The organism is Chryseobacterium gossypii (assembly GCF_041361455.1).
GTDB classification, from domain to species: domain Bacteria; phylum Bacteroidota; class Bacteroidia; order Flavobacteriales; family Weeksellaceae; genus Chryseobacterium; species Chryseobacterium gossypii.
Window position 1 is genome coordinate 1 of sequence record NZ_JBGCUR010000028.1, and the last position, 46,382, is coordinate 46,382.

Genomic DNA, 46,382 nt, shown 5'->3' on the forward strand with positions numbered 1-46,382 from the left:
TTTTCAGTGCCGCAAAGATAGAACCTTATTCTTCTATCATCCAAATTTATTTAACATAATTTTTATATCTTGTTAATATGAAAATGTAATGAACTGAATATTAAATAAAAAAATCGCAAAGAAATTGAATATCAAAAGCAGGAAAAGCTATTAAATATAGTAGATATAAGAATAAAGCAATCTTCCAAGTGCATTACTTATTGCACTTTGGTCTCTTTATAAATTATACTTAAAAATTCTGCAAATGATTTTTCCAATCCTATAATATCTCCGGATTTTAAGTTTAAGCCGCCTGTTCCGGAGGTATCCGATCTTATTTTCGTAGAGGAAATCAGAAAATATTGATTGGAATCATTGGCTTTAGGCTGGATTTTTATTGTTGACCCCAACAATTTTTTCGTAGATATGGTATATATCTCTCCCGGCATCACCTGTAATAATAAATAGGTTCTCGGGAATAAGGTATAATCTTTTCTGTTAATACTTATTTTCTGATCTTTTTCTGAGGAAGCAAACAAATACAGATAGCCTGTTTGATTCAATAGTTTCTCCTTAGGCAGATAGTATAATGCCAATTTATAGTTTGAGGGATTAAATGGCTGAGGGGATCCGTCAATATTTTCAAATGGCTGTAAGGAAAATGTATTGGCCCCGATTTCTTTTGCTTTTTTATATATCAGAGAGAAAACTGAGGCATCATCATTGGTGAAGCCCTGAACTTCAATTTCACCCAGGTATTGTGCATCTTTAGCTTCCTCGTTTATCTTATATAAGAATTTATCTGTATTATCGCTTGTCTTATGAACCTTTGTAAGGTACACGTTCTGCGCATAGGAAAGCTGCATTAAAGCGATAAAAATAATGATTGCCAGGTTTCTCATAGTAAATATTATCGGGATAGTATTTTTATACATTCTTCCAGACTATTTTCCCAATGTTTCGGTTCTATTCCGTAAACCTCCTCAATCTTATCGAGGCACATCGTACTTCTTTTCGGCCTTTTGGCCGGAGTGGGGTATTGATCTGTAGTCAATGCTGTCAATTGTATTGAGGAACCTGAAATTTCCGCAATTTTTCCGGCAAAATCAAACCAGGTGGTTTCCGGGTAGTTTGAAAAATGAAAAATCCCGAAAGTTTTTTGAGGCGTCTCTACAATTTTCATAATTGCTTCAGCCAGATCATTGGCATTTGTAGGTTGCCCGAACTGATCGGCAACAATACCCAGCTCATCTTTTTGGGAAAACAGATTCAGCATGGTCTTAACAAAGTTTTTACCAAATTCCGAATATAACCAGGATGTTCTCAAGATTATTGTGCCGGGATTTATTTCCAGAGCCAGCTCTTCTCCTTTTCTTTTTGATTTTCCATAAATCCCCACCGGATCGGTAAAGTCATCTTCAGAATAGCAGAGATTGGTATCTCCATCAAAAACATAATCTGTGGAGATATGGATCAGGATCGTTTTATAATCCAGACAAGCCTGTGCAAGATAAGCTACCCCTTCCGCATTTATGGCAAATGCTTTTTCTTGTTCTGTTTCTGCAAGATCTACAGCGGTATAGGCCGATGCATTGACGCAGATGTCAGGTTTATGTTCATAGAAGAAATCATTGATCTGATCTTCATCTGTGATATTCAATGTTTGTGAATCTGTAAAAATAAATTCATAATTACTTTCAAAATCGGGTGCAATTTTTCTTATGCAGTTTCCTAATTGCCCATTACTGCCTATTATTAGTATTTTTTTCATGAGTTCTTCGCATTTTGGGATCTTAAGAACTTAACTCTTGACTGGAAATCTTTTTGTTCAAGATCAACATAAAATTTATGAAATGTTTCTTTGATATCTTCCGGATGTAATTCAGATTTTCTGGTTTTCACATTGAAACAAATCACTGTAACCCATAATACCGCGTGGATTGTTTTCTCATCCAGACTTTTCATTAAAATCTCCACTTTGGCGGTCCTATCCTGGATATCAATTGTTTTACTGCTGATGACCACCTGGGTATTATATCTTACTTCTTTTAAATAAGCAATCTCGTTTTGTATTGCAATCCAGGTAAAGCCGTTTTTTCTTGTGTATTCTTCGTAAGTAAAGCCGTAGGATGTTTCTACATGGTCTTCTCTGGCATTGAACATATACTCCAGATATTTTACATTGTTCAAGTGTCCTATCGGGTCACAGTCACTAAACCTCACTTTTACCGTGGTTGATACTTCTTTTTCCATTTGGCAAAAATAAAAAAACCACCTCTAAAAGAGATGGTAGTTTTATAAAACTTTGTTAATTTGTTGAATTATTGGATTCCTAATTCTTTTTTCACAGCTGCAGTAGCGTCCGGTCCGTTTTTGTAAACGAAAGCAGAAGAGTTTGCGTCCATGATATAATCATATCCATTAGCTTTTGCTACTTTAGTTACAGCGTCGTTCAATTTTTTCTCGATTGGCTCATAAGCGGCATCTTGCTTAGCTAAGAAATCTTTCTGAGCTTTATCATTCATCTGTTGAATTTCATCACCCAACTTTTTCATTTCAGTCTCTCTTGCAGTATTTTCTTCAGCTGTCTTTTTAGGAGCTTCTGTTTGATATTGCTGATATTTAGCTTGAGCGGCGTCTGCCTTTTTCTTAATTTCAGCCTGCTTAGTGTCCAGGAAAGCTTTAAGATCAGCATCTGCTTTTTTCTTTTCAGGCATTGCGTTAAGAACACCTAATACATCTAAAGTAGCAATTTTTTGAGCTTTTGCCATACCTACCGATACTACCATCATTACTGCTGCAAATAATACACTTAATTTTTTCATAATTGGTAAAATAAATAATTTAATTTGTTTTTAGATTTTAAATTTCAGTAAAAGTTAATTATAACTTTTATTTTTTGTTATTAGTTTTTCCTTTTTTTTCAGCTTTTTCTGTTCCTTTTAAGAGGATATCCAGCACTTTATCTGAATAATCAAATCTTTTTTGGAGAAAAAGCACATTGTTATTCGTTTTATCAAGAACTATGCCCAATCCGTTTTTCTCTGACATTGTTTTGATGGCACCCCAGATCTGATCCTGAAAGGGCTGTACCAAATTTGTTCTTAATTTAGCAATTTCCCCGTTGGCCCCAAAACGTAAACTGGTAGTAGTTTTAATGTTTTTTTCAAGATCCATTACTTCTTTTTCTCTCAGCTTAAGCTGGTCACCTATTAACAGGACCCTTTCATTTTCAAAAGCTGATTTTTTCTTTTCATATTCAGACTGCATATTCTGAAGTTCAGATTGCCAGGTATCAATCTGAGAGTTCAATCTTGCCTCTGCTTCTTTATACTGAGGCAGTTTATTTAAAATGTACTCCGTATCTACAACGCCAATTTTTTGTGCATTGCCTGACCCGAAAAGCAGACATACGATAAGGGTGAAAAGTATTTTAAAATTTTTCATATCGATTATAATGATTGGTTCATCAAGAAGTGTGTCTTCCATCCTGAAGGTTCTGTTCCAAGAACGGTTTTGTCAAATCCATAAGCGAAATCAAATCCGATCAAACCAAAGGCTCCCATATACACTCTGACCCCGATACCAACGGATCTTTTCAACTGGAATGGGTTATAACCGCTCCATGAGTTCCATACGTTACCCCCTTCAGCAAAAGTCAAGGCATAAATTTTTGCCGTCTGGTTTAATGAGATCGGATATCTCAATTCCAATGTAAATCTGTTATAAATGGTACCTCCACCGGTCTGGGTAATATCATCAATGGTTCCTCCGTAAGTAGAAGCATTTTCATAACCTCTCAAAGGAATAAGCTCTCTACCGTCATATCTACCGCCGAACAATCCCGTACCTCCTACATAGAATCTTTCAAACGGTGGTGCTCCCAGCTGTTTATTGTATCCATCCATGAATCCCATTTCTGCTGAGGATCTTAACACCAGCTTTCCTACAATCTCATTATAGACATCTGCCTTAAATTTGATTTTATAAAATTCCATCCATTTGTATTTCTCCGTCGGAGTCATTGTTGAATAGTCTTTGTTGCTGAACAATGAGTATGGAGGGGTAAGTTTGGCTGACAATTCTATATTGGACCCCATTGTAGGGAAAATTGGATCAATTCCGGCAGAATTTCTGCTCAGTCCTAAGTTAATGCTGAAGTTGTTCGCTGTTCCATAATATTCTGTAGTACCTCCGAATTCAAAAGGATAGTTTCTGAAATTATATTTCTGGAACTGGATACCTGTATATAATGAGAAGTAATCATCCGGCCATCTCAGCCATCTGTTTAAACCTACAGAAGCCGAAAAGATGTTTAACTTCTGGTCTTCTCCATTGAGATCAGAGTATTTTACCCTTGAGTTGTTCACACTTACTGAAAGTGCAGTTGGCTTTGTCCCGAACAACCAAGGTTCTGTAAAAGAAACTCCATAGTTCTGGAAATATTGCCCGGCCTGTGCCTGGATCGACAATGTCTGCCCGTCACCCTGAGGTACCGGTCTGAAATCTTTGAACCTTAGGAAGTTTTTCAGGGAGAAGTTGTTGAATGTCAACCCCAGGGTTCCTATAAAGCTGTTACCACCGTAACCAGCCTGTAGCTGAACCTGTGAAGATCCTTTTTCTACCAGTTTCCAGTTGATGTCCACAGTGTTATCCTGTTGATTTGGATTAATATCCTGGCCTATCTGTTGTGGATCAAAGAATGACATCCCTGCCAAATCGAAGTAAGTTCTCTTAATATCACTTTTGGCAAAGAGGTTTCCTGGTTTTGTTCTCAGGGAACGAAGGATAACGTGGTCATGGGTTGTGGTGTTTCCCTGCCATGTTACTCTGTTCCAGGTCGCTTTTTCTCCTTCGCTGATGCGGATCTCCAGATTGATAGAGTCTCCTGAGACAGATTTCTCCACCGGAGTTACATTGGAGAAAAGGTAACCGTTGTTCATATACACCGACTTGATGTCTGAATCATCTTCCTTACCTCCGTCTTCACCTACTTTTTTATTGAATCCTACAGCATCATAGATATCTCCTTTTTTATATCCTAAAAGTCTTTGCAGGTAATCTGTAGAGTATACCGTATTTCCTGTGAAAGTAATATCCCCAATGTAATACTTTTTACCTTCGTTAAGTTTTACATTGATCTCATAATTATTCTTTTTATTTCTCCATATGGAATCCGAAACGATAATGGCATCCCTGTATCCTAAAGAGTTATAGTAACTGATAAGGTTTTGCTTATCTTCCTGGTATTTTTCTTCAATAAATTTGGATGGTTTTAGGATTCCCCCAATACCGAACCTTTTCTGCTTGGTCTCCTTAAAGGCTTTTTTTCTGAGTTTGGAATCAGATACATTCTGGTTTCCTTCGAACTCAATATGATCGATTTTTACTTTTTTTCCTTTATCTACGTTGATCGTCCAGTCTACCAAAGCCGGATCATTGGCATTTATCTTATCCTGGATGGATATTTTAGCATCTGCAAATCCTTTTTTGATATATTCTTTAGGTATATTCGTCTTCAGGCTGGCAACCAGGTTCTGAGTAATTTTAGTACCCGGCTTCAGATTGTTGTCTTTAGCAAGCTTTTCGTTTTTGGATTTTCCGATCCCTTTTCCCGTAAACTTCACTTCTCCAAGCTCTTTCAAATCCTGGAGATAGAATCTTAAAACTACGGTTTCGCCCTCAATACTCTGAACATACACCTCCACTTCTGAGAAGGACTGGGTATCCCAAAGTTTTTTAATGGCGTTACTGATTTTCTGCCCCGGGATATCTACACTTTCCCCTTTGGATAAACCTGTAAATCTTAGAATCTGCGCAGGCGTGTATTTTTTCACCCCATCTACAACGATGTCTTTAAGCATGTATGTGCCTGTCTGATTTTCTGCGTATACAGGATTATTGTTCACCTGAGTGCTGTCCTGTGGAGTTACCTGTCCATAAAAATGTGCAGAAGCAACAAACATCATGATGGGTAATAGTCTAAACTTCATTTTATCGTAGTCTTTCTTGTCTTAAATTTTACTGGATTTTTATCTGTTCGCCCGTAAGGCCGTATCTTCTTTCTTTATTCTGATAATCAACAATACACTGAAAGAAAATGTCTTTTGTGAAATCTGGCCATAGAACATCTAAAAACTGCAGTTCGGCATAAGCGATCTGCCAAAGAAGGAAATTGCTTATTCTTACTTCACCACTGGTTCTTATAAGCAAGTCTACAGGAGGGAAATCTTTTGTATAAAGATAACTTTCGAATAATTTCTCATCTATATTTTCTACCTCTACCTTACCTTCCTTCACATCAGAACTTATATTTTTCACGGCATCCAATATCTCATTTTGAGAGCCATAGCTTATTGCCAGGACCAGGTTGCCTTTAGTGTTTTCTTTTGTTAATTCCACCACCCGAAGCAATTGGTCTTTTACCAGTGGCGGCAGTTTATCCAGTTTACCGATCACATGCATTCTCAGCCCCTTACTGAATATTTCCTCAGCCTCCAGCAAAAGTGTTTCCGCAAGTAAATTCATTAAGGTATTTACTTCTTCTTTAGGCCGGTTCCAGTTTTCTGAGGAGAATGTATAAAGCGTCAGATACGGAATATGTATCTCATTACATGCATTAATGGCGTTCCTTACAGCATTGATAGCATTTTTATGACCAAAAGTTCTTTCCTCGCCACGAGATTTTGCCCACCTCCCATTGCCATCCATTATAATGGCAACATGCTTCGGTAAATTCTCAGAATTTATTTTATCTTTAATCAACGACATATTATTACTCACAATAACATGGAGGTCTTCCGAAGGAATAGGTGATACCCAAACTTACGGTATTCAGCCAATCTCTGGAACTCTGATCTCCAATATTTCTTTCTCCTAAAAACTTAGCTTCTCTTTCTTTGGATACAATATAATAAGCACCTGACTGAAGCAAAGATCCACCTGTGTTAGGGTCTAAAATATCCCCACTGTATGTAGATACCACATCTTTACTCAGTATTTTACTATAATCCAACTGATCTGTAAAAGTGTATCTGAACATCGCTTCTGCAAATATTGCCCAATTATGATTGAATTTATATTTTAATCCTATTCCGAAAGGGATATGCATCGCTGTTTTCGTTCCGGTGGAGTATACCGGTGTGGTGGTAAAGTCTAATTCATTTACCGGGGCCTGGGCCACACCATCTGCATCTCTTCTGAAATCATTTACCAAAGTAGCTTTCGGGGCATCAAACAATAAAGCGCCGACACCTCCAAAGATATAAGGGCTCAGCATGCTTTCCTGCTCATTATTTACCGGGAAAAAGTTATATTCAAACATTAAGCTTGCTTCATATATATTATTTTTTCCGAAAGAGTTTCTGTTTTTTCTATACTCTTCTTTCGCTGCTTTATCACTAAACTGGACCTGGTTATATCCAATATCCAATCTTACTGTCTGGTAAGGGTTAAAATTAAACCTGTATAATAAACCTCCATAAAAAGGGACTCCCCAATCTGATACTCTATCTAAATCCAATGGCTTTTGCAAAATATAATTCGTTCTTCCTATATCACCCACTAGGTTGCTCATACCTAGACGAACTCCCAATTCGTTTCTTTGTGCTTTAACGCTTACCACAGTTCCTAGGGCGGCAAGGAAGCTAAACAATAATTTTTTATTCATAAAAGAATATGGATTTATGGTTATTTTAAAATTTAATTTTTGCAAATATAAAACATTTTTATATTAATGATAATCTTAATGTTTAGTTAAAAATAAACAAAAAAACATAATTTGTTATAAAGTAAACGGCAAAGTAATGAAAATATTCTTTTTTTAATAGATTCAAAAAAATCTTCATATAATAAACCCCCATTAAATGAGGGTTTAAATATATTATTTTTTATCGAAAATAGCCTTTACCTTATTTCGTATTCTGATCAATAACGGCTCTTTATAGTTCTTATCTTCATCAAAATATCCATAGCCGTAACCATAACCGTATCCGTAACCATATCCATAGCCGTATCCTTGTTTTGTATTGTAGTCATTATAAACAAGGCCCAGGTGCTCAATCTCTCCGTTATGATATTTTTCAGTGATCATTTTCAGCATATATTTTTCGGTATATTCGTGACGTACCACATAAATATTGGCGTCGGAATATTTCATCAGTTCAAATGAATCTGCCACAAGCCCTACCGGTGGGGAGTCAATGATAATGAAATCATATCTGCCTTTAAGCTCTTCAATGAACTTCACGTTTCTTTCGCTCATCAAAAGCTCGGAAGGGTTTGGCGGTATAGGTCCCGAAGTAGCTACATCCAGGTTCGGGATTTTCGTTTTATTGATGATCTGATCTACAGAAACCTCACCCGTCAGATAGTTGGATATCCCGTATTGATTATTGATTTTGAAGTCCCCGAAAATCTTTGGCTTCCTTAAATCCATTCCCAACAGAATGGTTTTTTTATCACTTAATCCCAGAACGGAGGCCAGGTTGATAGAAACATAGGTTTTTCCTTCTCCTCCAATAGATGATGTGACGAGGATCACTTTACTTTTTTCATTTTCACCTGAAAGGAACCTCACATTCGCCCTGATTCCTCTAAAGGCTTCGGAAACAGAAGATTTTGGCTGTTCCAGAACGGTGAGCATATTTTCATTGTTATTGTTACCGATGACACCCAGCAACGGAATTCTTGTAGCATTGAGGAGCTCTTTGATATTCCTGATCTTATTATCCAGCAATTCCCCAACAACGATAAATAGCAAAGGTAGCAGCAACAGTCCCGCAATGATCCCCATTTTGGCTGCCTTCACATTAGGTGCAATAGGAGGCTGCCCAACATTTTTTGCGGGGTCGATCACCGTAATATCAGACTGGTTGGTAGCCAGCTTCATCTGGGTTTCGTTCTGTCTTCCCAATAAGCTATTGTAGGTTGCCTCAATCATATTATAGCCCCTCTCAGCATCTAAATAGCGCCTTTCTTTTTCAGGATATGAGGACAGGTTCGCGTTAGCTTCCGCCACTTTACGGTTGATTTTATTGATCTCGGTATAATACTGGGTATAATAGTTTCTCAAAATGTCCGATGACCCCAGCCGGGTTTCATTGATCTGCCTGTTGATCTCCAGCATTGGTTCGGAGTTCGGGGTATAGATCGTAGCCAGCTCTCTTCTTTTTTCATAGAGGGCTTTCAGCTCTGAAACCGACGCTGTGAAAAGCCCGTCCTGGAAGCCGGCGGCACTGGTGCTGATCATTTTATTAAAATTCTGTGTATCCAGAGAATTTTTGATACTGTTCAGGGAGCTTATCTTGCTTTCAAGATCTGCTTTTCTGGCTTCCAGATCTTTGATTTCCGTTAAGGATTTTTCATCCCTGTCCTTAATGTCATAAAGCTTTTCAGACGTTTTCAGATAATTCAGGACATTGGCACTAGAGTCCAGTTTTTTTCTTACCGTATTCAGATTGCCACGCAGATAAAGTTCGGTATTTTTATCAACGGTCATTTTATCTGCAAGCCTTTTCTTTTGTAATTCGCTTACCGATTTGTTTAAGAAATTTACGGTACTGTTAAGATTATACCCTTTTTTGGTGATAATCATTATTGTATTGATCTCTTTATCAAACTCCACTCCTATGGTAGAAACGATATCATTAACCGTCTGGTTTACCGAGGTCAGGTTAATAATGATATTCGTAAGCTTGATTTTAGGTTTCACAGGGTTCTGAACCAGCCTGAATCTTAAATTGGGGGCAGTATACCATTCACCAACCCTGATTATTTTATTCTCCGGTCTTTCATACGGCTTAATTTCATGAAATCCTTCGGATTCATAGCTGTAGACATTAGTGGATTCTCCTTCTTCCGGTAAAACAACCTCATAAGCGTTCCCGCCTTTAGGGATCAAAGTAAACGGATAATTTATCTGCTGATAGTGATTCTTATCAATTTGTACAAAAACAGGAGAGTCGTCTTTATCCAGATAGGTGGATTTGATGGCTCCTTTAGTGGAATAGTTGACAAACAGATCCAGCTCTTTTACAAGAAATTCATTATGGGATCTTGATAAAAGCATTTTCTTCAAATAGATTCCGTCCTGATTGCCTCCCTGACCCCAGATGAAGTTGATGGATTGGTTGGGAGTAAAGTAACTGGCGGTATTATTCGAAACACTTAAGGACAGGTTTGAGGCATATATGTTCTGTGCATAGTATTTGCCATATATCCAGGCTATCGCATAGCCGGTAAACAGCATGAAAACAAACCAGTACCAGTTTTTAATGACCCTGCTTAAAAAATGTTCGATATCAAATAAGGCAAAGGAACCAAATCTTTCTTTTTGGATATCATTTCTCTCTACTTTAGCGTCTTTTTCTGGGATCATATTAAAGGTTTTTAAGAAGTAGATAAATTGATAACGCTGTAGTGACCACTGAAATTCCTGTCGTCAAAGTTTGTATCGGATCTTTTCCGAAGCCGTTGAGACTCTTTGCTCTTGTATTAAGATAAATCTCATCTCCGTTTTGAACATAGTAATAAGGAGAGTTCATCAGATCCTCCCGGGTGAGGTCTATCTTGGCGATTTTAATTCCTTCAGGCAGTTTTCTGTGGATCACAATGTTTTTCCTGTCAACCGTTCTGTTTAGTCCTCCGTTAATAGCCAGAGCTTCCGTAATGGTAAGGGTGTTTTTATGGACCACCTTTTCCCCGGAAATACCTACTGTTTCCACATCTCCCAGTATGTAATAGGTGATTCCGTCAGTATTTAATCTGACCTCAGCCTTTCCTTGCTGGAAGTTTTCATTTACTTTTTCCTGAATCTCTTTGGCCACATCATCAATGGTTCTTCCTTCGGCTTTGATATATCCGATCCCGAAAACATTAATGTCTCCATTGGAATCCACTTTCAATCCCCGGAAGTAAAAATTAACATTTCCACCGATACTGGATCCGCCTCCAACGGAAACATTTCGGACCCCCACATTTGAAGCCACATTATTGGTACTGGGAGCCTCGGTACTTCCTGAGGTATTCAGGGAAGAATAAAATTGTGCGGCATCTCCTTTGGGAGTGGTGACAATATTAAGGTTTAATATGTCATTCTTTGTAATCCGGTAAATAGGGATATTGTAGGGAACAAGACCTTCCTCGTTGATAACAAGGCTTTCATTAGGCTGCAGGTATCTCACATCTTTTGTCGTAATACAAGATGCTACCAGAAAGGGAATTATCAAAAGGAGTATATACTTATAATTCTTCATCATATTTTCAAGTTGTTTGCAAAAATAAAGATTTAATTGTTACTTTTCATGTTTTTCATGTTTCTTATTGCGATAAATAAAATCAGGGATGTACGCGCCCAGAAATCCTAAAAATAATATAATCAGCAATAGCACATTAATATTAATATGTCTCAGGTAATAAGCTACGCTAACGATGAACAGATAATATACGATAATATAAAAACTCGACCTCCTGTGAGTGAAGTTAAGCTTTAATAGCTTATGGTGGATATGATTCTTATCGGCGTCAAAAGGTGATTTTTTATTGGCAATCCTTACAATAATCACATTCAGGGTGTCCACAATCGGCAGAATCAGGATAGCTACCGCCACTACGGGTGCAGACTGCAAATGATATCGCGGTACGTTCGGAAGGGCTTTATCAATAAAGATATCAATGAAACATATTGATGTGAACGCCAGCAGAAAGCCCAAAAGCATGGAGCCTGTATCTCCCATGAATATTTTATTGGTCCTGTAGTTCGACAGGTTATAATATAAAAAAGCCAAAACAGCACCGATAATGATGACAGACAAAACCACCAACGGATAATTATATTCTCCCAGCCTGTAGTAGCTGATGCCGAAAAGCCCGCTGCAAATCACGGAATATCCGCCTGCCAGACCATCTATTCCGTCAATTAAATTGAAAGCATTAATAAGAATAATGAAGGTGATGATACTGAACATTATGCTTACAAAATAGCTCAGCTCATAGATCCCGAATATTCCGAACAGGCTTCTGATCCTTATATCTGATCCTATAACAATAAGCGATGAAACTATGATTTGTGCCACGAGTTTCTTATAGGCTCTCATGACTACAATGTCATCCATTACTCCCACATACAGAAGGATAACCAGGGATGCAAATAAAAATTTGTACAGATCGAACAGCTCATAGGCAAAAATAGAAGCGCAAACCCCTATTGAATAAAAAATAGCGATCCCTCCCAGATTGGGTATTTTCCGCAAATGGGAGCTTCTTACACCTGGCTCGTCCATCAGGTTCTTCCTTCTGGAAATTTTAACGATAGTGGGTACAGAAAAGAACGTAATTAAGAAAGAAAAAACAAAACCTAAGCCTATCTTTACATAGAAAATAGGAATGTTTGACTGAGTTAGGAACAATTCAAGATTCTTCATTTTTTTCTATTCAAAGCACTGCTTTCTTTATAAAAAACAGCAGTCCTACATTTGTGTTTAAATTAATTTTCTTATCAATTTTTTCTGTCCTGCAAAAAATAACAGATAAAAAACCTTTTTTTTCAAGGGCAAAGATAACAGATAATTTTTATCAAAACGATTATACTTCAATATATCTTTAATTTTTATATTTCTAACCTGCATGAAATATTGAAGTTTTTCATCCATTTCATTAAAAATATTTTCATCTTTTACAAACGCCAGATAAGCCAGGAAGGAATACACTCCTTCAAAGATCTGAAAGTTTTTCAATTCCTGTTTTTTTGAGGAATACTTGGACTTTTCGAAAGCTTTTTCCACATCCTGCACTGCTTTTAAAATATCCAGGCCCCGTTCCGTATGGGTTTTGGTAATAGAGTCTCTGCGCTCCAGGTATTGATAATGAAAATTCTGGGTCTGGGCCAGAGTCTCGCATTCCAGCAACAGCTGGGGAATCAGCTGGATATCTTCAAAATGGGCCCCTTTTTTAAATCTTCTCTGATCGAAAAGTTCTTTTTTAAACAGCTTATTACAGGCGAAATAGCTCAGATCTGAAAAAACAGAAAAGTTTTTTTCGAGATCAATCTTCTCAGGCATATTCGGGACCTGGGTAAGCTTCTGGGTGACATTTCCATATTCATCTACCTTTTGTATATTACAGATCACCATCCTGGCCTGGTGCTTTTCCGCCAGATCCAGCATTTCTTCATACATGGTCTCTGAAACATGGTCATCACTGTCCACAAAGCCAATATAATCTCCCGTTGCCTTATCGATCCCGAAATTCCGGGCGTCACTCAGCCCGCCGTTCTCTTTTTTAAAGGCTTTTATTTTCTGAGGATATTTATCCCTGTATTCCTGTATAATCTGCTCAGAATTATCCTTACTGCCATCATTTACAATTAAAATCTCAATATTGGCCAGGGTCTGGTTCACCAGGGAATCAAGACATTTGGCAAGATAATTTTCGACATTATAGACAGGAACAATGATGGAAACTTTTGAGGGAACGTTTGTCATACATTAAATTTTCGTCAACCGCGCATTTAACCAGCCTTTTTTGGCTTCATCAAAATCTTTTCTGGAGCATGGGATACAGTTTTCAATATTCTCATCATCACCGAAATACCATAAATTGCTGAAAGTATCCCTTTTGAAAGCATATTGCTTATCATCAATTAAAACATAGAATATTTCGTACTGTCTTTCCCTGGGATGTGATTTCTGAATATTGATCCCTTCAATCAGATACCAGATCATTTGTGCCAGAAGCTGATGGTTCAGCTGGCTTTCAGAATAAATATTATAGTTAAAGATACCTACCGATCTCAGATTTTCACTTAATCCTATTTCTTTCATATAGGCACAGATCTCCCTTCTGTTCAAGCCGTTTACCTGTGGGTTCATCGAAAAGGCATCACCGAAACTTTCTACAGCATCACAATTCACTGTCACCAGATCGGCCTTTCTGAAGAACGGCTCCGTTTTTTCCGTGGAATTCATCATTTCCGCCAGACGTACGATATCAAAATCCACTTCTTTGATCAGTCTCACAGAGTCGGTTTCATTCAGATGCTTCTGATATCCCAGATGATGATAGTTTTTAATGGAGAAATTTTTAGTACTGAAAATTTTGCTTAAAAAGGTATGCTCGTTGATGGTTTCCTCCTGCTTAAGGGAAATCACATTGCTGATCTGGGTATAATTAATATTTTTCTTGTGGAAGTTCAGGGCGGAGAACAGTGAGTAGGCAAAATCGTTGGATCCACCCACAACAACCGGTATTGCTCTTTTATAATGACACGCAGACAAAACTTCCTGCAATATATAGTGGGAATCCTGAACCGATTTTCCTGAAACCAGGTCGCCCAGATCCACTACAGGGATCTCAAAATCCAGTTGTGAAAGCTTATAAAATTCTTTTCGTATGCCCGTAAAATCCTGTACTTCGGCATCGCCATCCGCCCCCCTGTAGTCTGAAACAAACAGAAGGACAATACTGTCTTCTTTTATTTCTTTTGTAATACGGCTTCCAATCTGCCAACTTTCAGTCCTGAAATTCCTTGGTGAAATAATAAAATCTTCAAAATTCATAGATCACGATAATGGTAATAGGGTATAATACCTTAATTGGTTTATTATTTTCATTCAGCTTTAAAGCCTGTACAAACATACAAAAACCTCATCAATTTACTATCCTGCCGATCATTTATTAACAAAAAAAAGCCGTCAACACGATGTTAACGGCTTTATGTCTGTTGTAGTATTATTTCTTTCTGGCAGTTGTCTTTTTGGTGGCAGCTGCCTTTTTTGCGGCAGGTTTCTTTTTCTCAGCAAAAGCATTTTTATCCTGATCCAGGATCCATTTTTTCACTTCATCCAGGGAAACCTTCTTCAATTCTTCCGCTTCATATTTCGTATCATCCTTTTTCTTTGGTATTTTAAACATTGCTTTGCCAAACTTGATAAAAGGCCCCCATCTTCCGTTCTCTATCGAGATCTTTTCTTTTTCCCACTGCTGGATATACCTGTTCGCTTCTTTTTCAAGCTTGGCATCGATCAGCTCATTGATATCACTTTGGGAAAGGTTGTCGAAATTATATTTTTTCGGAACATTTACAAAGATATCCTTATACTTGATAAACGGTCCGAATCTTCCGGTCCCCTTGGTTACAGGCTCACCTTTGTAGGTTGCAATGGGTGCATCCGCTTTTTTCTTCTCATTGATGAGTTCTTCTGCACGGGCCTGATCAACGGACAACGGATCTTCCCCTTTAGGAATGCTGATGAAAGTTTCACCCCATTTCACATATGGCCCGAATCTTCCGACCCCTACCGAAACCGGCTGGCCTTCAAAATCCTTAAGGTCAAAAGGTAATTTAAATAATTCAAGAGCTTCTTCCAGGGTGATTGTGGCAATATTCTGGCCAGCCATCAGCGAGGCGAAGACCGGCTTTTCCTCATCATCCGTCTCCCCGATCTGGATCATAGCTCCAAATCGTCCTATCCTTGCGTGAACATTTTTCCCGGTTTTAGGATCTGTTCCCAACAAGCGGTCTCCCGTTGCACGATCTGCATTTTCTTCCACATCTTCAATTCTCGGATGGAACTTGGAGTAGAAGTCTGTCATCATTTCTTTCCACTTCTGTTCCCCATTGGCAATCTCATCAAAACCCTCCTCCACCCTGGCCGTGAAACCATAGTCCAGGATCTCTTTAAAATGGTCTGTAAGAAAATCATTCACTACTTCTCCTATATCTGTAGGAACGAATTTATTTTTATCTCCCCCAAATTTTTCTTCAAGAACTTCCTTTTTAATCTTGTCTTTCGCCAGAGACATCCTGATCACTTCACGGGTCTGTGGTTCAATTTCACGCTTATCAACATACTCACGGTTCTGAATGGTCTGAATGGTAGGTGCATAGGTAGAAGGACGGCCGATCCCCAGCTCTTCCAGCTTTCTTACCAGACCTGCTTCCGTATACCTGGAACTTGGCCTTGTGAATCTCTCTGTTGCCGTGATGGTTTTATAGTTTAATATTTCCCCCACATTTACTTTCGGCAATAGCTTTTCGTTGTTCTCCTCGTCATCGTCCTCTGTTTTTACGATACCATAAGCTTTCAGGAAACCATCAAAAATGATGACCTCACCCTGGGCTTCAAACTGCTGGGGTAATTTTGTATTCCCGATTTCAATTACGGTTTTTTCTATTTTGGCGTTAGCCATCTGGGAAGCCAGTGTTCTCCGGTATATTAACTGATACAGCTTATTCAGCTGGGAATCGCCAATGCTTTTCACTGCAAAGTCAGTAGGGCGGATAGCCTCGTGAGCCTCCTGTGCGGAAGCAGATTTTGTGGTGTAATTTCTTGGCGCTGAATATTCGGATCCGTATTCTGCTATAATTTGTTTTTTCGCTCCCTCAATAGCTTCCTGAGAAAGATTCACCGAATCTGTTCTCATATAGGTAATATGCCCTTCTTCGTACAGGGTCTGCGCGAGACGCATGGTAGTGGTCACATTATATCCTAACCTGGAAGAGGCTTCCTGCTGTAATGTGGAAGTGGTAAAGGGTGCAGATGCCGACCGTGTTCCCGGTCTTGTTTCAACGTTAAGTACTTTAAATTCCGTATCTCTGGCCTGCTCAAGGAATTTTTCGGCATCTTCTTCTTTTTCAAAGTCTTTTTTAAGCCTGGCCGCAATTTCCTGGCCGGTTTTATTCAGGAAGGTTCCGTCCAGCTTGAAGCTTGCCTTCGGCACAAATTCACGGATTTCCTTCTCTCTTTCAACAATTAGCCTTACTGCCACGGATTGTACTCTTCCGGCTGACAGCCCCGGCTTTACTTTTTTCCATAATACAGGAGACATCTCAAAACCCACGATCCTGTCAAGTACTCTTCTGGCCTGTTGTGCATTCACCAGATTCTGGTCTATATCTCTTGGATTTTCTATTGCTTTTAAAATGGCATTTTTAGTAATCTCATGGAAAACAATCCTCTTCCTGTTTTCCGGTTTTAGTTTCAGTTCGTCTGCCAGATGCCATGCAATAGCCTCTCCTTCACGGTCTTCATCGGAAGCCAGCCATACCATATCAGCTTTTTTTACGGCAGCCTTTAATTCTGTCACCAATTTCTTCTTGTCGGCAGAAACTTCGTAATCAGGATTAAACGTCTCAAGATCAATCCCCATTCCTTTTTTAGGTAAATCACGTATGTGCCCAAAGCTGGATTTTACTTCAAAATCTTTCCCTAAATATTTCTGAATAGTTTTGGCTTTTGCAGGAGACTCTACGATTACTAAATTTTTCGACATTCTAAAAATTTTTGCAAAAGTAAAGTTTTTTTATAATATACTTTTTAGAATTACATTTTATTTAATAATTCCATGGGTGCAACAAAAACCCTGTAGATGATTCCCTGGAAGGTAAATCCTTTTCCGGACATTTCAACCCTGTAGATCAGAGACAGAATAATAATGCACAATGTGATATAAAATTTCCGGTCTATCACTATCGGTTCATAAGCCAAAGCCGAATCACCTTTCCTCAGCAGTAAAGCAAATAGCACAATGAGCAGCATCATATGGATGTACATCCAGCGTCCCCAGTCTATGGCCAGGTAAAATAATGGAAACGAGTATAAAAATGCTCCGATCAGCAAAATAGATAAAACCTTTCGGTTGTTTAGAAACTTTAAATAATATCCTATATGAAACATACTGATCGCCAGGCTCAGGAAATAAAGCCTGTATTCATCAATATGCTGTTGAATATAATCTCTCTCGTTGATGTTCCAGTAGAAAATCCCGTAGGTAGGATGAACTCCCCTCTGGTTGAGGATTTCCAGAGACATCCCTTCATTCACGTTCTTGCCGAATACGTAAATTATGACGGCCGGCACACCAACAGCCAAAAAGTATTTGACGTATCTTTTATATTCCAGCCGCCCCGTTTTCACATACAGTGCAATTGCGAAATAAGGAACAAAAAAAACAGTCACTTCATGCAGTAACGTACTTATACAAAGAAGGATACAGAAGAGGTATTCCTTATATGCTGAAAGCCTGTCTTTATCCAGTAAGCAGGCGAACCAGGCAAACAGGAAAAACACAATGAACTCTTTTTTCCCTACATAGGTCACTGTATTTAAGAGCCCTACAAAACCTATTGAAGACAATAACAGGGATAAATATAAAAGGTCTGTCATTTTATCCCGTATCAATTTTGTATAAAAGAAAAAAAACAGTGAAATAATTGAAAACTGAACAAAATACACAAGATAATTCAGCCTGAACCCGGTCAGATCCTGCAAAATAAAAAAGAAGCTTCCGGACAGCCCTCTCCTTTTAAAGCCCCCGTCCTCGTAGTTGATCAGCCAGTCGGCAAGAATATAGCCATCATCTTTAAGGTTATAGATCAGAGTAAATGCAAGGGTATAAACAGCTGTTACAACAATAAGGAAATAAATAAAGATCTTGATGTTAAAATATTGTACAATTTTTTCTGGCCTCATAATGTGTTTAAAGTTTGATTCTAAAAACAAAAGAGAAATAAACGGCTTTGCTTTATTTTTCCATTCTTTTAGCAGCAACCAAAATTATGAAATTTAAAAACACAAGCACTATTTATCTCTCTTTTAAGGCTGTTATTATTCTTTAATGATTTTTATCATGGTTTTTGAATCATTAATTCTTACCAGATAGGTTCCTGACACCAGTGCGGAAACATTGGTCTGCCCGTTTTCAAATTCTCCGGCTTTCACTAGCTGACCGGACATATTATAAATCTGATAGAAATAACCCCTGGCCTGATCGGCATCAATATATAATATGCTTTTCACAGGATTCGGAAACAGGGATATCTTATCTTCTTTTACGATTTCCTTAAAGGCATCCGGACTCAACAGACGTGCTTCTTTTGCTGCGGGGAGGGAAGTTACGGGAAATTTTGGAATCACTCCCTCTTCATTTCCGTTAGCATCATATTTTATCTTTACACAACGGCAGCTCATAGCAAAATACGGATCATTATTATCATGAAATACTATCATACGGTTCGCACTGGATGCAGCATCAAAAATAAGGTTTATCGGTCTTCCGATGTAATTTGAATTCAATGCATCCGTCCATACCCCCGGATACTGGAAATTAATAAAATTAAAGGTTCCGGAAGGGGTTTGATTGGCGGTCACACTTCTGAATCCCCTGGATCCTGAATTGGGATAATTCCCGACATGGTAAGACTGCACATTGAAGGTATAGCCTATTGTGTAGCTATAGGTTGCGCTTCTCCTTACCCTGAGCCCTAAATAATCTGTGAGAACGCTATAGGAAGTGGCTACTTTTTTATCTTTTTTATACCATGGCGTTAACCCAAAGTCTCTGTCTGAAGAGATGGCAACCCCTGTCACATCAGGTATTCTCCAGCCTTCGGGGCACGGATCAAAAGGGGATTTCTGCCCGCCTCTTCCCCATCGGTCATACGCTAAATTGGGCTCATTGGACAACCAGTCTGTACCATTCGTATAACCGGGCACAGAGGCGTTATAAGGAGCAAAGGTGCTCGGGATCATATAAACCAGAGGATTTTTTACAGAATAGGATAAAACTTTTGAAATCTTATCGGAGACTTTATCCGTAGCCAATACATTAGCATTGGCGGAGTTGGTGTAAGTATTATAGGGCACAATATAGTTCCCGTTCAAATTATTATAAGTGCTGGCTGATAATGTTGTATAAACTGTTGTTCCGCTTGCTGTAACGTTTCCCAGATAAATATTGTAGTATGTTCTGTCATCTGCATATTGGAAGCCGGGTAAAGGGTCTTTTCTTCCCCACTGATAATGCAGCCCTGTTGAAGCTTTTATTTTTGCCAGTTCGGCACTTGTGGGGCTAAGCGGGTTCGCCACTATAGGGAAGGCATCAGTTGCTCCCAGGTTTCTATCCATAAACTCCGTCTGGAAAACATTGTCTGCTTTATTCACATAATTAACGTAATTAGTAACGGATGTCACCGGAAGCTCCGTTGTATACTGGTAAGAACCTATGGGAGTATCCGTTATCCAGATATGCCAGCTCCAGTAAACGGGATTGGAGATACTTCCGTTATGCAGGGTTACAACGGCATTTCCGCTTTGGTTAGGGTTTATTATAACTAAAATCCGGGACATTGAAATACCGGCCAGGGAAGCTGGCGAGGGGTTAATTACTGAGATCTTATTGATCAGGCCTGTATTTGTTGTCCAGAGAACATTGGCCTTTAAATTATTAAAGCTTGCCGTGTTCAATATCTCTGTGTTATTCAGAAGCTGACTTTGCACAGAGAATGCCTTGCTTACGGGAATTGTAATCGTAAATAAAGAGTTCCGTTTTACAGCCTGATAGGTATTGGGATCATTAAGCCCCTCCAGATATGTTGTTTCTGATAAATACTCTGTGGGAAAGTCATAATTATTGACAATATATAAAGGGTCTTTTATACATCTGCATCCGTTAGCATCGGAGGTCATATTCGTTGCCAAAGGAAAATACCAGTATCTTCCCTGCACATCCGGGAAACCCGGGTCCGGAATATCAGGCTGCCCTTTATCCGGGATCATAAATAATGACCTTGCTCCCACTGCAGGTGTAGCATCAAACTGCTTGACCATGGTGGCCGTCCATAAAGCGGTCTGATGCTGATCCGTATATTGCCCCTGCTGTGCCAGGACAGATATACCGCCTGTACCCGGGAAGACTCCCATATTAAAACCTCCTACCTGGGACAGATCAAAGCCAAAGTTAGGATATACCCTGAATCCGGTCATAAAGCCCGGAACTCCGGCATCAACAGGTTTTATCTTATGGTAGTTATTGGCTTCAAATACATTTTTTCCAATGCTTGTCCGGACCCCAAAAGGTGAATAATCGATTCTGATATCATCCGTATAATCAGGTGAGGCTAAGTTAGCCACCAGCACTGAGGGAAGGCGCCAGCCGTTCGGACAAGGATCATAAGGGGACTTGTCCCGGTATGGCCGGGCATTACTGTCACTGTTATAATCGGTACTGATCATTCCCATGGAGTTATCTGACCACAGATTGAGCTCCGTAAGCTGGTTATCTTTCAAGTCAGGAGATTTCCCGAACCAGTTGACAAGCAGATTGGCATTATTGTTATAATAAGCCAGACCGGAATTATCATCTTTATTTACATAAATAAGGCTTAAGGGATTTTTTACAGAAAGTCTTATATTATTAGTTACTGTAGCGTTTGACAGCAATACAAATTTTCTGAGATGATCAATGTTTATTGCATTGGTGAAATTCTTGGCTCCTCTATGCCTTACCCTTCCTATAGAGCCTGACACTTCATAAAAATCGTCCCCTCTGTATACCAATGGCGGTATGGGATCCTTTCTTCCCCATTGATAAAGCAGTCCCCCATTCCGGTTCCATTCTGTTCCGGTGATGGTATTTCCTACAGCTCCCAAATTCCTGTCCATCCATCCCCAGTCGGAATCAGGGATCACCTCAATCACCCCGTTGCTCCTCTGTCTCTTTACACCGGGATAACTTTTATATGTGGAACCATTGGTAGGATCATCCGTTACCCAGACATGCCACGACCAGAAAATTTCATTATTTACCCTGAAAGCTATTACAGCATTCCCCTTTTTAGCTTTATTGACCGGGACCTTGATTTTTGCATTGATCCCGGAATCCTGGATCTCAAGAGCATATCCGGTTCCGGATCTTATCAGCCCCGGAACGTCTTCCCATAATACATCAGCGGAAACCTTTCCCTGAGGAATGGCCGCCCCTCCTATATACTTATCATTCTCCCACATTACATAAGCTTTCCTGACAGGTATATACAGCCCATCGCTGCTTTGCGCGGGATCAAATATATAGCTGTTGGGAGCTTTGCTCCAGTCCGGGGGAATTTCTCTGGAGGTCAGGGTTTGTAACGACTTGGAATTGTCTGAATTAATAGATTTTTTACTGATATTGATTTCTTTTTGAATGTTTTTTTGCGGGGTCTTGATCAAAGAGTCTGACTGTATCAGATGTGATGCTGATATTTCCTTGGGTCTGATGAGGTCTTCCGTATCTAAATTGCTTCTTGAATACATACTGATCGGGACCAGGCAAAATATTGCCATTAATTTTCGTACTAATTTTTTCATATCCTTAAGTTTGATGTTTGCTAATGCCAATACAACATTTAAGCCCACATAAGTAAAAAACGATTTATTTTATTAATAATTAACAAATAAATCGTTTAATCAAATAATAATTTAACCTTAAATATTTATGCATAACAAAATAACATCTGATTATATATAGAATTGAGACATGAGTTATGAAGGGCAGCATTCATGATGTCCTTCATTAATGTCTATTGTAAAGGCTTTTAAGGCAGGAGGTGATTGTTATAAAGCTCAAAGGTAAAACGGCCTCCTATAATATTCTTAAAGCTTGAGAACACTACAAAATTGAAGATAACCAGCGCTATTATAAAGCTGTATATCGCTTTCTTCGTGTTATGGGAAACCACATACATAGCGTTTGGAATAATGATATAAGAAAATCCGATGAATGCTCCCGCCAGCCTTGAAGAGAAAATAGGGTTGTTTCTGAAGATAAAATATAAGCAGATTCCTATTACTACATAAGCCCTGTGGTATTCATAATAAGGGAACCTTTCTTTCATCTTGGTATCAAAGGTAAAAAGGAAAAAGGTGAGAATCGCCATCATAATCTCGGGAATACCGATGGCTCCGTTCAATCTTTCTGTAGTTTCATCCATGTATCCGTTAAAGCCTATGGCCAGAGTGTTATCTGATGCTATATTATTTAAGAAATCTCCAAACTGCCGGTACACTTCGAACGGTGACAAAAATACAGAGGTAATGATCAGGAAAAGCATTACCGCTTTACTCAGAGGGATCCGTACAAGCCAGTACATAGGAAGGAAAATATAGCAGACATTATGGATTCCCGCAGCCAGATAAATACATATCAGATAAGCCCACAACTTTCTTTCTTTTATAAACCTTATGCCGAAATAAGCGATAAATGAGCCCAGATTCTGTCTGATCTGGCCGCTTTCCCCAATAAAAAACCCCGGAATAAACATAAACAGCATGAAAGTAAAAGGGTAAAAAGTATTATCATTGGTATATTCCACCTTAAAAAAGACAGCCAATATGGCAATGACGAGCGTCAGCATATAGAATGGAGCATCAAAAATATTAAGTAATACCTTATTGATCAATACAAACAGCCATTCGAGCTCCATAGGCTGAGGGCCGTCTATTGAAAGCGCCTTTAAGAAAATGGATATATAATATTTGGTATCAGAATAAATATAGATCCCCTTATAACTCCCAAAATCCGGGCCTACATTATCACGGAGCCCGGCAAGTATTATCAGATATATCCCCAGGAACCAAAGCCATTTCTTATCAACCTTTCCATAAAAAACTTCCCGGAAGCTGAAAATAAGCATGTAGATAATCGCAATGATAAAATATGGGTGTAATAAACTCATTTAGGCGTAATATTTTTTAAACTGATATGAAGCAACTACAATTCCTGTAAGGATGAGCGGAATAAACAGCCTTGTCTCCCAGAAAAGCCCGACCACTGTGATCATCACAAGGTAAGGTAGAGAGAAAAACAAATATTTTCCGATAATGGCTCTGCTTTCGGCATTAGCCAGCGTACAGGTGAAATAAAGGCTGATCCCTCCAAACAGCAATCCGGCAAGGTTATAAGGGCTCGTAAAGTTTTTAACCAGGTATATTCCCTCAAAAAAAGAAGCCTGCTGAGGGATAACGGTCCTGAGGAATGTGTATGGCAGGGCATAGGCCATCACTAAAAACAGAACCTCCTTAACGGATGCGAAATTTTTCTTTTTCAGCTCTTTGAGATCGATGAAGATGGATCCAAAGAAAGCAATATTAAGACAGGCCGTTTCCCTTACAAATGTTGAAATGAATATAACGATGCTCAATGAGATAAGATCTGCCGGTTTTCTGTCCTGTAAATACTTCAATGTAAACCACACCCCCCACAGGTAAAAGAAAACGGCAATGGAGTCACAGTTGGTAGGCACATATTGCACGATCACCAAAAAAAATATCCCCAGCAGATGCACCAGCCTTCTGACATTGGTATTAAGAAGCAATTCAACAGGCTTGAGCCTGAGAACAGCATCTAAAACAACGGAGGACAGCAGGAAAAAAAAACTGTTGATCAAAAAAGTACTGTGATAAAATAAAGTTCCGCTTTTAAGAAGAAAACCTTTTATAAAGGAAAGATGATTGTCTACCATATAAGTCACTACATTGGTCACATGTACGCTCAGATAATTGGGAATTATCCTGTATGCATATACAGAAGTGAATATGAAGTCAGGAGCTTTTTCCAGGTATTTCCATCTTACATAGGAAGATTCAAACCCATAATAGGACATAAAAAAAAGCAGGAAAGGGAAAATTATTACAAATAAAAGCCCGTTAATTTTTTCATCAAATATTTTAAACATAACAAAATCCAAAGTTCCTTTACTTAAGAGTTTTTTGCTTTTAAAATGCTTTTCATCAATGGGGAACTTTTGCAAAAGTATAAGTTTTTTTCATTCTACCTAGAATATTTTATTGATTTTCAGCCAAAACTTATCTGCCAAAAGTTTTGAACTAATACTGAAAAAATTAAATTTGCACACTTGATTTTACAATGCAATGCACCGCTTCTTTATAATTTTATATCATCTTATATCTAAAAACCGGATTCTTTCTGCAATTTTTGCGTTAGGAATTGCCGTTTTGTGCGGATTTTTTGCTTCAAAAATCAATTTTGAAGAAGACATCAATCAGATTATTCCCAAAAATGAAAAATCTGATCTCACCGCAAAGGTCCTCAAACAGCTTAATTTTTCAGATAAGATCATTGTTATCATTGAAAACAGATCCCCAGAAGAAAACTTTCAGCTATCAGAAACGGCCGATGTCTTTTTACAAAAAACAGAGCCCTTAAAACAGTACATCAGCAGTATCCAGGGCAGGATAAATGATAACGAGATTTCTGAAACCTTCGATTTCGTTAACCGGAATCTTCCTTTGTTTCTTAATGAGAATGACTACAGGGAAATTGAAGGAAAACTCCAGAAAGACAGTATTGCCAGACAGGTAGAAAACAATTACATATCGCTGGTTTCCCCAACAAGTCTGGTTACCAAGGAATTTATCAAAAAAGATCCGCTGGGAATCACTTTTTTGGGAATCAGGAAGTTAAATGCTTTAAATATCAGCAAAGATTTCAGGCTTGAAGACAACTATATCGTTACCAGGGACGGAAAAAACCTGTTGCTTTTCATAGATCCAAAAAATAAAAGCAATGATACCAAAAGCAATGAGGCTTTTATAGACCGGCTCAACGAAATTAAAGACAATCTTAACAGGCAGTTCAAAGGCAAGACAGAGCTAAGCTATTTCGGCTCGCCGGTAATTGCCGTAGCCAATGCCAAGCAGATTAAAAAAGACATCCGGAATACGGTAATGATCTCAATGACTGTACTCCTGGCCTTACTCATCTATTATTTCAGAAACTTTTTCACTCCCGTTATTGTTTTCCTGCCCACCGTTTTTTCTGTGTTGCTTGCCCTGCTTGTCTTATATTTCATCAAGGACAGGATTTCTGCTATTTCATTAAGCGTGGGGGCCATCCTGATCGGGATCACGATAGACTATGCCCTGCACATTCTCACCCACTATAAGCATAACAATGATATTGAAGAGCTCTATAAGGAGATCACCCAGCCCATCATATTGAGCAGCGCCACCACTGCGGTCTCTTTTTTGTGCCTGGTTTTTGTGCGTTCCGAAGCTCTCAAAGATCTGGGGCTTTTTGCGGCCATCACGGTGATTCTTTCATCAGTTACCGCATTGATTATCGTCCCGCAGCTTTACCACCCAAAAGAAAAACAAAAGCTGAATACCAATTTCATAGACCGGATCGGCTCCTATCCGTATGAAAAGAATAAACCCTTGATTTTCGGGTGCTCCGTCATTATCATTGCCTGCCTGTTCGGGTTCAGGCATGTAGGCTTCAATGAAGATATAGGAGATCTGAATTATATTCCGAAGGAATTAAAAATCAGTGAGACCAAACTTCAAAAGCTTTCGGACATCACTTCAAAATCCATTTACACGATCGCTTACGGCAACTCGGAGGAGGAAGCACTCACAAGAAATTCCCGGCTGAGCACTTTTCTGGAAAAGGAGAAGAGGGAAGGGAAAATTTTAAGCTATAATTCCATCGGAAACGTGGTCTTGTCGGAAAAGGACCAGCAAAATAAAATTGAAGCCTGGAAAAAATTCTGGGACGGTAATAAAAAAGACCGTACTGTAGCTGAATTGATCAGCAATGGGAACAAGTTCGGATTCAACAGCTCTGCATTTGACCATTTTCAACAGATCCTGAACAAAAACTTTTCTCCCTTAAACCTGAAAGATTATGAAAAGGTAAAAGCATTGCAGATATCCGAATTTCTTAGTAATGAAAAAGGATTCTACACTGTTTCCAATATCGTGAAGGTGGATGAGACCAAAAGGAACGCTTTCATTAAAGACGTTGAAAAAAAACATGAGGCTCTGGCTATTGACCGCCAGCAAATGAATGAGAACTTTTTAGGCCTTTTAAAAAAGGATTTTAATACCTTGATCAATTATTCACTGCTGGCAATCGTCTTAACCATAATTGTTTTTTTCAGGAACTTTGAGCTTACCGTTCTCACAATGTTCCCGATTGTATTAACAGGAGTCGTTACAGCAGGGATTTTATATTTTCTGGGACTGGAATTAAATATTTTCAGCACTGTGGTCTGTACTCTTGTATTTGGTGTAGGGGATGATTTCAGTATCTTTCTCACGAAGGCCATGCAAAAGGAGCATACAACAGGTAAAAACGAACTCCCTACCTACAGGGTTTCCATCCTGCTGGCCGTTTTCACCACCATCCTTTCAATAGGCTCTTTAATTTTCGCTAAACATCCGGCGTTACATTCTCTGGCATTGGTTGCCCTGATAGGAATGTTTTCCGTGATCATCATTACCTCAACGCTATATCCGTTCTGGTTCAGGTTTTTAATTATCAACAGGGCTAAGAAGGGCCTTTCACCGGTTACCTTCAGATTATTCCTGCATTCCATTCTTTCATTCCTATACTATGGGCTGGGCGGTTTTCTGTTTTCTATTTTCGGCAGTGTTTTTGTCAAAAAATCAAAAGGAAAAACCCTGGAATTTATAAAATTATTTATAGCCCGGTTTTTAACTTCGGTACTGTTTACCAATCCATTTGTAAAGAAAAAGGTGATTAAAAATATAAAGGAGGACTTCAGCAGACCTGCCGTGATCATTGCAAACCATACCTCTTTTTTAGATACTCTTGCCGTTGCCATGACCACGCATAAAATTGTGTATCTGGTGAATGATTGGGTATATCAGTCTCCCATTTTCGGGAAAATGGTGAGAGCTCTGGGCTCCTATCCCGTATCGCAGGGTATTGAAAACGGAATGGAAAAATTAAAGGAAAAAGTAGACCAGGGATATTCACTTATGGTTTTCCCTGAAGCTGAACGTTCTTATACCAATGACATCAAAAGATTTCATAAAGGTGCATTTTACCTGGCCGAAGAATTCGGACTGGATATCTTACCGCTTTACATTCACGGAAATTCCGAAGTACTGCCCAAAGGGGATTTTATTATTTACGACGGAAGCATTACAATAAAAGTGGGTGACAGGATCCCTAAAGATGACCTCCGTTTTGGCTCCCGGTATTCTGAAAGGACAAAAAAAATAAATGCCTATTTCAGAGAACAGTTTGCAGAGCTTAAAAATGAGCTTGAAGATGAGGATTACTTTAAAAAGAAATTATTCCTAAGCTTCCTTTATAAGGAGAATGAGGTTGTAAAAGAAGTAAAAGATGATTTCAATGCCAACAAATCCGTTTACTTCGAACTAAACAGGCATATTCCCGGAAATGCGAATATCCTGCATATTGCTGACGATTTTGGGCAAAAAGATATCCTGCTTAGCCTCTACCAGGCCGGAAGAACAATATTCAGCCTTATTAAGGATGAAGAAAAAAGAGAAGTTGCAGAACAGAATTATCTGGTCAAAAAAAGGAAGTTAAATTATATAAAAGGCTTTTCAGAGGTGAATAAGGCAATAGACGTTCTTCTGATTTCAGACAAGGGGTTCGATATCAGCAACCTATCTTTGCCGCAGACGGTCATCTTCCTGAATACTGACAATACCTTCCTTAAGGAAGGCTATACCCTGGAATCGGATTCAGGGACAATAAAAATCTTCAGGAAAAACAATTAAATCTAAAAGTATATTTTTGTAACACTAAAAGATATAATGAAAAAAAATGTATTGATCATATATTATTCGCAAACCGGCCAATTGGAAGATATTGTGAAAAATATAGCCAGGCCTTTTGAAGACAGGAAGGAAACGTATGATGTTTCTTATTATAATATCCGGCTGAAAGAAGATTTTCCTTTTCCATGGCCCGGTGATGTTTTTTTCGATACCTTCCCGGAATCTTACCTGCAGATCCCGAGAGAGATCTTTCCTCCCTCCGAAGAGATCATGAAGAGAAAATATGATCTTATCATCTTTGGTTATCAGGTTTGGTATCTGACGCCTTCCATTCCCGTTATCTCATTCCTGAAAAGCGGCTATGCGGAGGGCATCCTGAAAGACACACCTGTTGTTACCGTTTCAGGAACAAGAAACATGTGGATGCTTTCCCAGGAAAAGCTTAAAGTATACTTAAGGGATCTTAAGGCTAAGCTCGTAGGAAATATAGCCCTGGTTGACAGGCATGACAATTACACCAGCGTATTGACAATCTTGCGCTGGCTTACTACCGGGCAGAAGGAAAAATCCGGGATCTTACCGGCAGCAGGCGTTTCTGATGAAGAGATTGCCGGCTCGGTGAAATACGGGGAGATCATTGAAAGGCATTTTAGGAACAATGATCTGGATACCCTGCAACCGGACCTGGTGAAAAACGGAGCCGTTGAAATCCGGCCTTTCCTGGTAAGAGTGGAAAAGGTAGGAAACAAAATTTTCACCGTATGGTCAAATCTTATTATCAGAAAAAAAGAGAAGCGGCCGTTGCTTATAAAATTTTTCAAGGTATATTTGATGGCGGCAATATGGATCATTTCACCGGTTGTTCTGGTATTTCATATATTGCTGGCACCTATTTTGAGGTCTAAAAGACAAAGAGAAAAAGAATATTTACAAGGAATTAATTTAAAATAGAATGTACGACGTATTTATAACAAAAGCTTCAACATACCTGCCTAACGATCCGGTTTCCAATGAAGACATGGAAACATACCTCGGTCTCGTAAATGATGCTCCCTCCAAGGCAAGAGCCTTAATTTTAAGAAATAACAAAATAAAAACCAGGTATTACGCTTTGGACAAGAGCGGCAAGCCTACGCATACCAATGCCCAGATTACCGCCAAAGCCATTGAAGGACTTTTTGATAATAATTTCAGAAAAGAGAATATGGAACTATTGTCCTGCGGAACCACGTCTGCTGACCAGATCCAGCCATCCCACGCATCAATGGTGCATGGAGAACTGAATTTAGGAAAATCCATAGAGATCAACACTTCAACAGGCCTTTGCAATTCCGGGATGAATGCCCTGAACTATGGCTTCCTTTCGGTAAAGGCAGGAGTAAAGCAAAACGCAGTTTGCGCAGGATCCGAACGGTTTTCGGCATGGATGACGGCTGATAAGTTCAATCATGAGGCAGAGAACTTAAAGCTCCTGGAAGAAAGGCCTATCATTGCCTTCAAAAGAGAGTTCTTAAGATGGATGCTTTCCGACGGTGCCGGAGCCTTCCTGCTGGAAAATAAGCCGCGGGAAAACAGCGTTTCTTTAAAAATAGAATTCATAGACTTTTATTCCTATGCTCATGAAATCGAAGCCTGCATGTATGCCGGCTGCGAAAAACAGGAAGACGGAAGCCTGAAATCTTGGGCAGATTATCCTTCCGATGAATGGCTGAAGCAGTCTATCTTCGCACTGAAGCAGGACACCAAACTTCTGGATCAGTATATTCTGGTGAAAGGTGCCGAAAGTCTGAGGGCATCTTTCGACAAGCACCAATTAGACCCTGAGAAAATAGACCATGTATTGGCCCATATCTCTTCAGGGTATTTTAAAGAAGGGCTGAAAGAAGAATTTGCAAAAAAAGAAATGGATTTCCCTTGGGAAAAATGGTATTACAACCTTTCGGAAGTAGGAAATATCGGTGCCGGCTCTATTTTCATTGCCCTGGAAGAACTCATGAACTCAGGAAAGCTGAAGAAAGGAGAAAAAGTGCTTCTGTGTGTGCCTGAAAGCGGAAGATTCGCCTATTCCTGTGCATTGCTAACGGTTTGCTGATGGAGAACAAGCTGCCTACATCCGACAAAAGCTTCGTGGAAAGCCTGATTCCACAGAGATCTCCTTTTGTCATGGTACATGAGCTTTCAGAATATACAGAAAGCCATCTTGTATCAGGCTTTGAGATCAGGGAAGACAACATTTTCGTGCAGGACGGAGTTTTCCAGGCCTCCGGGATCATTGAGCATCAGGCCCAGAGTGTGGCACTGCATACGGGCTACAAATATTATTTATTGGGTAAAGAAGCGCCCACAGGATATATTGGCGCCATTAAATCCTTTGATACCGAAAAGCTGCCGGATGTTGGCAGCAGGCTAAAAACAGAGGTTTCAATTTTGAGTGAGATCATGGGAGTAACGCTGGTAGATGTTGTCACAAAACTCAATAATGAGGTTATCGCAAGGTCTCAGATGAAAACTGTTATAAAATAATTGTAATGGAAATCAGGGAAGATAATATCAACATACACAATTACCTGCCTCATCGTGAACCGATGCTGATGGCAGACTATATTCTGGAGCTGACGAAAGACAGGGTGATAACTTCCTTTGATATCCTGGAGGATAATATTTTTGTCCATAATAACGAATTTGTAGAAGCCGGGCTGATTGAAAACCTTGCCCAGACCTGTTCTGCCATTTTAGGGCAGAGCTTTTTTGAAGATCCTGATACAGACACCAGGGTAATCGGCTTCATCACCAATATTAAAAAAATCGAGATTTTTTCCCTTCCGGAAGTAGGCGCCAAGATCATTTCGAAAGCATCCCTGATCTCTCAATTTGAAAACATCTGCAATATCTTTTGCGAAACCTTTCATAACGACACGTTATTGATAAGAGCAGAAATCAATTTGTTTATCCAGAAAATAAAACAATAAAACAGATGAAAAAGCAAGATCTTCCTCAGGATGAGAGCAACCTGAAATCAGCAAATATGACTGAAGTATTGTATGTGATGGATGAAAATGACAACTATACTACGGCAAACAGCATCGGTTGGGAAGCTAAAAAAGCAGCCCTGGATGAGTCCATGGAGTTGATCAGTGAAAGGATACAGGAAGCAAAGAATAATGTGGCTAAAAACATTGTAAGCCCCATTATTTATTTTATGGAGCTGAATAAAATGGACCTAAGCGTGCTGGCAGCCTATGTTGGGATGTGGAAGTGGAGAGTGAAAAGACATGCCAAACCTAAAATATTTAAAACACTAAACGAAACCGTGCTGAAAAAATATGCCGATGCATTTGGAATTTCAGTAGATGAATTAAAGAACTTCGACGGGAAATAAATGGAATGCTTGAAGACCATAAGCCAAACCATGAGACCAGGAAAAAATGAAAATTACTGATGAAACTTAATTTTGAACACCATCAGACCGCACATTGTGAAAACGGTGTTGCTTCTAATCTATTGCTCAATAAAGGCCTGAAAATAAGTGAACCTATGATCTTCGGGATCGGTTCCGGATTGTTTTTTGTGTATTTGCCTTTTTTAAAAGTAAATTTTGCTCCCGGCTTCAGCTACCGGCCGATGCCAGGTACCATTTTCAGCAAAGCAGCCAAAAGACTGGGAATAAAAATTAAAAGGCAAAAATTCTCGGATCCCAAAGAGGCCCAGAAAGCCTTGGAAAGAAATTTGGAAAACAATATTCCCACAGGACTTCAGGTAGGAGTTTTCAATCTCACCTATTTCCCTGAAGAATATAAGTTCCACTTCAACGCTCATAACCTGGTGGTATATGGAAAAGAGAACGGGAAATTCCTGATCAGCGACCCTGTAATGGATTATGTGACATCCCTTTCCGAAGCCGAGCTGGAAAAGGTGAGATATGCGAAGGGGGCCCTCCCGCCGAAAGGCCATATGTACTATCCTGTTCATATTCCGGATAACATCAATTTAGAGGAACCTATCAGGAAAGGGATCAAAGATACCTGTAAAAACATGCTGGCTCCGGTTCCTATCGTTGGAGTGAGAGCAATAAGATGGGTTGCGAAAAGCATTCCTAAATGGGCAGAAAAAAAAGGGACGAAAGTGACTAATCATTATCTCGGGCAGCTCATCAGAATGCAGGAGGAAATCGGGACCGGAGGTGGCGGCTTCAGGTTTATATACGGGGCTTTCCTGCAGGAAGCGGCGGATATTCTTCAAAATGAACAGCTGAGAGAGCTTTCCAAGGAAATAACCATGATTGGTGATCTGTGGAGAGATTTTGCAGTGGATATCGCCCGCGTTTACAAAAACAGAAATTCTAAAAGCAATATCTACCAGGAGCTTTCAAAAACCATGCTTCATATTGCTGATCTGGAAGAAGCTTTTTATAAGAAACTGAAAAAAGCGATCTGATATGGCGGAATATATGATCGAAATAAAGAACCTTTATAAAAAATATAAAAATTCTGAGGAGTTTTCTGTAAATGATATCTCCCTGGATATTGATCAGCATGAGATCTACGGAATACTGGGGCCTAACGGAGCCGGGAAAACCACATTGATTTCCATGCTTTCCGGATTGATAAAGCCTACTGCAGGACAATTTACAATCAACGGATTGTCTCCCCGGAAAGACAGTTTCAGAATAAAGCAGATCATCGGGATTGTTCCTCAGGAATATGCGCTTTACCCTACCCTTACCGCAAAAGAAAATCTGACGTTTTTCGGGAGCTTATATGGCTTAAAGCATAAAGCGCTTCACAAAGCCATCGATGAATCTCTGGAGATAGTGGGACTCTCAAAATTTGCCGATAAAAAGGTGGAACAGTTTTCAGGCGGAATGAAACGCCGCTGCAATCTTATCGCAGGGACTTTACATAATCCCAAGGTTCTTTTCCTGGATGAACCTACCGTAGGCGTTGATGTTCAGTCTAAAAAAGTCATCATTGATTTTCTTAAAGAACTGAATAACAATGGAACCTGCATTATCTATACTTCACATCACCTCTCGGAAGCAGAAGAATTTTGTACGAAGATTGCCATTATTGACGGAGGAAAAATCCATGCGGTAGGAACTCCACAAGAGCTTGTGGCACAAACTGACCATGCGGAGAACCTTGAAGATGTTTTTATTTCATTAACCGGAAAAGAATTGAGAGATGTGGTATAAACTGTGGAGAAGCTTTATCAAGGAAATCCTGCTGCTCAAGCGGGACATCGGTGGCATAGTTATTATTTTCGTAATGCCGTTGCTGCTCATCGTAACTATTACTTTAATTCAGGACTCTACCTTTAAAAACCTTGAAGGCTCAAAAGTCCCCGTCATTTTCATAGACAAGGACCGGTCTGAAGTTTCAAGGAGCATAAAACAGGAGCTGGAGAGCAGCAAGAGCTTCCGGCTGTTGACAGATTTTGATGAGAGATCTGCACAGCAGGCGGTTTTTTCAGGAGACTATCAGATGGCCATTGTCATTCCGGAAAATTTAACCCAAGATTTAAATGCCGACATTGATTCCAAAGTCCAGAAAATTGTTAGCTCATTCGGGTTGGAGATGGATTCGGCGACAACTCAAAAGACGGCATCAAAAGCCAAAGAAATTCATCTTTATTTTGACCCTGCCACCAATGCCGGATTCAAAAATTCCGTCATGAGCTCCGTTAATAAAATGATCTTTGAAATTGAGAATAAAAAGATTTACAAAGCCTTTCAGGATCAGCTGGGAACTACCGAAAATCTTGAAGAAAATAAAAACCTGATCAGCTTCAAAGAAATTACCCCTAAAAAAAATGATATTGAAGTCATCCCGAACTCTGTTCAGCATAATGTTCCTGCCTGGACACTTTTTGCGATCTTCTTTATCGTTGTCCCTTTATCTATCAACCTGGTTAAAGAAAAAAGCCAGGGAACCAGCGTAAGGGTAAGGGTAAGCCCCACCCCATATTTCATTCACATTTTAGGAAAGACCTTTACGTACCTCATCATCTGCATCATCCAGTTTTTGCTGATGGTGGCCGTAGGGATTTATCTTTTTCCCTATATGGATCTGCCGGCGTTTGATGTTTCAGGAAAAATGTTCCACCTCCTTATTGTAACCCTGTTTGCAGGATTGGCTGCCATTGGTTTTGGGATCCTGCTGGGTACCGTTGCCGACACCCAGGAGCAGTCAGCCCCTTTCGGAGCTACTTCCGTAGTGGTTTTAGCAGCCATCGGGGGGATTTGGGTCCCGGTTTTTCTGATGCCCGAATTTATGCAGCATATTGCCCGGTTTTCACCCATGAACTGGGGCCTGAATGCTTACTATGATATCATTTTAAGGAACACCGGCATCGGGAACGTGGCCAAAGAGCTTGTTTTATTATTTTTATTTTATATTGCAATGGTCTCTATTTCCATTTTTTACGAAAGAAAACAAAATGCAGTCTAAGGAAAATATATTAAGTTGTACCGAGGAAGTAAGGGTGCGATTCAATGAGACAGATCCCCTGGGAATTGTCTGGCATGGCCATTACATCGTTTACTTTGAAGATGGCAGGGAAGCTTTCGGGAGAAAGCATGGCCTTACCTACCTTGATATTCAGAAGGCAGGATATGTAACTCCTATTGTCAGGAGTACCTGCGAGCACTTCCTTCCTCTGAAATATGGGGAGACCTTTAAAATTGTAACGACATTTGTAAATTCTTCGTCTGCAAAACTGATTTACAGATACGAACTTTACAATCAGGATAACAAACTGGTCTGCAGTGGTGAGACCGTTCAGGTCTTTTTAGACAGCGAAGGGAACCTGTGCCTGTATAATCCTGATTTTTTTCAATCCTGGAAAGATAAAATGGGACTATCATGAATCAGGCTTATATAACGGATCATAATTGTGTCACCCCTTTGGGGCTGGAAATCGCTTCCAACTGGGATGCCCTTCTGCAGGGAAAATCAGGAGTTGCGTTACAAAAGGTCATTGAAGGTCAGGAGCCGTTCTATACTTCGGTAATAGATTCTGAAAAACTGGACAGGGAATTTAATGCCCATTTTAAAGATCCCGGTTTCACAAGATTGGAAAAAATGCTCTTATTATGCCTGAAACCTCTGGTTGAAAGGCATCCCGTTTCCGGGGAAACGGCTTTTATTTTATCTACAACGAAAGGAAATATCAGCTTATTAAAAAACCAGGCCACCCTACCGGAAGGAGCTTACCTTTCCAGATTAGCACAAAAGATCGCCCGTTTCTTCGGATTTCAAACGCAACCTATTGTCATTTCCAATGCCTGCGTTTCAGGAGTAATGGCAATGGCAGTTGCCAAAAATATGATCAGGGCAGGAAAATACAAAGATGCTTTTGTACTTGCCGGAGATGAGGTAACAGAGTTTGTAGTTTCAGGTTTCAACTCTTTCCAGGCTATCGGCACAGAACCTTGCAGACCTTACGATAAAAACCGAAAGGGAATCAATATCGGCGAGGCGGCAGCGGCAGCTTATATCACCGCTTCCCCATCTGATAGTGACAGATTCAGATTCAGGATATCAGGAGATTCCGCCATCAATGATGCCAATCATATTTCAGGTCCTTCAAGAACAGGCGACGGTTTATACGCCAGCATAAGAAATGCCATGTCAGAAGCAGGAATATTACCTGAAAAGATCGATTTTATCTCGGCTCACGGAACCGCAACGCTGTATAATGATGAGATGGAAGCAATTGCCTTCAACAGAATGGGCTTACAGGATATTCCTTTAAACAGTTTGAAAGGCTTTTACGGGCATTGTCTGGGAGCTTCCGGCTTGCTGGAAAGTATTATTTCCGTGGAAAGCTCCGTAAACAATATTTTAATTGCCTCTAAAAACTTCGAAGAGCCGGGAACCTCACAGTCTCTGAATATCATTAAAGAAAACCGGTCTGCGGAGATCATCCGTATACTGAAAACGGCTTCAGGTTTCGGAGGATGCAATGCAGCCATTGTTTTAGAAAAATGCTAAAATGGAGATGATGAAGAAAACCGATATCTGTACCATAGAAAATTCAAGAATAACGGTAAACGGGGGAATTATCTTTGAAAGCCATGAAAAGACCTTTGCGGAATTTGCTAAAGCGGCTTATAAGAATCTGGATCTCAACTATCCGAAATTCCATAAAATGGATCACCTCAGCAAGCTTGCCTTCCTGGCTGCCGAACCGCTTTTGAACAATAATGACAACAGCAGGACAGCGCTTATTCTGTCCAACAGATCTTCAAGCCTGGACACTGATCATAAATATCAGGCCAGTATAAACTCACAAGAGAATTATTTCCCGAGCCCCGCTGTTTTTGTATATACTTTGCCTAACATTTGTATAGGAGAAATAAGCATCAGGCACAAAATGCAGACAGAGAACGCATTCTTTGTGCTGGATGACTTTGACGAGCATTTTTTAAACAGCTATGCGGAACAGATCTTATTGTCGGGAAAAGCGGAAAAAGTATTATGTGGCTGGACGGAACTCTATCAGGAAAGTTATAAAGCTTTTGTATATTTGCTAACCTTATAAAAATATAACAATGTATTACCATCCATTTGTATAATACTGATACATTCATACACTGGCACATGGATACATAATAAATCATCTTATGGAAAATTTAAAGATCGAATTGAAGCACAAAATTATTGAAGTACTTAATCTTGAAGACATTTCTGCTGAAGAAATTAAAGATTCGGATCCGTTATTCGGAGGGGGTCTGGGGCTTGATTCTATCGATGCTCTTGAATTAATTGTTCTTCTTGATAAAGATTACGGAATAAAATTATCTGATCCTAAAAAAGGAAAAGAAATTTTTCAGTCTATCGATACCATGTCAAAATTTATTGAAGAAAACAGAACAAAATAATCAATGGGTCGTCAGGTTGCCATAACGGGAATGGGCATCATATCTTCTATTGGAAACAATGTGGAGGAAAGTTTCGTTTCCCTGAAGAACGGCAGGCACGGAATTTCAGACATTGAAATGTTTGAAACCCGCCATGCCAGCGCTTTAAAGGCAGGTGAGATAAAATGGTCCAATGAGGGCCTCATGCAAAAGCTTGGGATTACCGAAGACAAAAATGTCACACGAACGGCCTTATTGGGCATGATCGCCGCAAGGGAAGCTGTGGAAAATGCCGGGATTGAAGATATCAATGCATACAGGACCGGCTTAATATCTTCTACCAGTGTAGGCGGTATGGACATTACTGAAAAATATTTTTACACTTACGAGGATTTCCCTGAAAAACAGAAATTCATCAATGCTCATGATGCGGGAAATTCATCGCTTGCCGTTGCCGGCTACCTGGGCCTGGAGGGTATGGTCTCCACTATCAGCACGGCATGTTCATCTGCAGCCAATGCCATTATGATGGGAGCGAAACTGATAAAAAACGGTATTTTGGACCGCGTTATTGTTGGTGGAACAGACTCTCTTTCTAAATTTACCCTCAACGGCTTCAATACCCTGATGATTCTTACCGATTCTTATAATACTCCTTTTGATCAGAACAGGAAAGGCCTGAACTTAGGAGAGGCTTCAGCCTTTTTGATCCTTGAATCCGATGAGGTAGTGGAAAGGGAAAATAAGAAAGTTCTGGGCTATCTTTCAGGTTACGGCAATGCCAATGACGCCCATCACCAGACCGCTTCTTCCGAGAACGGACAGGGTGCCTACCTTGCTATGCAGCAGGCGCTGAAAATTTCAGGACTTGCAAAAGAAGATATAGATTATATTAATGTTCACGGAACGGCAACTCCCAATAATGATCTATCGGAAGGGGTGGCTATGATCAGGATTTTCGGAGAAAACGGTGTTCCCGAATTCAGCTCTACGAAAGCTTTTACAGGGCATACCCTGGCCGCGGCAGCAGGCGTGGAAGCGGTATTTTCCATTCTGGCGATGCAGAATGATCTTATTTTCCCGAATCTGAACTTTACAACCAAAATGGAGGAGTTTGATCTTATTCCTGTTACCCTATTGAAAGAAAAGACCATCCGGCATGTGCTTTCCAATTCTTTCGGGTTTGGAGGAAATTGTTCCACTTTAATTTTTTCAAAGGCATGAGTACGGTTTACATCAACAGTGCAGCCTGCATCTCGGCTCAGGACACTTTAAATGAGAACTTTTTCAGCAATCTGAAATCTGAATCTTCAGTTCAGGTTTTAAATGCCATTGAACCCAATTACAAAGAATACATTCCGCCTGCCATGATCAGGAGAATGTCCAAAACAGTAAAAATGAGCTCTGTGGCCTCTCATCATGCCTTGAAAGAAGCAGGAATAGAGCTGCCGGACGCCATTATTGTGGGCACCGGAATGGGCTGTTCCCAAGATTCGGAAAGGTTTCTGAAAAATGTGATTACCAATAATGAGGAGTTTCTTACCCCTACCTATTTCATCCAATCCACACACAATACCGTTGCGGGACAGATTGCACTGAGCCTGGCGTGCCATGCATACAATTTTACTTATGTAAATACTTCTTCTTCCCTGGAATTTTCATTTCTGGATGCCAAACTCCAGATCATTAACGGGGAGGCTGAAAATGTTCTGGTAGGTTCTACCGATGAACAGACGGACAGGACGATCGAGCTGTACCGCCTGAATAATACTATTAAGAAAGCGAAGGATCTTCCGGCCGATCATCTCAATTCATCAACGAACGGAGTGATCTGGGGTGAAGGGGCAAGCTTTTTTGTTGCAGGAAGAGATAAAACCGGAAATTCTTATGCCAGGCTTAAGGATATCCGGATCATCAACCGGCTGGAGCCGGATAAGGTACACGATTTTATCCGTGACTTTTTATCAGCCAATCATCTTACCGGCAAGGATGTGGATGCCGTGATTTTAGGCTTCAGTGGTGACGCAGGATCTGATATTTATTATACCAGAGCAATGGCGCTGTTTCCGGGTTCTGCGTTATTATATTATAAACATTTGAGCGGTGAGTTCAATACGGCAAGCGGATTCTCCACATTTATGGCCTGCCACATCCTTAAAAAACAACAGATCCCTGATGTAATGATGATCAATGCGGTAAAAAAAGATGAGATTAAAAATATTCTTCTTTATAATCACCTTGCAGGGAATGATCATAGCCTGATGATACTGGAAAGGGTCTAGCCGGAAACCGCAGCGGCATCGCCTGTGTGGTTTACAAGATCACTGCATTCGGGATGACAATCGTATCTTTGGAACAGCAAACTCAAAATACAAATAAGATGAAGCACTATCCGTTCATAATATTTTATCTTTTCTGCAATGTTTTCATTTATGCATTTCACGGAAGCTTTTGGGTATACCTGTTTTGTTTCCTTGCTTTTTCAGCGGTAGTGATCTGGGGATCTTTTGATATCGGATTAGGATATTTTGTCAACAGCATTACCCATAAAAAAACAAAGACAAAAGAAGTGGCACTGACTTTTGATGACGGCCCCACGGAATTTACACCGAAATTTTTAGATTTGCTGAAAGAGCATCAGGTAAAGGCTACCTTTTTTTGTATCGGCAGACAGATTGAAAAATACCCGGAGACATTCCGCAGGATCATTGAAGAAGGCCATTCAGTGGGAAATCACACATTCACCCATTCAGACTCAACAGGTTTTTTATCCGCTCCGAAAATGATCGAAGAAATTGAAAAATGTGATGGGGCCATCTTTAAAGCCGGAAATATTAAAACAAACTTATACAGGCCTCCTTTCGGGGTTACAAATCCCAATATTGCTAAAGCGATCAAAAAAACGGGGAAAAAGAATATTGGCTGGAATGTACGATCTTTAGATACCGTTACAGACAATGAAAAGAGGATCTATAAAAGGGTAAGCGGAGGTGTAAAAAGAGGGAGCATAATTCTTCTTCACGATACTTCGGAGAAAACTTATAATGTTTTGGTAGATTTATTGCTATTTTTGAAAGGGAAAAAGTATTCTACTTTTACTATTGATTCTATGTTTAAACCGGAAGAAAAATGATAAAGAATATTGCTTTAGGAGCATTTTTACTGGTTTCAGGCTTATTTTTCGCACAAAATACAGCCATGACCGGAACCGAAACAAAAGCTTTCGTAACAAAAATCTCTTCGGAGACCCGGGGGATAAAAACCCTGCAGAGTGATTTTATCCAAACCAAGAAAATGGATTTCCTGGACAAGAATATCGTTACTTACGGAAGAATGTCATTAAAGTCACCTAATATGCTGAGCTGGAGATATACAAAACCTTACCAGTACGGTATTGTTTTCAAAGACAATAAAATATTCATCAACGATCAGGGTAAAAAGTCTTCCGTGGATGCCAGGAGCAAAGCTTTCGAGAAAATCAATAAACTCATCGTAGGAAGCTCCAACGGGCAAATGTTCAATGATCCTGAGTTTACAGTGGCGTATTTCAGGAATACCCATTTCAACATAGCCAGGTTTACACCCAAATCTGCCCAACTATTGAAATACATCAGGCAGATTGAGCTGTATTTCCCTAAAAATCAATCTACGGTTTCCCAGGTAAATATGCTTGAAGCATCCGGTGATACAACAAATATTGTTTTCAAAAACACAAAGATAAATGCGCAAATCCCTGCTTCAGAGTTTTCTTTATAGTAGTTTACTGTTTTTTATCGCCTGCCAGACTTACCAGCTTACAGAAGTAACGCCTGTATCAGATTCTGACAAAACTGTTGAAAACCTGTATTTTTCTTCCGGTGAAGATTATGTTTATAAATGCCAGATGGATATTTATAAAAGCCACATAAGCGGGATCCTGATCATAAAGAAGATCAGTGAAACAACACACCGTGTTGCACTGACATCGGATTTTGGAAATAAACTGATCGACTTTAAAATTTCCGATGACAGCTTTAAGCTGAACTATGTGCTTCCGGATCTGGACAAGAAGATCGTGATCAGTTTTTTAAGGAATGATTTCCGGCAACTTTTAAAAAGGCGGTATCCTGTAAGCCAAAGTTTTGAAAACGCCCGTTCCAGAATTTTTCTTTCTGCTAATGGTAAAATGAGATATTATCTTTTCTTTGATAAAGAGAGCGGCCTGCTGAACCAGATTATTTATACAAAAAACAACAGGGAAAAAATAGATTTTACTTTTGAAGCAAAAAAACATATCTTCGCAGATAGCATTAATCTTCAACATAAAGACTTTAAAATCAATATAAAATTATTTCAAATAACCGAAACTGAATAAGCTGATGCAGACCATTCTTACAAACTTCTATACCCTAAATTCATATGAAAAGACAGAAAACGGAAGTTTTTCGGCAAAGATTTCCCTGAATAAGGATCATGACATCTTTAAAGGCCATTTTCCCGGGAATCCGGTTACTCCGGGGGTTTGTATGATGCAGATCGTAAAGGAGCTTACAGAAGAGTTCACCGGCTCGAAACTGTTTCTGAAGTCAGCTTCCAATGTAAAGTTTATGGCGATCATCAACCCGTTTGAAACGCCTGATCTGAAAATGCAGCTGGAAATTGATGAGCTGGGAAATGATGTTAAAGTAAAAAATACAACTTCCTTTGGCGAGACTATTGCATTAAAAATGTCAGTAAACTATAAAAAATTGACATCATGAAGCTTATCCTGTCTTTGATCACCGCTTTTATTTTTTTCTTCCAGTCGTCAGATATAGAAGCTTTAAGATATAGCTATGCAAAAGCCAACCAGTCTAACGCCAATACCCGTGCTTTTATAAATCTGGCCGAAAAGCAGACTTCTTCCGATCCCGTGGCTCTGGGCTACAAGGCTGCCGCTCAGGTTATGGAAGCAAAGGTTACCACAGAGAAGGGGAAAAGAAAATTGTTTGTAAAAGCCGGAGCTACAAGCCTTGAAAGCCTGATAGAAAAAAATCCTGATAATATCGAGCTAAGGGTAATACGATTAAGTGTGCAGGAAAATATTCCAAAAATTGTAGGTTATCACGGAAGCCTGAAAGAAGACAAGGCATTCATCTTAAAGAATATCAACAGGCAGAATGCTGCTCTAAAAGATTATATCAAAAGGTTTGCAATGCAGTCTAAAACCTTTACAGCCAAAGAAAAAGCGACATTAAAATAAAACAATGACCCTTTCTGAAGTTCAAAATGCAATTTCTGAAAAGAAAATATGTGTTTTAATACCTACCTATAACAATGAAAAAACTCTGAAAAGGGTTATTGACGGTGTTTTAGAGTATACCGAATGGATTATTGTAGTCAATGACGGCTCCACAGATTCCACCCCAACGATTCTTGCCGGGTATCCGCAGATCAGCGTCATCACCTTACCGGAAAACAAAGGGAAAGGGAATGCATTGAAAACAGGCTTCAGAAAAGCAAAAACGGAAGGCTACCATTACGCCATCACCATAGATTCAGACGGGCAGCATTATCCCGATGACATCCCCGTTTTCGTAAATGCCCTGCTTAACGAAGAAAAAGAGGTGCTGCTGATCGGAAACAGAAATATGTCCCAAGACGGCATTCCTAAAAAGAGCAGTTTCGGTAACCGTTTTTCCAATTTCTGGTTTTGGTTTGAAACGGGAATAAAGCTGGAAGATACACAATCCGGCTATCGCCTGTACCCTTTATACAAAATACCGGAGAAATATTTCACCCCCAAGTTCGAGTTTGAGATCGAAATCATTGTACGATCCGCCTGGCGGCGCGTCCCGGTGAAAAATGTCCCGGTAAAGGTGTTGTATGATCCTGCAGAAAGGGTTTCCCATTTCAGGCCTTTCAAAGATTTTACGCGGATCAGTATCCTGAATACCATCCTTGTAGTGATCACTTTGTTTTACATTATTCCGAGAAACTTCGTGAATAATTTCAAAAAAAAAAGCTTTAAAAGGTTTATACAAGAAGATGTCCTGGAAAGCGACGGAAGTAACCGGACGAAGGCTTTTTCCATTGCTTTGGGCGTTTTCATCGGTCTCTCCCCTTTCTGGGGATTTCAGACATTACTCGTCATTAGCCTATCTGTCCTTTTCAAGCTGAATAAAATCCTTGCATTTGTAGCCTCCAATGTAAGTCTTCCTCCTTTTATTCCTTTTATCATCGCTGCTTCTCTATTCTTGGGCGCTCCGTTTGTTCAGGAAGAAAGCAATATCCTGGCACAGGACTTCAGCTTTGATCTGATCAGGAACAACCTGTATCAATATCTTATCGGAAGTTTTATTCTAAGCACAACCGTATCGGTATTTTCAGGAATAATCACTTTTCTTTTTCTGGACAGGCTGAATCCTGAACACAATCAGGACCGGATATAGCATTCAACTGAAAGAGGCCGCCTCACAACTCGTGAAAACGGCCTTTTTTGTAAAATTTACTGTATCCTTATTTGGATACGATAATTTTCTGGGTATAATCTATTGAGCCGTTATTGATTTTTACAATGTATGCCCCGTTAATCAGCTTATCTGCACTGATTGTATTTTGCTTATTAAGGTTAATACTTTCTTTGGATATAAGCTCGCCTGTAAAATCAAAAATAGAAACTGTAGTAATTCCTGATAAGTTCATCCCATCAGATGTCCTGATCGTGAATTCACTCCTAACCGGATTAGGATAGATAGAAATTCCCTTGGATTTTGAAGCTTCATTTACAGCCAGTGTCTGACATTCGGCAGGAACCGTGAAGTCTTCCACCTGATCATTCATATCCGGCAAACTAAGGCCAATACCGTGAAGTCCTCCCGGTGCAGCATTGACACCTAACCCTCTTCTTGCAAAAACATTCCAGATCAAACATTTGTTTTCGCCACCGGTCGATGCCTGATCAGCAGCTAAAATAGCATCTCTTCCCTGTACAAAGCTAGGATTACATGGCTGTAATTTTAACGCATCCATGACCAGTTGGAGCACTCTTGCGCTTCCACTGTTAGGATCAGCTAAAACATCACTACTATATCCATATTTTTCTACATATTTCCAGTTAAGGTCCCACAGCATGGTAGCCCAAACAAACCCAATTTTGTGTACATTCGGTATGGTAACAGGCATCGGAAGCCCCGGAAAAGAGCTGACTGTGGTCATTCCGTTGGTTCTTCCATAAGTATAATTATTTACCGTAAAATCAGGGGAGTACCTGGCCGGTCTGAAACCTACTCCCGTTATGTCTTCTTCTGATACAAATGTTCCCAACCCTCTGGCAACAGTAGCATTGTCTCCAGGTTTGGTGGTCATCATCAGAGCAAAGAAATCAGACCATCCCTCTCCTGAATCTCCTGTTCCTGTGAGACGGTTGGAGATTCCATGACCATATTCGTGAGCGATGATACCATTATCCAAACTTCCATCTTTATTTACTTCCTTTAATGTAGAATTTATGACAACACCATTGGTAAGCTCATTCACCAGAAACTCACCTTCAGTTTTACCTATCATGATTGTAGGAATTGTAATTGTGTTGTCCGTGCCTCCTATGTCCTGAGGTTGATCACTATTGGGATTGTATTGTATTACCCCGATAGCTCCGGCATTCTGCAAATTTTTTGTTTTAACAGTAGGCATACATCCTGCTGCCGTTACTACCGCAATTTTTCCTGCGAGGCTACCCGCAGTAACCGGAGCACAGGCATCTGCCGGCGTAGAAAGTGCAAGATCTCCTGTGACAGGCAGACTGTCTGTAAGCTGAGGTCCGAAAGCAGCTTTTGCAGTTGCAGGGGTTCTGCTGACATAGCTTGCAGGTGAGTTATAATACAGGTATCGTACTACATCAGGAACAAAAAGGTACATCTGCATTCTTCCGCTGGTTCCGTCAACTCCCGCAGTAAAATTGGCATTATTAATACCGCCTCCGTCCCTGGCTTCAGCCAGAACAGGATCATTACCTACGCCTCCATTGTTAAAATTATTGGTTTGATAATTCCTTGCGGATTCAGTAAATCCGAATTTATAAAATACATCATGCATTTTATTGGTTACATAGAATAAATTGGTTACAGCTGCAGGAGTATAAGTTTGTTGGGGCATAGTCACATCCAGTGGAAAATCAAAAATCCTGTTTGCCCCGCCATCAGGAGAAAACTGTGGTGTATCGGTTTTGTTTTCATCGGTGTAGGCAAAAGCATTGTTTCCCCTGGTTATTGTATAATGATTAGCCTCGTCAGAGTGCCAGCCTTCCGGAGAGGCGGTCAGGTCCCAGGGATTGCTGATCAGTGTCCGGTTTCCAAATGTTGGTGCTTCTACAGGAAATGTAAATACGTTATAGAAGCATTATCAGGTGCCAAAACGAAACAGGCATGTTTTTGTGTATCTGTGGCCGGTATATTTTGGGGAAAAACGGATGGCCGGGCATTTTGGGAAGGCAATGATAAGCCTGAAGCGTAATGTCCGAAAGCATCTTCATGAAAGTTACAGGAAAGCGTAGTATTCTCCTGATAAAGAACAGAGCCGTCTTCAGTGCTGATAATCGTATTCCAGACATTGCCGGTCCCTTTCTCCTCAACATTAAATCTGTAACCGAGTATCAGCTCTCCTCCTTTCGCAAAATAAACTACACTTGTTTTCAGTGGCTCTTGCTTTCCGTCAATATCCCTAACGGTAAGCTGACCATTCAATTTTTTAACAACATCCGCTACCATGGCATCTTTGTCTGCCCTTTGTTTACCTCTGACTGCTGAAGGATAAGTTTTAATAAAGGTATCCGCAAAACTCAATACTTTGCCATCCCTGATCAAAACATTGGCTGAACATCCAAAGATCGGAATACCATTGACTGTCTGCTGTATTCCGACAACATCTCCCTTTAAGCTTTTAGACGGATCAACATTTATGATCTTAAATTCTTTAAGCTCAGGATTTGCCCTTTGGAACTTTTGTTCTGAATTTATATAGTTCTTAATTGTTTGCTCATATTTCTGAGCAGAAACCGAAGTAAAGCTAAAAAGTGAACAGAATAATAGTGTCTTAACACTAAATCGAATTTTTTTCATAAAATTGTTTTTTTTAAAATGATTGTCAGTTAGTAGACAAAACCCGAAATTGTTACATCATTTATATAAAAACAACTCAATAAAAATATTTATTATTAAGACAACTGATCCGTACATAAAGTATCGGGAAGG

General features: G+C 39.6%; 41 protein-coding genes. 21 read left to right on the forward strand and 20 right to left on the reverse strand.

From position 1 onward, the window contains the following. Positions 1-197 precede the first annotated feature (197 nt). The 18 genes from ABMQ40_RS13700 to ABMQ40_RS13785 all read right to left on the reverse strand — a co-directional run bounded on the left by ABMQ40_RS13700 (position 198) and on the right by ABMQ40_RS13785 (position 24,544). A complete protein-coding gene (locus tag ABMQ40_RS13700) occupies positions 198-881 on the reverse strand; it encodes a hypothetical protein (protein WP_370900550.1) in 684 nt (227 codons plus the stop codon). 8 nt (positions 882-889) lie between these two features. Further along, on the reverse strand, positions 890-1,750 hold the full coding sequence (rfbD, locus tag ABMQ40_RS13705) for a dTDP-4-dehydrorhamnose reductase (RefSeq protein ID WP_370900552.1): 861 nt from the start codon (positions 1,748-1,750) through the stop codon (positions 890-892). After that, positions 1,747-2,232, reverse strand: a complete 486-nt coding sequence (locus ABMQ40_RS13710; protein WP_370900554.1) for an acyl-CoA thioesterase — start codon at positions 2,230-2,232, stop codon at positions 1,747-1,749. Before ABMQ40_RS13710 ends, rfbD begins: the two co-directional genes overlap by 4 nt. Before the next feature lie 68 nt (positions 2,233-2,300). Then, a complete protein-coding gene (locus ABMQ40_RS13715) occupies positions 2,301-2,804 on the reverse strand; it encodes an OmpH/Skp family outer membrane protein (RefSeq protein ID WP_370900556.1) in 504 nt (167 codons plus the stop codon). A 67-nt stretch (positions 2,805-2,871) separates the two neighbouring features. Beyond that, positions 2,872-3,426, reverse strand: a complete 555-nt coding sequence (locus tag ABMQ40_RS13720; protein WP_370900558.1) for an OmpH/Skp family outer membrane protein — start codon at positions 3,424-3,426, stop codon at positions 2,872-2,874. 5 nt (positions 3,427-3,431) lie between these two features. Next, a complete protein-coding gene (bamA, locus tag ABMQ40_RS13725) occupies positions 3,432-5,972 on the reverse strand; it encodes an outer membrane protein assembly factor BamA (protein WP_370900560.1) in 2,541 nt (846 codons plus the stop codon). A 28-nt stretch (positions 5,973-6,000) separates the two neighbouring features. Further along, positions 6,001-6,750 carry a polyprenyl diphosphate synthase gene (gene uppS, locus ABMQ40_RS13730; RefSeq protein ID WP_370900562.1) on the reverse strand — a complete coding sequence of 250 codons (750 nt, stop codon included), beginning with the start codon at positions 6,748-6,750 and terminating at the stop codon, positions 6,001-6,003. 4 nt (positions 6,751-6,754) lie between these two features. Further along, positions 6,755-7,648: a type IX secretion system protein PorG gene (porG, locus tag ABMQ40_RS13735; RefSeq protein ID WP_370900564.1), complete on the reverse strand. Its 894-nt coding sequence runs from the start codon at positions 7,646-7,648 to the stop codon at positions 6,755-6,757. A 213-nt stretch (positions 7,649-7,861) separates the two neighbouring features. Beyond that, entirely contained in the window at positions 7,862-10,357 is a 2,496-nt protein-coding gene (locus tag ABMQ40_RS13740) for an exopolysaccharide transport family protein (RefSeq protein WP_370900566.1), read from the reverse strand. Between the two features lies 1 nt (position 10,358). After that, positions 10,359-11,237, reverse strand: a complete 879-nt coding sequence (locus ABMQ40_RS13745; protein WP_370900568.1) for a polysaccharide biosynthesis/export family protein — start codon at positions 11,235-11,237, stop codon at positions 10,359-10,361. Positions 11,238-11,273: 36 nt separating this feature from the next. Next, on the reverse strand, positions 11,274-12,401 hold the full coding sequence (locus tag ABMQ40_RS13750; RefSeq protein ID WP_370900570.1) for a glycosyltransferase family 4 protein: 1,128 nt from the start codon (positions 12,399-12,401) through the stop codon (positions 11,274-11,276). 57 nt (positions 12,402-12,458) lie between these two features. Beyond that, complete coding sequence (locus ABMQ40_RS13755) at positions 12,459-13,460, reverse strand: glycosyltransferase (protein WP_370900571.1); 1,002 nt, start codon at positions 13,458-13,460, stop codon at positions 12,459-12,461. Positions 13,461-13,463: 3 nt separating this feature from the next. Beyond that, on the reverse strand, positions 13,464-14,534 hold the full coding sequence (locus ABMQ40_RS13760; protein WP_370900573.1) for a formimidoylglutamase: 1,071 nt from the start codon (positions 14,532-14,534) through the stop codon (positions 13,464-13,466). Positions 14,535-14,706: 172 nt separating this feature from the next. Continuing rightward, positions 14,707-17,250 carry a type I DNA topoisomerase gene (gene topA, locus ABMQ40_RS13765; protein WP_370900575.1) on the reverse strand — a complete coding sequence of 848 codons (2,544 nt, stop codon included), beginning with the start codon at positions 17,248-17,250 and terminating at the stop codon, positions 14,707-14,709. 50 nt (positions 17,251-17,300) lie between these two features. Next, entirely contained in the window at positions 17,301-18,449 is a 1,149-nt protein-coding gene (locus ABMQ40_RS13770; RefSeq protein WP_370900577.1) for a hypothetical protein, read from the reverse strand. 135 nt (positions 18,450-18,584) lie between these two features. Continuing rightward, positions 18,585-22,103, reverse strand: coding sequence for a T9SS type A sorting domain-containing protein (locus tag ABMQ40_RS13775; protein ID WP_370900579.1), 3,519 nt, complete (start codon positions 22,101-22,103; stop codon positions 18,585-18,587). A 227-nt stretch (positions 22,104-22,330) separates the two neighbouring features. After that, complete coding sequence (locus ABMQ40_RS13780) at positions 22,331-23,470, reverse strand: EpsG family protein (protein ID WP_370900581.1); 1,140 nt, start codon at positions 23,468-23,470, stop codon at positions 22,331-22,333. Further along, positions 23,471-24,544 (reverse strand): hypothetical protein, encoded by a 1,074-nt coding sequence (locus tag ABMQ40_RS13785; RefSeq protein ID WP_370900583.1) that lies wholly within the window; start codon positions 24,542-24,544, stop codon positions 23,471-23,473. Between the two features lie 205 nt (positions 24,545-24,749). On the opposite strand from ABMQ40_RS13785, the gene ABMQ40_RS13790 reads away from it, so the two are divergent. From ABMQ40_RS13790 to ABMQ40_RS13890, 21 genes are all read left to right on the forward strand, one after another. Continuing rightward, a complete protein-coding gene (locus ABMQ40_RS13790; protein WP_370900585.1) occupies positions 24,750-28,313 on the forward strand; it encodes an MMPL family transporter in 3,564 nt (1,187 codons plus the stop codon). A gap of 36 nt (positions 28,314-28,349) precedes the next feature. Next, positions 28,350-29,264: a dialkylrecorsinol condensing enzyme DarA gene (locus tag ABMQ40_RS13795; RefSeq protein ID WP_370900587.1), complete on the forward strand. Its 915-nt coding sequence runs from the start codon at positions 28,350-28,352 to the stop codon at positions 29,262-29,264. A 1-nt stretch (position 29,265) separates the two neighbouring features. Beyond that, positions 29,266-30,405, forward strand: a complete 1,140-nt coding sequence (gene darB / locus ABMQ40_RS13800) for a dialkylresorcinol biosynthesis protein DarB (protein ID WP_370900589.1) — start codon at positions 29,266-29,268, stop codon at positions 30,403-30,405. After that, a complete protein-coding gene (locus ABMQ40_RS13805; RefSeq protein WP_370900591.1) occupies positions 30,405-30,836 on the forward strand; it encodes a hotdog family protein in 432 nt (143 codons plus the stop codon). The genes darB and ABMQ40_RS13805 overlap by 1 nt, the downstream gene beginning before the upstream one ends. Positions 30,837-30,841: 5 nt before the next feature. After that, entirely contained in the window at positions 30,842-31,282 is a 441-nt protein-coding gene (locus ABMQ40_RS13810; RefSeq protein WP_370900593.1) for a hotdog family protein, read from the forward strand. A 5-nt stretch (positions 31,283-31,287) separates the two neighbouring features. Next, positions 31,288-31,692, forward strand: coding sequence for a flexirubin biosynthesis protein DarG (gene DarG / locus ABMQ40_RS13815; protein ID WP_370900594.1), 405 nt, complete (start codon positions 31,288-31,290; stop codon positions 31,690-31,692). Positions 31,693-31,751: 59 nt separating this feature from the next. Continuing rightward, positions 31,752-32,747 carry a BtrH-related acyltransferase DarH gene (gene darH / locus ABMQ40_RS13820; protein ID WP_370900596.1) on the forward strand — a complete coding sequence of 332 codons (996 nt, stop codon included), beginning with the start codon at positions 31,752-31,754 and terminating at the stop codon, positions 32,745-32,747. Between the two features lies 1 nt (position 32,748). After that, a complete protein-coding gene (locus ABMQ40_RS13825; RefSeq protein ID WP_370900598.1) occupies positions 32,749-33,504 on the forward strand; it encodes an ABC transporter ATP-binding protein in 756 nt (251 codons plus the stop codon). Beyond that, on the forward strand, positions 33,494-34,759 hold the full coding sequence (locus tag ABMQ40_RS13830; RefSeq protein ID WP_370900600.1) for an ABC transporter permease: 1,266 nt from the start codon (positions 33,494-33,496) through the stop codon (positions 34,757-34,759). The genes ABMQ40_RS13825 and ABMQ40_RS13830 overlap by 11 nt, the downstream gene beginning before the upstream one ends. Then, the gene (locus ABMQ40_RS13835) at positions 34,749-35,177 is read left to right on the forward strand and encodes an acyl-CoA thioesterase (RefSeq protein ID WP_370900602.1); all 429 of its coding nucleotides are present in this window, start codon (positions 34,749-34,751) and stop codon (positions 35,175-35,177) included. Before ABMQ40_RS13830 ends, ABMQ40_RS13835 begins: the two co-directional genes overlap by 11 nt. Then, positions 35,174-36,304 (forward strand): beta-ketoacyl synthase N-terminal-like domain-containing protein, encoded by a 1,131-nt coding sequence (locus ABMQ40_RS13840; protein WP_370900604.1) that lies wholly within the window; start codon positions 35,174-35,176, stop codon positions 36,302-36,304. Before ABMQ40_RS13835 ends, ABMQ40_RS13840 begins: the two co-directional genes overlap by 4 nt. Before the next feature lie 7 nt (positions 36,305-36,311). Next, a complete protein-coding gene (locus tag ABMQ40_RS13845; RefSeq protein ID WP_370900606.1) occupies positions 36,312-36,854 on the forward strand; it encodes a 3-oxoacyl-ACP synthase in 543 nt (180 codons plus the stop codon). Between the two features lie 82 nt (positions 36,855-36,936). After that, positions 36,937-37,194 (forward strand): phosphopantetheine-binding protein, encoded by a 258-nt coding sequence (locus ABMQ40_RS13850; protein WP_370900608.1) that lies wholly within the window; start codon positions 36,937-36,939, stop codon positions 37,192-37,194. 3 nt (positions 37,195-37,197) lie between these two features. Continuing rightward, the gene (locus ABMQ40_RS13855) at positions 37,198-38,397 is read left to right on the forward strand and encodes a beta-ketoacyl-[acyl-carrier-protein] synthase family protein (protein ID WP_370900610.1); all 1,200 of its coding nucleotides are present in this window, start codon (positions 37,198-37,200) and stop codon (positions 38,395-38,397) included. Beyond that, complete coding sequence (locus ABMQ40_RS13860; RefSeq protein WP_370900612.1) at positions 38,394-39,455, forward strand: beta-ketoacyl synthase N-terminal-like domain-containing protein; 1,062 nt, start codon at positions 38,394-38,396, stop codon at positions 39,453-39,455. The genes ABMQ40_RS13855 and ABMQ40_RS13860 overlap by 4 nt, the downstream gene beginning before the upstream one ends. Positions 39,456-39,553: 98 nt before the next feature. Beyond that, positions 39,554-40,306: a polysaccharide deacetylase family protein gene (locus ABMQ40_RS13865; protein WP_370900614.1), complete on the forward strand. Its 753-nt coding sequence runs from the start codon at positions 39,554-39,556 to the stop codon at positions 40,304-40,306. Then, complete coding sequence (lolA2, locus tag ABMQ40_RS13870; protein WP_370900616.1) at positions 40,303-40,929, forward strand: flexirubin biosynthesis/transport protein LolA2; 627 nt, start codon at positions 40,303-40,305, stop codon at positions 40,927-40,929. The genes ABMQ40_RS13865 and lolA2 overlap by 4 nt, the downstream gene beginning before the upstream one ends. Next, entirely contained in the window at positions 40,895-41,527 is a 633-nt protein-coding gene (gene lolB2, locus ABMQ40_RS13875; RefSeq protein ID WP_370900618.1) for a flexirubin biosynthesis protein LolB2, read from the forward strand. Before lolA2 ends, lolB2 begins: the two co-directional genes overlap by 35 nt. 4 nt (positions 41,528-41,531) lie before the next feature. Beyond that, the gene (locus ABMQ40_RS13880) at positions 41,532-41,912 is read left to right on the forward strand and encodes an ApeI family dehydratase (RefSeq protein WP_370900620.1); all 381 of its coding nucleotides are present in this window, start codon (positions 41,532-41,534) and stop codon (positions 41,910-41,912) included. After that, positions 41,909-42,394: a hypothetical protein gene (locus ABMQ40_RS13885; protein WP_370900622.1), complete on the forward strand. Its 486-nt coding sequence runs from the start codon at positions 41,909-41,911 to the stop codon at positions 42,392-42,394. Before ABMQ40_RS13880 ends, ABMQ40_RS13885 begins: the two co-directional genes overlap by 4 nt. A 4-nt stretch (positions 42,395-42,398) precedes the next feature. Further along, a complete protein-coding gene (locus ABMQ40_RS13890; protein ID WP_370900624.1) occupies positions 42,399-43,583 on the forward strand; it encodes a DUF2062 domain-containing protein in 1,185 nt (394 codons plus the stop codon). A 67-nt stretch (positions 43,584-43,650) separates the two neighbouring features. Here the strand turns inward: ABMQ40_RS13890 and ABMQ40_RS13895 are convergent, their stop codons facing one another. Beyond that, positions 43,651-45,474, reverse strand: coding sequence for a M36 family metallopeptidase (locus ABMQ40_RS13895; protein WP_370900628.1), 1,824 nt, complete (start codon positions 45,472-45,474; stop codon positions 43,651-43,653). A 26-nt stretch (positions 45,475-45,500) separates the two neighbouring features. Further along, a complete protein-coding gene (locus ABMQ40_RS13900) occupies positions 45,501-46,250 on the reverse strand; it encodes a hypothetical protein (RefSeq protein ID WP_370900626.1) in 750 nt (249 codons plus the stop codon). Positions 46,251-46,382 lie beyond the last annotated feature (132 nt).

Coding starts and splice junctions, on each gene's coding strand:
- ABMQ40_RS13700 (WP_370900550.1), bottom strand. CDS start 881: ATGAGAAACCTGGCAATCATTATTTTTATCGCTTTAATGCAGCTTTCC.
- rfbD (WP_370900552.1), bottom strand. CDS start 1,750: ATGAAAAAAATACTAATAATAGGCAGTAATGGGCAATTAGGAAACTGC.
- ABMQ40_RS13710 (WP_370900554.1), bottom strand. CDS start 2,232: ATGGAAAAAGAAGTATCAACCACGGTAAAAGTGAGGTTTAGTGACTGT.
- ABMQ40_RS13715 (WP_370900556.1), bottom strand. CDS start 2,804: ATGAAAAAATTAAGTGTATTATTTGCAGCAGTAATGATGGTAGTATCG.
- ABMQ40_RS13720 (WP_370900558.1), bottom strand. CDS start 3,426: ATGAAAAATTTTAAAATACTTTTCACCCTTATCGTATGTCTGCTTTTC.
- bamA (WP_370900560.1), bottom strand. CDS start 5,972: ATGAAGTTTAGACTATTACCCATCATGATGTTTGTTGCTTCTGCACAT.
- uppS (WP_370900562.1), bottom strand. CDS start 6,750: ATGTCGTTGATTAAAGATAAAATAAATTCTGAGAATTTACCGAAGCAT.
- porG (WP_370900564.1), bottom strand. CDS start 7,648: ATGAATAAAAAATTATTGTTTAGCTTCCTTGCCGCCCTAGGAACTGTG.
- ABMQ40_RS13740 (WP_370900566.1), bottom strand. CDS start 10,357: ATGATCCCAGAAAAAGACGCTAAAGTAGAGAGAAATGATATCCAAAAA.
- ABMQ40_RS13745 (WP_370900568.1), bottom strand. CDS start 11,237: ATGATGAAGAATTATAAGTATATACTCCTTTTGATAATTCCCTTTCTG.
- ABMQ40_RS13750 (WP_370900570.1), bottom strand. CDS start 12,401: ATGAAGAATCTTGAATTGTTCCTAACTCAGTCAAACATTCCTATTTTC.
- ABMQ40_RS13755 (WP_370900571.1), bottom strand. CDS start 13,460: ATGACAAACGTTCCCTCAAAAGTTTCCATCATTGTTCCTGTCTATAAT.
- ABMQ40_RS13760 (WP_370900573.1), bottom strand. CDS start 14,534: ATGAATTTTGAAGATTTTATTATTTCACCAAGGAATTTCAGGACTGAA.
- topA (WP_370900575.1), bottom strand. CDS start 17,250: ATGTCGAAAAATTTAGTAATCGTAGAGTCTCCTGCAAAAGCCAAAACT.
- ABMQ40_RS13770 (WP_370900577.1), bottom strand. CDS start 18,449: ATGAGGCCAGAAAAAATTGTACAATATTTTAACATCAAGATCTTTATT.
- ABMQ40_RS13775 (WP_370900579.1), bottom strand. CDS start 22,103: ATGAAAAAATTAGTACGAAAATTAATGGCAATATTTTGCCTGGTCCCG.
- ABMQ40_RS13780 (WP_370900581.1), bottom strand. CDS start 23,470: ATGAGTTTATTACACCCATATTTTATCATTGCGATTATCTACATGCTT.
- ABMQ40_RS13795 (WP_370900587.1), top strand. CDS start 28,350: ATGAAAAAAAATGTATTGATCATATATTATTCGCAAACCGGCCAATTG.
- darB (WP_370900589.1), top strand. CDS start 29,266: ATGTACGACGTATTTATAACAAAAGCTTCAACATACCTGCCTAACGAT.
- ABMQ40_RS13805 (WP_370900591.1), top strand. CDS start 30,405: ATGGAGAACAAGCTGCCTACATCCGACAAAAGCTTCGTGGAAAGCCTG.
- ABMQ40_RS13810 (WP_370900593.1), top strand. CDS start 30,842: ATGGAAATCAGGGAAGATAATATCAACATACACAATTACCTGCCTCAT.
- DarG (WP_370900594.1), top strand. CDS start 31,288: ATGAAAAAGCAAGATCTTCCTCAGGATGAGAGCAACCTGAAATCAGCA.
- darH (WP_370900596.1), top strand. CDS start 31,752: ATGAAACTTAATTTTGAACACCATCAGACCGCACATTGTGAAAACGGT.
- ABMQ40_RS13825 (WP_370900598.1), top strand. CDS start 32,749: ATGGCGGAATATATGATCGAAATAAAGAACCTTTATAAAAAATATAAA.
- ABMQ40_RS13830 (WP_370900600.1), top strand. CDS start 33,494: ATGTGGTATAAACTGTGGAGAAGCTTTATCAAGGAAATCCTGCTGCTC.
- ABMQ40_RS13835 (WP_370900602.1), top strand. CDS start 34,749: ATGCAGTCTAAGGAAAATATATTAAGTTGTACCGAGGAAGTAAGGGTG.
- ABMQ40_RS13840 (WP_370900604.1), top strand. CDS start 35,174: ATGAATCAGGCTTATATAACGGATCATAATTGTGTCACCCCTTTGGGG.
- ABMQ40_RS13845 (WP_370900606.1), top strand. CDS start 36,312: ATGATGAAGAAAACCGATATCTGTACCATAGAAAATTCAAGAATAACG.
- ABMQ40_RS13850 (WP_370900608.1), top strand. CDS start 36,937: ATGGAAAATTTAAAGATCGAATTGAAGCACAAAATTATTGAAGTACTT.
- ABMQ40_RS13855 (WP_370900610.1), top strand. CDS start 37,198: ATGGGTCGTCAGGTTGCCATAACGGGAATGGGCATCATATCTTCTATT.
- ABMQ40_RS13860 (WP_370900612.1), top strand. CDS start 38,394: ATGAGTACGGTTTACATCAACAGTGCAGCCTGCATCTCGGCTCAGGAC.
- ABMQ40_RS13865 (WP_370900614.1), top strand. CDS start 39,554: ATGAAGCACTATCCGTTCATAATATTTTATCTTTTCTGCAATGTTTTC.
- lolA2 (WP_370900616.1), top strand. CDS start 40,303: ATGATAAAGAATATTGCTTTAGGAGCATTTTTACTGGTTTCAGGCTTA.
- lolB2 (WP_370900618.1), top strand. CDS start 40,895: ATGCGCAAATCCCTGCTTCAGAGTTTTCTTTATAGTAGTTTACTGTTT.
- ABMQ40_RS13880 (WP_370900620.1), top strand. CDS start 41,532: ATGCAGACCATTCTTACAAACTTCTATACCCTAAATTCATATGAAAAG.
- ABMQ40_RS13885 (WP_370900622.1), top strand. CDS start 41,909: ATGAAGCTTATCCTGTCTTTGATCACCGCTTTTATTTTTTTCTTCCAG.
- ABMQ40_RS13890 (WP_370900624.1), top strand. CDS start 42,399: ATGACCCTTTCTGAAGTTCAAAATGCAATTTCTGAAAAGAAAATATGT.
- ABMQ40_RS13900 (WP_370900626.1), bottom strand. CDS start 46,250: ATGAAAAAAATTCGATTTAGTGTTAAGACACTATTATTCTGTTCACTT.